Source organism: Halorubrum persicum (genome assembly GCF_002727125.1).
GTDB lineage: Archaea > Halobacteriota > Halobacteria > Halobacteriales > Haloferacaceae > Halorubrum > Halorubrum persicum.
This window is the reverse complement of the sequence record NZ_NHOA01000004.1, coordinates 1-41,967: the sequence shown is the minus strand read 5'-3', so window position 1 is coordinate 41,967 and position 41,967 is coordinate 1. Positions and strand designations below refer to the sequence as shown.

The window sequence follows — 41,967 nt, the reverse complement described above, 5'->3', positions numbered from 1 at the left end:
GGCGACCTCTCTGGCATCCGTAAGGACGACGAGGACGGTGAGTCGAAGAACTGGGGCAAGCATGGTAACCTCGATCTTCACTCGTGGGCGTTTGACCGCTTCACGGAGCTACTCACCTACAAGGCTGAGATGGAAGACATCACCGTTGAAGAGGTGTCTGAGGGGAATACGTCGAAATCGTGTTCGTGCTGTAGTCGCAAGTGCGATGCAAACCGTGTCGAGCGTGGGTTGTACGTGTGCGACGAGTGCGGGACGACGGCGAACGCGGACGTGAACGGAGCCGAGAACATTCGACAAAAAGTATCTCCGAGTTCACCGAATCTCTCGGTGAATAGGAGTAACGGCTGGTTGGCACAGCCATCGACGTTCCTGTTTGACAAGGAAACTGGCGCATTCGCGCCTCAAGAACAGGCCACATCGTAAACCACAATATCCCAACTCAGCGGCGCGGTGCCGTGGGAATCCTCGCGCTTCAGCGCGGGGAGGATGTCAATGCGTCAACCGGTTTCGGTGTCGATTGCGGCGCCTGCGCGTCTGCGCCGCTCAGCGGTCTTGAATCCGTGTCAGTTCCGAGTCGGGGATCACGAACTCCTGGGTGCCGGGCTCGTACACCGCGAGGCTCCCGGCGACCAGTGCCATCGACCCCGCGATCAGGCCGGTGTTGACGAGGAGCAGCGCCTGCGGGTTCGCGAAGGATGTCCGGAAGGCGGCGACGGGCGTCGCCACGGCGGCGAGGACGATGAGGCCGAATCCGACCGCGAGATACGCCATCGCTGTCCGCCCCGACGACCGGTACGCGGAGATCGCGAACGCGAGCAGCGTCGCGCTCGCCCCCGCCAACACGGTGGTCGTCATGAGATACAACCCCTCGATAAGTTCCATACACGCTGTGGCCGGAGTCGGGGTATAAATCTACGGTGGCGACTATCACCGGCGATAACACCGGTGAATAGCCAGGGTCGAGCTAACCCCCGCTACGGCGACCGACGCGCCGCCGAACCGGATTCTCAAACCGTATCGATCACCGGCACCCTTTTACCTTCCAAGAATCAACAACGATAACGTGAATGGTGGGGGACGATCTGATAACGGTGCTCGGCAACAAGTACAACACGGACATCCTGACGGCGACCGGCGACGCGATGTCCGCGCAGGACCTGAGCGACGAGCTTGACGTGCCGATCGCGACGTGTTACCGTCGGATCAACGAACTGGAGGAGGCCGACCTCTTGGAGCTCCACGACCGACCGCTCTCGGACGAGCACCGTCGGGTGAAGGTGTACCGCCGGAAGGTCGACGGAGTCGAGGTCGACTTCCGCGACGGGCTCACCGTCGAGGTCGAGGAGCGCTCCGCGGTGAAGAACCGACTCGACGACGTGTGGCGCGACCTCTCCTCTGGACAGTAACACTTCGCACTCGTCCCCGCGACGCCGTCTCCGTCCCTGATCCGCCCTCTCGTCCGCTTCGTCCCTGATCCGTCCTCCTGTTCGCCTGTCGCTTTTTCGCCGGGCGTTAGAACGACGGCTCGTCCGACCGTCCCATCATCGAGAACCCGCCGGCCCGCTCGTGGACGGTGATCCCCCCCTCGCCGATCTCCATCGGGAAGATGTCGGTGTCGATGTCCTGCTTCCGCATCTTGGCCACCCACACGTAGCGGTTGACCCCGGAGTCGGTCGGCGTCTGGATGAAGTAGATGTTCCCGTCGGTGAGGAAGTTCTCCAATCCGACTTCGGTGTCCGGGAACACAGCGCCCTGTTCGTTGATGAGCAGCGAGGTAAGGCCGTTGGCCTTGAGGATGTCGGAGAACTTCAGGAGGTACGTCCGCTTCTCCTGTTCGGCGTCGAAGAAGAGCTGGAACATCGACAGCGAGTCGAGCACCAGTCGGTCGAAGTCGCCGTCCTCGATCGTGTCGAGGAGTTTGTCGACCGCCGTCGAGAAGTCGGTCTCCCGCAGCATCTCGCGTTTGTCGAGGATGACGATGTCGCCGCTGTCGACGAGGTCGCCGAATCCCTCGAGGCCGATCGACTCCGCGGCGCCGCGGATGTCCGCTTCGTCCTCCTCGAAGGAGACGTACACGCCGCGTTCGTCGTGTTCGGTGACGCCGTGGTGAAGGTACTGGATCCCGAAGATACTCTTGCCGGTACCGGGGTTTCCGGAGACGAGGACCGTCGACCGCTCCGTGATTCCGCCGGAGAGGATCGAGTCGAGCCCCTCGACCCCGGTCGAGACGAGTTCTGACATTCGTCCCTCCTTTGGCGACGGGAGTACATAAAAGACGATCCGACGGACCGGCCGCACGGACGCCGACAGGTTTATTCCTCGACACGCCGCCCCTTCTTGTATGCCCGGTGAAGCGTCCCCCGTCGCCCCCGACGGTGATCGGCGGTGAGCGATCCCTCGGTCCTCGTCGTCGAGGACGAGCCCGACATCGCCGCGCTGTACGCCGGCTTCCTCGAAACGCAATACGACGTCGACCTCGCCGAGACCACCGCCGAGGCGATCGATCAGGTCGACGGCACGGTCGACGTGGTGTTGCTCGACCGACGCCTCCCCGACGGGAGCGGTGACGACGTGCTCGATCACATCCGCGAGGCGGGGTACGACTGTCGCGTCGCGATGGTCACCGCGGTGGAACCGGATTTCGACATCATCGATATGGGGTTCGACCTGTATCTCACGAAGCCCGTCAGCCGCTCGAAGCTGCTGGCGGCGATCGACACGCTGTTGGCTCGCAGCGAGTACGACGACATGATTCAGGAGGCCGCGGCGCTGGCGAGCAAGCGCGCGGTGCTCAACGCCCAGAAGCCAGCCGCCCAGCGCGAGGGGAACGAGGCGTACGCCGATCTGGTCGAGCGGCTCGAAGCCCTCGACGCCGACATCGACGAGCTCGGCGAGTCGCTGTCGTCCGACGACTACCGCGCGATGTTTCGCGACCTCGGCGAGGCCTGACGCGACGCTGACCGCTCGCTGTCGCTTGCCGCCGCCGGTTCGCTCGCCGGCCCGCTTCCGCTCTCGTCACCGTTGATGGTCTCTCTCCTGAACCTCTCGACTGCGTCCGAAGTTCGGACGAAGTTTGAACGGAGTTCGCCTCGACTCCGCACCAAATTTGTCCAGTAGTTGAAAAATCTATATCCCCGTCATCGCCCTCGTCGAGAGCATGACGGAACACAACACGCGGCGCCGGTTCCTGGTGACGAGCGGTGGACTCGTGACGCTGGCGCTCGCCGGCTGTCTCGGCGACGATGACACTGATGACCAGATGGACGACGGTGGCGAGACGGACGACGGCGAGATGGGTAACGAGAGCGGCGGCGAGATGAGCGACAACGGGATGAGCGACGACGGGATGGATAACGAGAGCGACGGGATGAGCGACGACGGGATGGATAACGAGAGCGACGGGATGAGCGACGACGGGATGGCCGGTGAGGACGGATGACCGAGTCGGTCACGGCCGGGGTCCCGACCGAGAGCGTCGTCTCCTCGTCGCCTTACCCCTCCGATACGTCGACCGATGGCGCCGGCGCAGGAAGCGCACGACCGGGGAGTCGTGCGCCGACTGAGCGGTGCCGACGACGGCCGCGGACGCCCGTCCGCCGAGGACGTGGTTCAAGTAACTGTAACCCCGAGATACACTATGGGTAGAGGTACCAACCAACGAGATACGCTCCTCGCGGCGGCGGCCGGGGGGGCCGCGGTCGCCGGCTCGTATCTGGTCACCGGGTGGGCGCCGTCGTTCGTCGTCAGGCCGGTCGACCAGGCCATCGTCAACCTGACGCCGGGGCCGATCGTGACGCTCGCGATCGAGACGCTCGGCGACGCGGGCCACCTGATCCACATCGGCATGGCGTTCGCGGTCGTGGTCGGGCTGTTCGGCGCGGTCGCGTTCGCGGGCCTTCGGCTCGCCGCGCGCACCGATCGGCGAGCGGTCGGCGTCGCGACCGCGGGAGTCGGGTCGTGGCTGCTCGCCGCGGGGCTCACCGGGATCTCGACGCAGGCGCTCGGCGCGGCGCTGCCCGGCGCGGCCGTCGTCGGGATAGGGTGGCTGCGGTCGCCGACCGGGCGACCGCCCGCCGGGGACGCCTCGTCCCCCGACGCAGGCGACTCGGTGTCGGGGACCGACTCCGCGGACGCGGCCGGCCTGACCGCCGGTGTCGACGCGGTTCGGCGACGGACGCTCGCCGTCGTCGCCGGGGCGCTCGGGTTCGTCGCCGCGACCGCGGTCGGGCGTCGGGCGCTCGCCACCGACGACGATCCGCTCGCCGACGCTCCGCGGTCCGAGGGTGCGGCCGCGCGGCTTCAAGAGCTCGACGACGCCGCGTTATCGGTCGAGAGCGCCGATCTCCACGACCTGGTGAGCCCGATCGGGGGGTTCTACAACGTCGACATCGCGGAGTTCGACCCGGCGGTCACCGCGAGCGAGTGGTCGCTGACGTTCACCGGCGAGACCGGCACCGACCGGACGGTCACCTTCGACGAGCTGACCGACCGCCCCGTCGAGCACCGCGCGATCACGCTGCGGTGCGTCGGCGAGGACCTGAACGGCCGCAAGCTGGACAACGCGGTCTGGACCGGGACGCCGATCCGCCCGCTCCTGGAATCGGTCGACCCGCAGGGGGACTGCGACTGCGCGATGCTGCGCGGCGAGGACGGCTACTACGTCCAGTTCCCGGTCGACGTGCTCGCCGAGGGGTTCCTCGCGTGGGGGATGAACGGGAAGGAGCTTCCGCCCGGTCACGGCCATCCGGTTCGCGTGTTGATCCCGGGGCACTGGGGGGAGACGAACGTGAAGTGGCTCTCGGAGATCGAGCTGTTGCGCGTCGAAGACGACGGCTACTGGGAGGAGCGCGGCTGGGAGGGGACCGGCGAGGTGAAGACGGTCGCCAAGCTCTGGGACGAGGGGATCACGGACCTCGGCGACGGCCGGATCGAGTTGGCGGGCCACGCCTACGCCGGGACGCGCGGGATCGAGCGCGTCGAGGTGTCGACCGACGGCGGCGATTCGTGGACCGACGCGACGCTCTCCGACCCGCTCCCCGACGCGGACGTCTGGCGGCAGTGGCGGCACGTCTTCGACCCCGACGGCGAACACGAGGTCGTCGTCCGCGCGGTCGACGGCGAGGGGGCCCGACAGATCCGGGCGCCGTCGGACTCGTCACCGAGCGGCGCGACGGGGTGGGTCCGTCGAACGGTCGGCTGATGCGTCCGGTTCGATCCCACGCGATCAGCCGCCAGAGCGCCCCGCCAGAGCCGAAACGAATTTGATTCCCACCCCGACACACCAGTACGCCAGATGGAGAAGGCCCTGTGGTACCTGTTCGTCGCGAGTCGCGGTGGCGCCAACAGGGTCCGGATCGTCCGGAGACTTCGCGCTCGCCCGCGGAACGCCAACGAACTCGCGGAGGAACTGGACGTCGACTACAACACGATCACACACCACCTCGAAATGCTGAAAGACCACGATGTCGTCGAGCCGAGCGACCACGACTACGGGAAGCTCTACTTCCTGACCGACCGCTTCGAGCGCCACACGGACGCGTTCGAGGAGATCACGTCGGAGGTGGACACCGAATGAACCCCGTGTCGCCGACCGGGGTCGCCGTGTTGATCGCGGGGATCAACAGCGCGCTGTTGGCCGTGTTGGCCGCGGTGTGGCTCGACAACTACCGTGAGTTCGGCTCGACGCTCCTCCTGGGACTGGTGGGGTTCAGCGCCGTCCTGCTGGTCGAAAACCTGGTCTCGATCGCCTTCTTTTTCAGCAGCATGCGCACGCTGTACGCGATGGACCCGCTGGTGGGGCGAGTCGTCCTCGGGATGAGCCTGCTCGAACTGCTCGCGGTGTCGCTGCTGAGCTACGCCACGCTGAAGTGATCGGGGTGGCGGTGACCGGTCACGCGAGCTGGTCGCCGACGATCCGGTCCGCCTCGACGATGAACGCGTCGCGCTCGTCGATCGGGATGGTCGCGCCCGCGGCCACGTCGTGGCCGCCGCCGTCGCCGCCGACCGCCTGACTCGCCTCCCGCATCACCGCCGAGAGGTCGAGTCCCTGTCGGACCAACGCGTGCGACCCCCGCGAGGACACCTTCAGCTCCTCGGCGCTCTCCTCGGCGAACGCGATCACGGGCTTCGATCGGTCGAGGGCCGGCGAGCCGATCGCCATCCCGGCGACGATGCCGACGATCGTCTCGCGGATCCGCGAGCCGGCGTCGAACCACTGGAGGTGCTGCTCGTCGGTGACGCCCTCGTTTTTCACCCACTGGAGCCCCTCCGAGAGGTTCTTTCGGTGGGTCCGGAGGAGCCGGCGCGCCTCGGCGAGCGCGTCGCCGCGGTCGCCGAGACACACCGCGAGCCCCACGTCGGCCCGCTCGTACCGGGCGGTGGCGTTGAGGAGCGTGGAGAACTCGCTCACGTCCCGCAACTCCGTCCCGGGCTCCTCGTCGACGAGCGTGTAGGAGGTGCCGACGAGCGCCTCGATCCGGTCGGCGGGGACGCCGGAGGCGACGGCCCGGCGCATCAGCGCGGACGCGAGCACCTGTCGCTCCTCCCCGTCGAGGTCGACCCAGCGGCGCCACTCCCCGTCGCGTTTCACGTCGATGTCGAGGCCGGTGAGAAAGGAGATCGCGCCCGCCTCGTCGTTCGACACGCCCGGGATCTTCACGTCCGAAGCGTACTCCAGCAGCTTCGGGAGCGGGCGCGTCTGTCTGCCGTACAGGTCCAGATCCGTCTGCGCCTCGACGACGCCGGCGTCGACGCCGTCGGCGACGACCGCCTCGTTGGCGCCGACGAGGCCGCCGTCGGAGTCCTGCATGTCGCCGACCGCGCCGACCACCGCCAGCGCGGCGAGATCGCGGTTGTCGCCGCCCGGCCCCTCCAACGCGCGGGCGAGCACGTAGCTCGCACCGGCCCCCGACAGCTCGCTCGCGCCGTTGAGCCCTTCGAGTAAGGGGTTGAGGTGGAACTCGGTGTCGCGGTCGGCCGGCTGGTGGTGGTCGGCGATCACGGGGACGAAGTCGCCGCGGTCCTCGTGGTCGGCGATCACGTCGAGCTGGCCGGAGCCGAAGTCGGTGAACAGCACCACGTTGAACTCGCGGGCGGCGATACCCGCGATCGACTCGGCGTCGAGCTGCTTCTCGAAGACGACCTCGTGGTCGATCCCCGCCCGCGCGAGCGCCGTCGAGGCGATCGCGCCGCTGGTGAGCCCGTCGGCGTCGATGTGGGACGCGAGCAGCACGCGGTCCGCGGCGCGGAGCCGGTCGGCGCAGGCGTCCGCGCGCTCGGCGAGCTCCGGCACGGGAGAATCGGCGACTGCCATTACCACCCGTTGGCTCCCGATCGGGGATAAACTCACGCTTCGGCGGGTCGGCAGCGGGGAGGGCGGCTCCCGCGCGTCTCGTCGCCGCCGATCCGGCGCAGGCCGAGGCATCACTTGCCGTAACTGACGGTTATAGATATTTGTAGATATATGCACTACACACATGACACGTGGGTTCAACACCCGGAGTCTCCACGCCGGTGCCGAGGCCGACCCGGCGACCGGGTCGCGAGCGACCCCGATCCACCAGACGACCTCCTACGTCTTCGATGACGCGGACACGGCGGCGGAGATGTACGCGCTCCGGGCGGAGGGCGACATCTACTCCCGGATCTCTAACCCGACCGTGAACGTCTTAGAGGACCGCCTCGCCGACCTGTCGGGCGGCTCCGACGCGGTCGCGACCGGCTCGGGGATGGCCGCGCTCGACGCGATCACCACCGTGCTCGCGACTGCGGGCGACAACGTCGTCGCCAGCTCCGAGATGTACGGCGGCACGGCCGCGTACCTCACGAGCATCGCGAACCGCCGCGGGGTCGAGACGCGGCTCGTCGACACGCTCGATTACGAGGCGTACGCGGACGTGATCGACGACGACACCGCGTTCGTGCACGTCGAGACGGTCGCGAACCCCTCGCTCGTCACGCCCGACTTCGAGCGGCTCGCCGAGGTCGCCCACGAACACGCCGTCCCCCTCGTGGTCGACAACACGTTCGCCACGCCCGCCCTCTGCCGGCCGTTCGACCACGGCGCCGACATCGTCTGGGAGTCGACGACGAAGTGGATCACGGGCAACGGGACCACCGTCGGCGGCGTCGTCGTCGACGGGGGACAGTTCCCGTGGGACCACCCCGACGCCGACTACGACGAGCTCGACGGCCAGTCGCCCGCCTACCCGATCGACTTCGTCGAGCAGTTCGGCGACGCCGCCTTCGCCAACGTCGCCCGCCAGCGCGCGGTGCGGACGACGGGCGGTCAGCAGTCGCCCTTCGACGCGTGGCAGACGATCCAGGGGCTCAACACCCTCCCGCTCCGGATGGAGCGCCACTGCGAGAACGCCCGGGCCGTCGCCGAGTTCCTCCGCGACGACGACCGGGTCGACTGGGTCGCCTACCCCGGCTTCGAGGACCACCGGAGCCACGACAACGCCGCCGCGTACCTCGACGACTACGGCGGGATGGTCACCTTCGGCGTCGACGGCGGCTACGAGGCCGCGAAGACGTTCTGCGAGGCGGTCGATCTGACGAGCTTCCTCGCGAACATCGGCGACGCGAAGACGCTCGTCATCCACCCGGCCTCGACCACCCACGCGCAGATGGACGAGACGCAGCAGCGGCTCGCCGGCGTCCACCCGGAGATGCTCCGCCTCTCCGTCGGGATCGAGGACGCGGACGACGTGATCGACGACCTCGACCGAGGGCTCGCCGCCGGCGAGCGCGCCGCGTCCGGCACGGAGGTGTGACACCGTGAGTGCCGTTCCGGCGGACCACGGCATCGCCGCGCTCGGGGAGTTCACCTTCGAGTGCGGCCAGTCGGTCCCCGACCTGGAGGTCGCCTACGAGACCCACGGTGAGTTCGACGGCGACAACGTGGTGTTGGTGTGTCACGCCCTCACCGGCAGCCAGAACGTCGCTCGCTCCCCCGCGCCGGAGCGCGACGAGGAGACCCGCGGGGGCGGGCAGGCCGGACAGGCCCGCGCGTGGTGGGACGACATCGTCGGCCCGGGGAAGGCGATCGACACCACCGAGTACTACGTCGTCTGCGCGAACGTCCCCGGCTCCTGTTACGGCACCACGGGACCGGCGAGCGAGCGCCCCGCCGACCTCGACCTCCCCGACGAGCCCGACCACGACCGGTGGGGGACCGCCTACCCGCCGGTGCAGGTCGAAGACTGGACGCGCGCGCAGCGCCGCCTGCTGGACCACCTCGGGGTGGGCCGGCTCCGCGCCGTCGTCGGCGGGAGCGTCGGCGGGATGAACGCCCTGGAGTGGGCGAAGCGCTACCCGGACGACGTCGACCGCGTGGTCGCCATCGCGACCGCCGGGCGGCTCGACGCACAGTGTCTCGCGCTCGACGCGGTCGCGCGACGGGCGATCCGCGCGGATCCGAACTGGAACGGCGGGGACTACTACGGCGAGGGCCGCCCCTCGCCCGACGAGGGGCTCGCCCTGGCCCGTCAGATCGGCCACATCATGTACCTCTCGAAGGCGTCGATGGAGCGGAAGTTCGGGCGACGCTCCGCGGGCCGCGACTCGCTGACGCGCGAGGAGGGCGATCTGGGGCTCCCGCCGGAGCCCACGGCGGCCTTCTTCCCGTATCGAGAGGTGGAGTCGTACCTCGACTATCAGGCGGAGGGGTTCAGCGACCGGTTCGACGCGAACAGCTACCTCTACCTCACGCGCGCGATGGACGAGTACGACCTCGCGGCGGGCCACGGCACCGACGCCGACGCGCTCGGGGCCTTCGACGGCGAGGCGCTCCTGTTGAGCTTCACCGCCGACTGGCATTTCACCGTCGAGCAGTCGTCGTCGCTCGCCGACGCCTTCCGGGCCGGTAACGCCCCGACCGCGCACCACGTGATCGACTCCGACCACGGCCACGACGCGTTCCTCGTCGAGCCCGAACACGTCGGCCCGCCGCTCCGCGACTTCCTCGCGGAGGGGGTCGAGGGGCGGGCGATCTCCGACGGCGGCGGCGAGGGCGACGACTCCGCGCGGCCCGAACCCGACCACGCGCCGGTCCACGCGAGCCTCTTCAGGGGATAGCGGGCGACCCGGTGGCCGCGCGCCACCGCGTGGCCGACGGGCTGCGAGGTGCGGGTCCTCGACGGTCTCGCTGTCAACCACGCCGCCGAGCGACTGCCTCGTCGAATTCGTCCATCCCCAACCGTCACGATCAACCATGACAACGTTCATAGTTCTCGCCCCCGTGGTGTGTGAGGTATGCCCGGCGGACACTCCCAGAGGCTCCGACCGTTCCTGTGGCGCGCCGAACGACTATACCCGGACACCGAGATCGTCTCTCGGACCCACGAGGGGCGCACGCGACACACGTACGCCGAGTACGCCGACCGCACCGCGCAGCTCGCGAACGCGCTCGACGCGCACGGGATCGAGCGCGGCGACCGGGTCGCGACGTTCTGCTGGAACCACACTCGCCACTTCGAGACGTACTTCGGCGTCCCGAACACCGGCGCGCAGCTCCACACGATCAACCCGCTCCTGCCCGACGAACACATCCGCTACATCGTCGACGACGCCGACGACGAGATCATCTTCGTCGACCCGTCGCTGGCCCCCAAGATCGCCGGCGCCGCCGAGGGCGCCGCCGAGTTCGACGGCGTCGACTTCGTCGTGATGGGGTCGTCCGAGATCGACGCGCTCGACGCGACCCCCTACGAGGCGTTCGTCGCGGACCACTCGACCGACTACGACTGGCCCGACCTCGACGGCGACCAGCCCGCGGGCCTCTGTTACACGTCCGGCACGACGGGGAAGCCGAAGGGCGTCGAGTACACCCAGTCGATGCTGTGGAGCCACACGATGGCCTCCCAGACGCCGCAGGGGATCCCGATGGAGGACTCCGACGTTGTCATGCCGGTCGTCCCCATGTTCCACGTGAACGCGTGGGGGATGCCGTTCACCGCGACCGCCGCGGGCGCGAAACACGTGTATCCCGGTCCTTCCCCGGAACCGGCGGACCTCGCCGCCCTCATCGAGGAGGAGGGCGTGACGATCTCCGCGGGCGTGCCGACGGTGTGGCTCGGCCTCCGCGAGTACATCGAGGCCGGCAACGACGTCGACCTCTCGACGCTCGACACCGTGATCATCGGCGGCGCGGCGGCGCCGCGGGCGCTCATCGAGTGGTACGACGAGCGCGACGTCGAGGTGCTCCACGCGTGGGGGATGACGGAGCTCTCGCCGATCGGCACCGTCTCGCACCTCACCGACGACCTGCGCGACGCGGACTACGAGACGCAGGTGACCAAACGCTCGAAACAGGGGCTCGTCGTCCCCGGCCTGGAGTTCGAGGTGATCGACGAGAACGGAGAGGAGGTGCCGTGGAACGGCGAGGACTTCGGCGAGCTCCGCATCCGCGGCCCGTGGGTCACGAAGGAGTACTTCAAGCGCCCGGAGGCCAACGAGGCGGAGTTCGTCGACGGCTGGCTGAAGACCGGCGACGTGGTCACCGTCGACGAGGACGGCTACATGCAGCTCGTCGACCGCACCAAAGACGTGATCAAGTCCGGCGGCGAGTGGATCTCCAGCGTCGAGCTGGAAAACGAGATCATGGCGTACGACGGCGTCAGCGAGGCGACCGTCGTCGGCGTGCCCCACGAGCGCTGGCAGGAGCGCCCGGTCGCGTTCGTCGTCGCGGCCGAGGGCGCCGACCGCGACGAACTCGTCGACCGGATCGAGACCGGGCTCCGCGACGAGTACCCGAAGTGGTGGGTGCCGGACGCGGTGGAGTTCATCGACGAGGTGCCGAAGACCGCGACCGGGAAGTTCTCGAAGAAGGACCTCCGCGAGCAGTACGCCGACCAGTCGCTCGTGGAGGGGTCGGTGCCGGAGGACGACGCCCCGGACTCGGAGTGAATCCGGGCTGAGGCGGGCTGTTCGCCCGGTCGACTCTCACCCGGTCGACTCTCGCTCGGCCCTCAGTCGTCGCGGTCGCCGACGACCCACTTGTGCGAGTAGCTCTCGCCGCAGGTGCAGTGGGCGTAGGCGTGGACCACGTCGCCGTCGGCGTAGATCCCGCCGACCTCCTCGTTTTTCGCCTCCGCGAACGCGAAGACGAACTGGACCTCGTGCTCCTCGTCGGAGGTCTCCTCGGCGAAGGGGCACGCTCCGCCGTCCAGCGACCGCGCGATCTCACCCTCCGCGCCCATCGCGGTCTTCGCGAACTCCATCGCTCCCATGCCCGTGCCGGCCTGGAACGCGGACCGACCGGTCTCGCCGTCGAGGATCAGCCGGACCCCGGCGTCCGTCTCGGTTCCGACGTTGCGGAGCCGGGAGTCGTCGTCCAGGTACGCGTCGCTCACGTAGAAGACCACGTCGTCGAGCCGCTCGCCCGCGAGGAACTCGTCGAGGTTGCTCATGCCGGCCCGAGGCGCGTGAGCGGTAAAAGGCGTGCGAGTCGACTCCGAGGGCGATCGGACGAGCGGGGGAGACGGACGCCCGAAACGATATCAAATCGCGTAGAATCGGGGTAAGTGTTAATACGTACCACTGAGATCCGTCGCCTGATGAGTGCGCAAACGCCATCCGGTGACCGGCTCGCAGAATGGGCGGAGCTGGTCGACGAGGACGTACCGGAGGAGCTCCGAGAGGAGCGATCCGGTGACAGATAACTTTCACCCCGCTTCGCGAAGGCTTTAGGCCGGCGCCGGCCAAGAGCCGGCGATGGCGACCGAGGCCGCCGGGATCGATAGACCGCTGCTCGTCGACGACTTCCTCCAGCGGCGCCGCTACCAGCTCCAGCTGGCGGACGCCGCCGCCGACGAACACACCCTCGTCTGTCTCCCGACCGGTCTCGGCAAGACGACGGTCAGCCTGCTCGTCACGGCCGAACGCCTCCACGAAGCGGGCGGGAAGGCGCTCTTCTTGGCGCCGACCAAACCGCTCGTCCAGCAGCACGCCGACTTCTACCGCGAGGCGCTGTCGATACCCGACGACGAGATCGTCGTGTTCACCGGCGACGTGAAGCCGGACGACCGCGCCGCGCTGTGGGACGACGCCCGGATCGTGATCGCGACCCCGCAGGTCGTCGAGAACGACCTGGTCGGCAACCGGATCTCGCTGCGCGACGTGACCCACTGCACCTTCGACGAGTGTCACCGCGCGACCGGCGACTACGCGTACGTCTACATCGCGGAGCGCTATCACGCCGACGCGGCCGATCCCCTCGTCACCGGGATGTCGGCCTCGCCGGGCGGCGACACCGAGGAGATCGAGACGGTGTGTGAGAACCTCGGGCTCGTGAACGTCGAGGTGATGACCGAGGACGACGCCGACGTCGACGAGTACACCCACGACACCGACGTGCAGTGGGAGCAGGTCACGCTCCCGGACGAGGTCCTCGACATCCGGGACGCGCTCAACGAGGTGATCACCGACCGGCTCGAGAAGCTGAAACAGTTGGGCGTGACGAACACGACGAACCCCGACCTCTCGCAGAAAGACCTCAACAAGATGCGGGGGCAGCTGAAGCAGATGATGGACAACGACCAGTCGGAGGGGTACAAGGGGATGTCCACCCACGCCGAGGTGATGAAGCTCCGGCGCGCGACCGAGCTGGTCGAGACGCAGTCGGTCGAGTCCGTCCGGCGCTACTTCGAGCGCCAGCGCGAGGCCGCCCGCTCGTCGGGGGCGTCGAAGGCGAGCCAGCGCATGGTGGCGGACCCGAAGGTGCGCGAGGCGATGCGGAAGGCGGAGTCGTTCGACGGGCTCCACCCGAAGTTTTCGAAGGCCCGGATCCTCCTCGCGGAGACGCTCGGGATCAACGGGGGCGAGCGCGCCATCCTGTTCACCGAGTCCCGCGACACCGCCGAGGCGCTCGTGGAGTTCCTCTCCGCGAGCTTCGACGTGCGGAAGTTCGTCGGGCAGGGCGACAAGGACGGCTCCGACGGGATGAGCCAGAAACAGCAGCAGCAGACGCTCGACGAGTTCAAGGCGGGCGAGTTCGAGGTGCTCGTCTCCACGAGCGTCGCCGAAGAGGGGCTCGACGTGCCCGAGGTCGATCTGGTCTGCTTCTACGAGCCGGTCCCGACCGCGATCCGCTCGATCCAGCGCAAGGGGCGGACGGGCCGGCAGGCCGAGGGGAAGGTCGTCGTCCTGATGGCCGAGGACACCCGCGACGAGGCGTTCTTCTGGATCTCGCGGCGCCGCGAGAAGAAGATGGCCAGCCAGCTCACCGAGCTGAAGGAGGCCACCGACGACATCGAGGAGACCGTCGGCGACGACGGCCAGGCGGGACTCGACGCGTTCGCCGGGACCTCCGGCGGCGACGGCGACGAGGCGGCCGCGGACGGGGAAGCCGCAGCCGACGGCGACGAGGCGGCCGACGGCGAGGCGACCGACAGCGGGGACGGCGACGCCGGCCTCACCGACTTCGCGGCGGCGAGGGGGGGCGAAGACGGGGAGAGCGACGACGCCGAGGCGAGCGACAGCGACGACGACGGCGTCGTCGCCACCGCCGGCGTCGACGAGGGCGTCGAGGTCGTCGTCGACCAGCGCGAGCTCGACTCCTCGATCGCGAAGGACCTCTCGACCCGCGACGGGCTCGTCACGCGGCTGGAGACGCTCGCGGTCGGCGACTACGTCCTCTCTGACCGGGTCGCCGTCGAGCGCAAGTCGGCGGCGGACTTCGTCGACTCGATGCTCGACGCCGACCGGTCGATGTTCGAGCAGGTCGGCGAGCTCTCGCGGGCGTACGCCCGCCCCGTGATGGTCGTCGAGGGGACGAACCTCTACGGCCAGCGCAACATCGACCCCAACGCGATCCGCGGCGCGCTCGCGTCGCTCGCGGTCGACTTCGACGTGAGCGTCCTCCGCACCGAGGGCGAGTCGGACACCACGGAACTGCTCGCGACGATCGCCAAACGGGAGCAGGAGACCCGCGACCGCGAGGTGAGCGTCCACGGCGAGAAGACGACGAAGACCCGCGCGGAACAGCAGGAGTACGTCGTCTCCTCGATCGCCGACATCGGCCCCGTCACGGCGCGGACCCTCCTCGAGCACTTCGGCACCGTCGAGGCCGTGATGACCGCGCCCGAGGACGACCTGCTGGCGGTCGACGGCGTCGGCCCGGTGACCGCGGAGCGCATCCGCGAGGTCGTCGGGAGCGAGTACGCGTAGTCCGGCTCTCCTGCCGCCGCTGCCCCTAATCGAACCCGCTCACCAGCGTCACGACCCACTGCCCCAGGTCGTACTCGGACCGGACCTCCACGCGCGTCACCCACTTCACCCACTGGAAGCCGCGGCGGTCGGGCGCGACCAGCCGAGCGGGCGCACCGTGGCCGTGGCTCAGTCGCTCGCCGCCGACGTGCGTGGCGAGCAGGGCGCCCCGGGCCTCGTCGAGCGGGAGGCTCCAGCGGTACCCCGTCACGGAGGTGAATCTGACGTATGCGGGTTCGCGGTCCGCGTTCTCAGTCGCCGTTCCGCCGGCGGCCTCCAGCAGGTCGCCGACGCGGATCCCGCCCCACTCCTGGACCGTGTACCAGCCGCTGGTGCAGTCGAGCAGGAGCTCGGCCTCGTGGTCGGCGGCGAGGTCGGCGGCGGTCAGATCCACGGGGGCGCTCACGAGCCCGTCCACCCGGAGCCGGTAGTCGTCGCGGTCGATCGGGTCCGGGTCGTCGGCGACCCACGAGGTGATCGGGAACGCGCCGTTTCCGGCGCCCGCCCGCGGCTGTGAGCCGGTGAACCGCCGATCCGACCCGGCGGTGTCGAGCGCGTCGTTGATCCCCTGTTGGAGCCGGTACATCGCGGCGCCCGCGGCCAGCAGGACGGTGTACCGGACCGCGGTCCGGCGGCGCTCGAAGTCGACCCGCCGCGGGAGCCGGAACCGGGTCGCCGCGTGCGCACCCACCAGCGGGACGAGCGCGAGGCCGAAGCCGACGTGGACGGAGAGGAGCGTCCAGTAGGAGAGCCGCACGTCGAGCCCGAACACCCACGCGATGCCGGTCGCCAGCGCGCCGAGCGCGGCGACGAGCGTCAGGACCGACAGCGCCGTCGACCGCCGCCAGAGGCCGGGGTCGGTGAGCCGCTGCCGAACGCGCGCGAGCTTCCACGCGAGCAGCGCGACGATCCCGACCCCGAGGGCGCGGTGGAGCCAGAACAGCGGCCACCCCTCGGGGACGCCCACGGTGAACGAGACCAGACCGGTGATCGCCTCGGCGACGACGAACGCGAACAGCGACCAGTCGACCGCGCGCGGCGGCGGCTCCAGCCGGTCGACGGCCCCGCGGAGTCGGGCTCTCGCTCCCATCTCGACCGTGGTACGTGCTAGCGAGACAAAAGCGTCGTCACGGGCCGCTCGCTCCGCGCTACAGCTCGTACACTTCCCCGTCGACCGCGAGCGGCTCCGCGAACGCCTCGTCCGGCGGGTAGTAGTGCGCGAGGTGGACGAGCCGGGTGCGGTCGGCGTTCAGCTCGTCGGCGAGCGCCAGCGCGCCCTCCCGGGTCATGTGCTTCGTACCGAACGTGCGCGGCACGCCGTCGGCGTCCTCGTGACGCCCGCCGATCGGGTGGTGCTCGCAGAGCGACGCGGGGACGATGGCGTCGGCGAGGAGGAGGTCGGCGTCGGACAGCGCCTCTCTGGACCGCTCCGGGACGTCGTAGCTGGTGTCGCCCGTGAGCGCGAGCGTCCCGCCCGTCTCGGGGTCCTCGATGACGACGCCGTAACACAGAAGCGGCGGGTGGTCGACGGGGACGAACCGGACCTCGAACCCGCACGTCTCGAAGGGTTCGAACGGGTCGCGGGCGTGGACGCCGATCCGGTCCTCGAGGTAGTCGTACTTCGCGCGGATCGTCTCCGCGACGCTCTCGTCGGTGGCGGGATCGGTCTCGCTCGGCGCGTGGACCGGCAGCCCGTCGACCAACCGATAGACGTTGCCGAGCCCGTCGAGGTGGTCGAAGTGGATGTGCGTCACGAGCCCGGCGTCGGGCAGCGCGACATCGCGGTCCAGGAACTGGCTCCTGAAGTCGGGGCTGAAGTCGACGAGCAGTGACTCCCCGGTGCGCTCGTTCGCGACGTGGACCGAGAACCGCGAGCGCGACACCCCGCGCTCGCGCGCCGCGGCGCAGGTGTCGCAGTCGCAGCCGACCGTCGGCGTCCCGGTCGTATCGCCGGTGCCGAGGAGGGTGACCCGCATCTCGGATCGGGATCGGCGGCCCACCGACTTAGCGTCCGTGGTCGACGCATCGAGTCGCCCTCACTCGCGGGTGCGGACACGAGCCGGGGTCTCCGCGGTCGACTCCGCCGCCGGCTTATAAGCCCCTCAGGACCGACGCTCCGGTATGCACGACGCTCGCGACCTCGTCCTCGCGCGGCTGCCCTCGGGAGTCCCGGTCCGCACGACGGTCCACGCCTACGGCGAAGGGCGCCTCGTCGACGGCCCGGACGGTCCCGAACTCGACGTTCCCGCCGACGGCGGCCCGGTCGTCTACGCGCAGGCGGCCCAGCACGGTCGGGAGGTGAACGGAACCGCGGTCCTCCGCCGGCTCCACGAGCGACTGACGGGACGCGACGGGGACGCGCCCGACGCGGCGCCCGCGGGCACCCTCGTGGCGGTTCCCGTCGCCGACCCGCTCACGTTCGACCGGGTCTCGTACACCACTCCGGAGCCGCTCGACGCGGTCCACTCGAACATGAATCGGTGTTGGCCCGGCGACGCCGACGGGACCCTCCACGAGCGGATGGCGGCGCGGCTGTGGCGGTTCGCGAGCGCGGCGGACGCGATCGTCGACCTCCACACCGGGTCGCCCGCGATGCTCACCCACGCGGTGTACATGCGCGACGACGCAGCCTGTCGGGAGCTCGCGGAGGCGTTCGGCACCGACATCCTGCTCGCGGAGGCCGCCGGCGACGAGGCGGACGCGGAGTGGTCGGAGCGCGGCTTCGCGGGCAAGCTTCGCGTCGCCGCCACCCGTGAAGGCATTCCGACGGTCACCCCCGAACTCGCGCACAGCCGCGAGATCGTCCCCGAGGCGGTCGACGCCGGCGTGGAGGGAGTGATCGGCGTGCTCCGACACGAGGGGATCCTGCCCGGCGACCCGGCGCCGTGGGACGGCACGGTCGCGCGGAACCACCTCGGGCGCGTCGAGGCCGCCGACTCCGGGCTGTTCACCCCGGAGCGCGGCCTCTCGGTCGGCGACGAGATCGAGGCGGGCGACCGGCTCGGCGTCGTCCACGACCCCGCGACGTTCGAGCCGCTCCAAACAGCCGCGGCCGACCGCGACGGGATCGTCTACTCGATCGCCCGCGAGGCGACCGTGACCGCGGGCGCGACGCTCGTGGGCGTGGCCGAGCGGCTGGCGGAGTGAGTGACCGCGGGGAGCCGGTTCCGGCGTCGACCTAGGGTTTCCGCACGCGGATCGTCCCCGCGGTGTCGACGGTGACGAACAGCCGGTCGCGCACCTCGCGCCCGCGGACCGCGCCGCCCGCCCCCTCGCCGATCGTCTTCATCAGGTCCGGCGCGGTCTGGTTCACCTTCACGCCCGCCTCGTCGCAGGCGTCGTACACGCGCTTCGGCGCGTCGTAGAGGTCGGTCCCCGGCTCGATCTCGACGCGGACGGGGGCGGAGAGCGCCTCCGCGAACGCGATCGTCTCGCGAGCGCTCGCCACGTTGTCGCGAGCGCTGGCCTCGACGCTGGAGACGTTGGCGCGCGACGTGCCGAGCCGATCCGCGATGTCGGACTGACGGAGCCCCCGCTCGCGGAGGGCCAGCACCTCGGCCTGTCGGCGAGTGAGGACGCTCTCGTCCGCGTCGAACCCCGCGCGCTCCAACAGCGCCGCGGCGTCGATCTCGTCGGGGTCGGGATCGGGGTCCCCGTCGTCTGCGACCATACCGGCGTCAGGGGACGCGCGCTCAAAAAACGGCGGTTTCGGCGACGGCGCGGCACGAGAGGGGAACGAACCAAGCAGGGCGGCGGATCGGTAACGTCCGGACTGTCCGTGGGGTGGGGCCGTCCCCGGAACGCGCCTACTTGCCCCAGAAGTTCTCCCGGCTGCCGAGTCGCTCGCGGTCGGGGCGGTCGCGGCGCCGGTCGCCATCCCCTCCGTCGCCTTCGTCGGCGTCGTCGCCTTCGATGTCGTCGCCGTCCTCTTCGCCCGCCTCGTCCTCCTCCGGATCCTCGGGGAGGCGCTCGACCACGTCCTGCGCGGTCGCGTGGCTCGACTTCACCCGGTGGATTCGAACCTCGGCGCGGGCCGGGGGGAGCAGGCCGTCGACGAGCACGATGAACCCGTCGTCGGTGCGCCCCACGCCGGCGCCGCTCTCGTGGATGTCGTCGACCTCGACGACGACCTCCTCGCCGGGCTGGACCGGCTGCTGTTTCAGTTCGTAGATGGGCATGTCGTAGTGGTTACACCACTCCGCGCCGCCCTTGTTGCCGTAGTGTTGACACCCCATCCCCTCGATTCGTTCGTCGAAACTGGGGCAGTCGTCGGCGAGTGGACAGTCCGCCATACCGTAGGGCAGACCGGCCGCCATTGAAACGTTTTCGACTGAGCGGTCGAAAACCCGGCGTGTCGGGGTCTCATCCGGGTGAACAGTGGATGAATCGGTCAGGACACCGGTTCCGCCGCCGCTTCACAGGAACTCCCGGACCTCCGAATACCACATGTCGTGGTGGTCGACCGCGCCGACCGCGTCCGCCACGTCGACCGCGATCGCGTGCCAGCAGCGCTCGGAGGGGTTCTCCGCGTCGAGGTTGTAGGTCGCGTCCGCGCAGTTACACTCGCCCTCCTCGACGACGTACTCGTCGTCGTGGCCGACGACGACGGTGAAATCTCGATAGCGTTTCACCCGCCCCTCACCGACCGCCTCGATGGCGCGCTTCCCGCGGTCCCCGTGCTCGTCGACGATGGCCGCGGCGATCGGGCCGGTCAGCTCCCCGGCCTCCGCGATCGCCGAGCGCCAGTCGTCGACGGGCTCCATGCCGCCCCTTTTCGGGCGTTCGGTTAAACGTCGTCGGTCAGAACGGGGACCGGTTTCGACGCGTGGTTTCAAGCCGCTCGCCCGCCTCCGTCCGCTATGGCTGTGCAGTGTCCACACTTAACGTACCGCGAGGCGGGCGACGGGGCCTCCTTCGACGGGGAGGAGTTCGCCGAACCCCGGGCGTTCTGTACTGTGACGGAGTCGTTCGTCCAGCCCATGCGCGCGGACATCTGTAACGCGCGGTACGGCCTCGATCCGGAGACTGACTGCGAGTTCTACGTCGAGCCGGAGCCGGACTCGGCGGCGGCGTCGGACGCGGAGGGGGACGACGCCGAGCGATGACCTACGACGACTACCTCGAGGGGAAGCCGGTGATCATCACCGCGGCGCTCACCGGCGGCGTCCACGGGAAGGAGGCTCACCCCGGTCTCCCGGAGACCCCGGCGGAGATCGCGGCGGCCGCGACCGCCTGCGAGGAGGCGGGCGCGAGCGTGCTCCACCTCCACGCCCGCCGCGACAACGGCGAGCGCGCCTTCTCGACCGAGCGCTTTCAGGCGGTCGCCGACGCGGTCCGTGACGCGACCGACGACGCCGTCCTTCAGCACTCAACCGGTGGGACCGGCGCGCCCGACGCCCTCCGCCACGAACCGCTGCGAACCGACCCGGCCCCCGAGATGGCGTCGCTGGACATGGGGCCGCTCAACCGCTACGAGCGGCTCACCTCCGAGAACACCCGCGGGCTGGTTGACTCGCTGCACGCCGAGATGCGGGACCGCGGGATCAAACCCGAACTGGAGGTGTTCAACGACGGCCACCTCAACGAGTCGCTGGCGGTCCTCGACGAGCTCGACGACCCGCCGTACCTCAACTTCCTCTTCGGCGGCGGCACCACGTCGCCGCCGCACCCGCGGAACCTGATCAACCGCGTCGAGGCGCTCCCCGACGGCGTCGAGTTCACCGTGATCGGGTTCGGCCCCCACCAGCTCCCGTTGACGACGCAGTCGCTCCTCCTCGGCGGTCACGTCCGCGTCGGGCTGGAGGACAACCGGTACTACGAGCGGGGCGAACTGGCGACCAACGAGCAGCTCGTGGCGCGGGCGGCACGGATTTCGACAGCGGTGGGGCGACCCGTGGCCACGCCCGCGGAGACGCGCGAGCTGTTGGGGCTTCGCGGTCGGTAGCCCGCTACTCCAGCACGATCAGCACGTCGCCCATGTCGACGCTGTCGCCCTCGCCGACGTGGACGCTCACGACGGTGCCGCCGCGCTCGGCGACCACGTCGTTCTCCATCTTCATCGCTTCGAGCACGCAGACCACGTCGCCGGCGGCGACCTCGTCGCCCTCGTCGATGTCGACCGAGAGGATCGTCCCCTGCATCTCCGCCTCGATCGCCTCGCCGCCCTCGGCCACGTCGACGCCGCCGTCGTCACCGCCGTCGTCGCTCGTCGCCTGCGGCGGGCGCTGACCGCCGCTGCCGCCGCCCGCCCCGCCCTCCGGAACCGGGATCGCGGGCGCGCCGCGCTCCTCCAGTTCGACCTCGAAGCGCTTCCCGTTCACCTCGACGGTGAACTCGCGCTCGGACACCTCCTCGTCGCCCTCGTCGCCCGCGGACGACTCGGTTCCCCACTTCTCCTGGGCCTCGGCGACCTGCTCCTCGTCGAGCTCCTCGTCGAGGTACTTCGTCGTGTGGGTGCCGTCGACGAACCGCTCGTCGTCGAGCATGAGCCGGTGGAACGGGACGACGGTGACGACGCCATCCAGATCGTACTCCGCGAGCGCGCGCTTCGACCGTGCGAGACACTCCTCGCGGTCCGGGGCCCACACGATCAGCTTCGCGATCATCGAGTCGTAGTCGGTCACCAGCTCGTCGTCCTGCCGGAGCGCGTCGTCGACGCGGACGCCGATCCCGCCCGGCGGATCGTACGTGTCGAGCCGCCCCTCGTTGGCCGGCTGGAACCCCTTCGCAGCGTTCTCGGCGTTGATCCGGAACTCGATCGCGTGGCCCTCCAGCTCGACCTCGTCCTGCGAGACGGAGAGCCCCTCGCCCGAGGCGACCCGGAGCTGCTCTTTCACGATGTCGATCCCCGTCAGCTCCTCCGTGACGGTGTGTTCGACCTGAATCCGCGTGTTGACCTCGAGGAAGTAGAAGGGCGTGTCCGGGCCGAGCGGCTCCGACGGGTCGCGGTCCACGTCCTCCTCGACGAGGAACTCGACGGTGCCGGCGTTGGTGTAGTCGGCGGCCGCGACGCCGCGCCGGGCGGCCTCGCCGATCTTCTCGCGAAGTTCGTCGGACAGCGCGGGGGAGGGCCCCTCCTCGATCACCTTCTGGTGCCGACGCTGGAGCGAGCAGTCGCGCTCGCCGAGGTGGACGACCTCGGTCTCCCCGTCGCCGTCGCCCGCGTCGGCGACGATCTGCACCTCGACGTGGCGGGGAGTCTGGAGGTAGCGTTCGAGGTAGACGGAGTCGTTCGAGAAGTACGCCTCACCCTCGCGCTTGGCGGATTCGAGCGCCTCCTCGGCCTCTTCGGCGCTCTCGACGACCTTCATCCCGCGGCCGCCGCCCCCCCCTTCGGCCTTGATCGCGACGGGGTACCCGTGCTCGTCGCCGAACTCGGTCACCGCCTCGACCTCCGTGACCGGCTCCGTCGTCCCGGGGACGATCGGCACGTCGGCGTCGTCCATCACGCGGCGGGCGTGGGTCTTCTCCCCGAGCCGCTCCATCGCGTCGCTGGCGGGGCCGATCCAGGTGATCCCGTCCGCGGCCTCGACGCGGGCCGCGAAGTCGGCGTTCTCGGCGAGGAAGCCGTAGCCGGGGTGGATCGCGTCGGCGTCGGCCGCCCGCGCGGCCTCGACGACCGCCTCGCCGTCGAGGTACGAATCGGCGGCGCGGGCGGGCCCCACGTTGTACGCTTCGTCGGCGTACCGGACGTGGCCGCCGTGTTTGTCCGCGTCGCTGTACACGGCGACGGTGTCGACACCCAGCTCCGCACAGGCGCGCATCACCCGAACCGCGATCTCCCCGCGGTTCGCGACCAGAACCTTATCGAACATTCCTGCACGTCATTTCCACCATAACCCACCTCATTCTATCGGTCGGCGACGACGACCGATGACGACGATCGTCGTACCATGTCGGCGCTCGTTGCGACTCCCCGAGACGATTAAGAGCCTGCCGACCACCATACTCGGACATGCTCTCGCCCGGAAACCCCTACGTGTTGCCGTCGGTGTTGGTCGCGGCGGGCGCGTACCTCGCCGTGACGCTTCTGACCGATGTCTCGCTGCTTGTTCGGATCGGCCTCCTCGCGTTCCTCGCGGGCGTCGTACCGATCGTGCTCAACCGACTCCTCGGCGGCGGCTCGGCGGATGAGTGGCGCGACGACCCGCTCGAGAACGCGGGCGACGGCGACGGCGACGAATCGCGCGAGGCCTGAGCCGCCGGGAGCGTCTGCGCGACCCGACTCAGAACCGGTCGGCGCGACCGGCCGCGGTCCACGGATCGGTCGGCGCGTCGACGGGCACCCGGACGGACCGACTCTGCAGCCGATCGACGCGACCGGCGAACGACCAGCGCTCGCCCTCCCAGTCGGGCTCGTCGTTCGCCGCGGCGGCCGCGGCCGCCGCGCGCTCGCCGTCTCGGAGGTGGGCCGCGACCGCGGCGGCGATGGCGGCGGCCTCCGCGTCGCCGGCGTCGTCCGGGATCGACAGGCTGTCGAGGACGGCGCCGGGATCGCCGGGCGTCGCGGAATCGCCGGACGCCGGGTCGTCCGCGTCTGATGCGTCGGCCGCCATCAGATCGGGATGTTGCCGTGTTTCTTCTCGGGCGCCTCGGAGCGCTTCCCCTTCAGCATCTGGAGGTCGTCGATCAGCCGCGCACGCGTCTCCGCGGGCTCGATCACGTCGTCGACGAAGCCGCGGTCGGCGGCGGTGTACGGGTTCGCGAACTCCTCGCGGTACTCGTCGATGAGCTCCTGTCTGCGCGCGTCGGGGTCGTCGGCCTCGGCCAGCTCCTCGCGGTAGAGGACGTTGACGGCGCCTTTCGGCCCCATCACGGCGATCTCCGCGGTCGGCCACGCGTAGTTCACGTCGCCGCCGATGTGCTTCGACGACATCACGCAGTAGGCCCCGCCGTACGCCTTGCGGGTGATGACGGTGAGGAGGGGGACCGTCGCCTCAGAGAAGGCGTACAGCAGCTTCGCGCCGTGACGGATGATCCCGTTGTGCTCCTGATCGGTGCCGGGCATGAACCCGGGCACGTCCTCGAAGGTGACGATGGGGATGTTGAACGCGTCACAGAACCGGACGAAGCGCGCCCCCTTCTGGCTCGACTCGATGTCGAGCGTGCCGGCGTTCACGCGGGGGTTGTTGGCGACGACCCCGACCGAGTGACCGTCGAGCCGGGCGAAGCCGACGACGACGTTCTTCGCGAAGTTCTCCTGCACCTCGAAGAAGGACCCCTCGTCGACGACGCTGCCGATCACGTCTTTCATGTCGTACGGCTTCCGCGGGGCGTCCGGAACGATGTCGCCCAGCGACTCGTCGGCGCGCTCGGGGTCGTCCCACGGCTCGACGCGGGGCGGGTCCTCCACGTTGTTGGCGGGGAGGTAGGAGAGCAGCCGCGCGATGTTGTCCAACGCCTCCTCCTCGCTCTCCTCGGCGAAGTGCGCGACGCCGGACGTCGACGTGTGGGTGACCGCGCCGCCGAGCTCCTCGAAGCTCACCTCCTCGCCCGTGACGGTCTCGATGACGTCCGGGCCGGTGATGAACATGTGCGAGGTGTCCTTGACCATGAACGTGAAGTCCGTGATCGCCGGGGAGTACACCGCCCCGCCGGCGCACGGCCCCATGATCGCCGAGATCTGCGGGATCACGCCGGACGCCTCCGTGTTGCGCCGGAAGATCTCCGCGAAGCCGCCGAGCGCCCCGACGCCCTCCTGAATCCGGGCGCCCGCGGAGTCGTTGAGGCCGACGACGGGCGCGCCCACGTCCATCGCCTTATCCATCACCTTACACACCTTCTCGGCGAACACCTCGCCGAGCGAGCCGCCGAAGACGGTGAAGTCGTGGGCGAACACGAACGTCTTCCGCCCGTTCACCTCCCCGTACCCCGTGACGACGCCGTCGCCCGGGATCTGCTGTTCCTCCATGCCGAACTTGTGGTTCCGGTGGGTGCGGAACCGGTCGAACTCGTGGAACGTCCCGTCGTCGAGGAAGTAGTCGATGCGCTCGCGCGCGGTCATCTTCCCCTTCTCGTGTTGGGATTCGATCCGGTCCTCGCCGCCGCCGAGCGCCGCCCGCTCGCGACGCTCGCGGAGGTCCTCGATACGGTCGTCCATCGTCACGCCGGACCACCCTGAGTCATTACCTCGTGGGTCGACGAGCGGCATCAAAAGGGTTCCCCTATACGACGTTTTCGCCTTCGACGGGCGTCGAAGCGGTGCTCGACTTCCAAAGCGTTCGGCGTCGAAGGCGATCGACGTCGCGGGCGCTCGACGACGCCAGCCGCGAGAACGGCCCGCACGACCCCTGTCTCCGGTTCACACCCGGAGGGGCGGTTCGACGCTTTTAAACCTCCGATGAACCACTTTCCGGTGAGACAGGCTTCGCCTGTTTCACTGACCCGTAGGAGCGACCTGCGTACTACGGAGGTGAAAATGGCAGACACAATACAAGAGGCCGTAACCCTCGCACTCGACGATGCGCCCGAGCGGAACTTCCGCGAGACCGTGGACATCGCGATCAACCTGCGAGATCTCGACCTCAACGATCCGTCGAACCGCATCGACGAGTCCGTCGTGCTGCCGGCTGGAACGGGGCAGGAGACACAGATCGTCGTCTTCGCGGAGGGCGAAACCGCCGTCCGCGCTCAGGAAGTTGCTGATCAAGTGCTTGACAGCGACGACCTTGAGGACCTCGGAGACGACGACGACCGCGCAAAGGATCTGGCCGGCGAGACCGACTTCTTCGTCGCAGAGGCCAACCTGATGCAGGACATCGGTCGGTACCTCGGTACCGTCCTCGGTCCGCGCGGGAAGATGCCTACCCCACTGCAGCCGGACGACGACATCGTCGACACAGTCAACCGGATGAAAAACACCGTGCAGCTCCGGTCGCGTGACCGGCGCACGTTCCACACCCGTGTCGGTGCCGAAGATATGGGCCCCGACGCGATTTCGGACAACATCGACGTCATCATCCGGCGGCTCGAAGCGAGCCTCGAGAAGGGCCCGCTCAACATCGACGGGATCTACGTGAAGACCACGATGGGTCCCGCGAAGGAGGTGCCCGTATGAGCTCGGTCCGCAAGACCGAGACGATCCCGCAGTGGAAACAGGAGGAGGTCGACGAGCTCGTCGAGTTCATCGACTCGTTCAACTCCGTCGGGATCGTCGGCGTCGCCGGCATCCCGAGCCGACAGCTCCAGGCCATGCGCCGCGAACTGCACGGCTCCGCGGACGTCCGGATGAGCCGCAACACGCTCACCGTCCGCGCCCTCGAAGAGGTGAACGACGGCGTCGAAGAGCTGACCCAGTACGTCTCGGGTCAGGTCGCGCTCATCGGTACGAACGACAACCCGTTCGGCCTCTTCAAGCAGCTGGAAGCCTCGAAGACCCCCGCCCCGATCAACGCGGGCGAGGTCGCCCCCAACGACGTCGTCATCCCCGAGGGTGACACGGGCGTCGACCCGGGGCCGTTCGTCGGCGAACTGCAGACGATCGGCGCCGCTGCGCGTATCCAGGACGGCTCGATCATGGTCACCGAGGACTCGAAGGTCCTCGAGGAGGGCGAGGTCGTCGACGACGACCTCGCGAACGTCCTGACCGAGCTCGGCATCGAGCCGAAGGAAGTCGGGCTCGACCTCAAGGGCGTCTACTCCGACGGCGTCCTGTTCGAGCCGGACGAGCTCGAAATCGACGTCGACGAGTACGAAGCGGACATCCGCTCGGCGGCCGCCGCCGCGCGGAACCTCTCGATCAACGCCGCGTACCCGACGGCCGCCACGGCCGGCAGCCTTCTCGCGAAGGCGTCCGGCGAGGCGAAGTCCGTCGGGCTGTTCGCGGAGATCGAGAGCCCGGACGTCGTGCCCGACCTCATCGGGAAGGCCGACGCCCAGCTCCGCTCGCTCGCGGCCCAGATCGACGACGAGGAGGCGCTCCCCGAGGAGCTGCAGGGCGTCGAAGCCGCCCCGGCTCCCGAGACGGACGACGCCGACGAGGAGGAACAGGCGGAGGAAGAAGACGACACGGACGACGCTGAGGCCGACGAGGCCGCCGACGATGCCGACGACGACGACGGCGACGACGGCGGCGAGGGTCTCGGCGCAATGTTCGGATAACACTACGAGGACACACCAATGGAATACGTTTACGCTGCGCTCATCCTGAACGAGACTGGCGAAGAGATCAACGAGGACAACATCACCGGCGTGCTGGAAGCCGCCGGCGTCGACGTCGAGGAATCCCGCGTCAAGGCGCTCGTCGCCGCGCTGGAGGACGTCGACATCGAGGAGGCCATCGAGACGGCCGCCGCGGCCCCCGCCGCCGGCGCCGCCGCGGGCGGCTCCGCGGACGCCGCTGAGGCCGACGAGGCCGACGACGAGGCCGAGGAGGACGAGGCCGACGCCGCTGAGGAAGCGGCCGACGACGAGGACGAGGACGAGGACGACGGCGGCGAGGGCCTCGGCGAGCTCTTCGGCTAACGCCGGACGACCACCGAGACCACGGCCGCGTCGACCGACTCTCAACTATCCGATTTTATCGACCCGCTATCCGGAGTGATAACGCCGTCCGCGAGTTTATATACTGATCTCGGAAACGGGGAGGTAATGAAGATCGTCGACGGCGACAAGGCAGAGTGCGATCGGTGCGAGTCGGTGTTCCCGATCGGAGACGTCTCGCTGCTCGAGAAGGAGACGAACCGCGACTACGAGCGGGTGCTGTGCGATGAGTGCGTGGGCGTCGTCGGCGTCCCGAAGGGGTACACGCTCCGCCGGGACATCAGTCACCTCGCCCGGTGAGCCGCGAGGCGGGGAACCCGTACCGGTCCCCGTCTCCGACGCTCTGATCGGAGCGGATCGCCTCCACGTACACCGCCTCGACGACGGGTTCGTGGGCGCCGTAGTCGGCGTTCGTGGGGTACTCGGCGACCGTCCGCCCCTCGTCGGTCCGGTAGGCGTCGGCCCGTTCGGTCGTGACCGCGGCGACGACGAGCCGCTTCCCCGTCTCGCGGTCGCGGACGACCGTGCCCGGATCGAACGCGTGTCGGTCACAGAGCCGTGCGCCGACGGCGTCGAAGGGGACGACCGTCTCCGCGCCACAGACCGCGCAGGCGCCGACCCGCTCGTCCGGCGCGGGGACCGTCCCCGCAGTCACTTCCATCGCGACGCGGCGGAGGTGTTTACAGCGCGAGCCGCGGATCGCGTGGTCAGGGCAGGTACAGGTGCCCGCGTCGAGCGCGACCACGTAGGTGCCGCCGTCGGTCTCGACGACGTAGCGCCGGTCGCGGAGCGGGCGGACCGTCATCTCCTCGGCGGCGGCCCGGGAGGATCGGTCGTCGCTCTCGCCGGCGGCCGTTGACGGCACCGCGGACGGCTCTCGCGACGGGGTCGGGTCGGAGGCTGCTGACGCGGATGTGTTTCGGATGTGCGTCATGGGTGACTGCGAGGGTGGTCCCTCGCTTCCTGTCGAGATAGGAGGCGGAAACGGATAAGATCGCCGCCGATGCGGGTCGAACAGCCGATATTCTCCGTTTCGGGGGCGTTCTCGCTCGACCCGATCGAGTCGACGGGTCGACGCCCTCATCGAAGTCCTTTTTTAGCGGCGACGGAAACTCGCAGGCATGGAAATCGACGCGGAGCTTCGTCGGCAGATCGCGGTCTCGCTGTCGGCGGCCGCGGTCTTCGTCGCCGGACTGGTGGGGATCGGGTTCACGTTCGGTGGTCCCGAGGGGTTGCCGGAGACCGGTGCGATCGCCCTCGTCGCGCTGCTCGCCGCGTTCGTACTGCTAATGGCGCTCGTCGGCGCGTACCTCATCCGCGCGGGCGACGACGCGTAGACCGGCTACTCGCTCTCGGCTTCTGCTGCGTTCGCGTTCTCCTCTCTCCAGTCGGTGATGTCGTCCGCCTCGGCCACGCGCTGCTCGTAGTACGCGAGCGGGTCGGCGGCGACCTGCATATGATCCGCCTCGTTGTGGCAGATCCCGTAGTTCGCCAGCGTCTCGCAGGTCGGCGGCGGGTACTGGGTCCCCCGATCGTCGCTCAGGTACTCGGTCTGATACCGGATCCCCTCCGCGTCGAGGCTCGTGTCGCCGCAGAACGCGACCACTTCGTCCGGCGTCATCCCGATTCCGACGAGGAACGCCATCAGTGCGAACGACTCCGGCGGAGACAGCGCCGTGCCCCGCTCGGCCTTCTCGATCAGGTTCCGCATGCACGGAGGGAACAGGTCGGGCGCGACCACGTCCACCGGACCGGCGTAGGTGCGCTCCGAGAGCAGCCGTTTGAGGTCCGCGACGCCGGATTCGAGCTCGGCGGCGATCCCCTCGCCGGCGGCGAGTTCGAACGGGAGCCCCTCTCGGACTCGGTCTTCGACCGCGGCTTCGAGCGCGTCCAGCAGCTCCTCGCGAGCGACGCGCACCTCGCCGCCGGCGAGCGCGCGGTTGACGAGCCGCCACGACGTGCCCCACGACGGCGACGTGAGCCGGAGGTACGGCCCCACGGCGATCCAGTAGTGCTCCGGGTCGCGGCCGGAACCGCCACCCGTCGCGGTCGCGCCGCCGCCTCCGGCGTCCAGTTTGGGTGACTCCGGTTGCACCGCGTCCGCGAGGTCGAACTCGGCGAGCACGTCGTCCAGCCCGATTGTCGGGGTCGACATCGACCGCAGCTCGTCGTCGGTCGCGAGGTCCTCGCGGATCCGGGAAATCGCGGTCGCGGCCTCGGCGGCGGCGTACTTCTCGATGGCGGGGTCGGAGTCGAGCAGGGAGACGAGGATCCGGGCGATCGGGTACGAGAGCAGCTCGGCCTGCGCGTCGTACTCGGACTCCGCGGGGAAGGCGCCGCTCTCGGAGGCGACGGTTCCGTCCATCAGTGCGCGCTCGACGCGCTCGCGGGCGCGCTCGACGGCCGGCGCGTCGGCCGCGACGAGCTCCGGCAGCGACACCGCGGCGTCGGCGACCGCCTCGCGGGCGGTCGCGAAGAACGGGTACTTGGCGTCGAGCGCGTCCATGTCCGGGCCGAGGTAGCAACGGGCGGCGAATAAGCGGTGCGGTCCGCGTCGGCGCGGGCGACCCTCCGGAGCCGGCGGGCAGCCCGCGGGGCTGGCTCAGAGACGGCCTCAGAGCTGCCCTCGGAGATAATGCCCGAGGTAGCCGCCGACGATCCCGGATCCGAGGGTGTAGACGGCGGCCAATCCGACCACGGCCAGCGCGATGAGCCCGAACTCCGCCGGCGCTCCGGCGAAGCCGAGGAAGAACAGCAGGGCGAACACGATCACCGCGAACGGTAGCGTCATCACGACGCCGGCGACCGTCCCCGTCTTGAGCGCGTCCGCCGATCGGCCACCGCAGAGGTAGCCGGCGACCGCGCCGCCGAGCACGGTGGCGAAGGGGACGAACGACAGCACCGAGCCGGCGATCCCGCCGACGAGCCCGTACACGAGCACGTCGACCAGCTCTGCGGGCGCGTCGTCTCCGGGTGCGAGGAAGTCGGCCGAGGTGCTGCCCACTTCGGTGGTGGCGGTGTCGGTCGCACTGCGATCGTCAGTGGAGGGTCTCTTGTCGGGGACCATGGTCTGACTACTCTTCCTCGGTTGCTTCATCGTCGTCGCCCGGCTCCTCGACGGCGGCGCCGGGCGCGTTCGACTTCACGCTGTTGAGCCCCTGCTTCGCCTTCTGTTTGGAGGCGTACCCCTGCCCGCCGTCGGCGATGATGTTCCCGTTGTCGTGGACGAGCCGCCAGCGGTGGTCGTCCGCCTTGTCGCGGAACAGCTCGAAGGTCGCGTTGCTGCCGCCGTCGTCGGGCGCCTCCTCGTCGCGGGCGGCGTCGATCACGTGGGCGCCCGGCGCGTTCCGCTGCACGCTCTCGATGCCGGACGTGGCGTCGCGCTTGTCCGAGTAGCCGCCGCCGCCGTCGGCGATGATGTTGCCGTTGTCGTGGACGAGCCGCCAGCGCCAGTCGCCGGCGTTGTCCGCGTACAGCTCGAAGGTCGCCTTGCTCGCCGCGGCGTCGTCGTCGATCTCGCCCTCCGCCTCCGGCCACTCCATCTCGACCTCGAAGTGGACCGTCCCATCCTCGCGTTCGAGTTCGACTTCGACCTCCTGCTCCGCCGCCGGATCGACCGTCACCGTGCCGGCGTCGTCGACGGGCACCGGCTCTCCGCGACCGAGCGCCCTCGCGATGCGTCGGAAGTAGGTTGCGAGCGCCTGTCGACTTCGCGGCTTCCGCGACTCGTGAACGGTTTCTTCGGGCATACAGGAACACGTTACGGCGAGCGCACAAAACGCTATGGCCGACTCCGGTTAGCCGGTAGCCAGTTATAAACGCGCGAAGTGGGCTCGGGCGGGTTCGAACCGCCGACCTCAGCCTTGTAAAGGCCGCGTCATGACCAGCTAGACCACGAGCCCTCAGGGTTTCAAACCCGCCGGGAGCGGAAAACGGTTTCTTTCTCCGGCGCGAGGATCGGCCGTGAACCGCCGCCTCCTCGCGGTCGCCGGGGCCCTCGTCGCCGTCGCCCTCCTGTTCGCCGCCGCGGTCGCGGCGAACCCGACCCTCCTGATCGCGGGCTACGAGACGACGACCGTCGAGGCGGTCGACGGCGAGACGAGCGACTCGCTCGCGACCGTCGAAGCCCGCGTCGCCGACGGCCTCGCGAAGCAGTACGTCGGACTCTCCGAGACCGACGCGCTCGCCGCCGACGAGGGGATGCTGTTCGTCCACGACGAGACGGGCGAGCACGCCTACGTGATGCGGGGGATGGCGTTCGGGCTCGACATCGTCTTCGTCGCCCCCGACGGCACCGTCACCGAGGTCCACGAGGCGGCGCCCGAATCGCGCCCGTACACCCGGTACCGCGGTACGGGGAGATACGTCCTCGAGGTGCCTCAGGGGTGGAGCGAGCGCAACGGGGTCGACCCCGGCGACCGGCTCGTCTTCGATCTGGACTGACCCGCGGCGATCTCCCGTCCGTGACGAACCGACGCCCGGCGACGAAACCGATTTGCCCCTCGCGGGCGTCGACCGACGTATGACCGGTCTCCCCCGCCGGATCGCGTGGAACCTCCGCCATCGCTGGCGGCGGCTGTTCGCGGTCCTCGTCGTCGGCGCCGGCGTCGCCGCCCCGCTCGCCACCGGGCTCTGGTGGTCGCTGCCGCTCGTCTGGTTCTTCGGCCTGTTCGTCGCGCTCCCCGTCCTCCACACGCTGACGAAGCCCCTGCCCGACGCGGACGACGACGAGGACGCCGACGCGCCCCAAGACCCAGCCCTCCGCGCGCTCCGCGAGCGCTACGCCCGCGGCGAGATCGACGAGCGCGAGTTCGAGCGCAAGCTCGACCGGCTCCTGGAGACGGAGGACGCCGAAACCGTCGACCGCGGCGACGCCGAGGAGATCGCGAACCGCGTCCGCGACGGGCTCCGGCGCGAGGTCGAGCGGGTCCGCGAGTGATCCCGCCCGCGACCGTCACCGTTTTGCGCGGCGCTGGCGAGAGATTCTGACGTGTTCACCGACGCGCTCCGGTATCCGTTCGCCGACCGAACGCGCCGTGACGGCACCGCGAAGTGCCTCGCGGCGCTCCTGCTCTGCGGGGCGCTGGTCCGGGTCGCGGCGCGCCTCTGGCCCGACTGGTCGCTGGTGGCGCCGCTCGCCCTCGCCGTCGCCCCGCTCCTCGCGTGGCTCGGCCTGCTCGGCGGCGTCCTCGCAGACGACGGGTTTCCCCGACTGGCGACGGCCGCCACGGCGCGGCTCGCCGGTCGGCTGTTCGGCGTTGCCGCCGTCTACCTCCTCCCCGCGGCCGTCACCGTCGTCGCCGCGGGATACGTCGTCGCGAGCGGGACGGTCCCGGACGCGTTAGGGGGCGTGACCCTCGCCACCCTCGCGACCGGCGCGCTGCTCGTCACGGTCGCCTGCAGCTACCTCTTTCCGGCGGCGGCCGTCGTGAGCGTTCGAGACGGGCTCCGGGCCGGGCTCCGGCGGGACGCGCTCCGCGGCACGGCGTCGAGCACGTACTTCCTCGCGTGGGTCGGTGCGACCGTACTCGTCGTCGTCGCGTGGAGCGCGCTCGCGGCGACGGCCACGCGCAGCGTCGCGGCACTCCTCGCGCTCGGGTGGTGCGCCTACGCTCACGTCGCCGCCGCCGCGCTCCTCGCCGAGGGCGTCGATCGAACCGCGTACTGGTGAGGCCACGGAGACGGACGGCGAAAACAACAACTAACCGGGACGGCCCGCGTCCGGAACGGTCGGGCCAACAACGGTTCGATCAGGCCAAGGTAGGATAGGTCAGGCCGGGACAGGATAGGTCAGACCAGGTCAGGATAGCCGGGCCGGGTCAGGTCAGATTGACCTGATCGGCGGCGTCTTCCATCGACCGGTTGTGGAGCGCCTCGCCCGTGACGCGGTCGAAGAGGTGAATGGCGTCCTCCGGTATCCGCGCGGTCACCGTGTCGCCCTCGCTGACGCGCGTGAACCCGTCGATCGTCGCGACGAGCGTCTCGGCGGACTCGGGGTCCGCGTCGGGGTCGAAGTGGAGGTACACCGTGTTCTCGTCGCCCATCGGCTCGACGACATCGACCGTCATCTCGAACTCGTGTGCGTCGCTTTCCCCCTCGACGAGTTCGATCGCCTCGGGGCGGATCCCGAGGACGAGGTCGGTCGTCTCCCCGAGGTTCGCACGTACGTCGTCACCGACGGGGTACTCGAAGACGTCGCCGACCAGTCGGTCGCCGTCGCGGGTCACGTCGAAGAAGTTCATCGAGGGCTCCCCGAGGAAGCTCGCGACGAACTGGTTGGCCGGCTCGTGGTAGCACTTCAGCGGCTCGGCGATCTGCTGTAGTTCGCCGCCGTCGAGGATGGCGATCCGGTCGCCCATCGTCATCGCTTCCGTCTGGTCGTGCGTGACGTACACCGTCGTCACGCCGAGGTCGTTCTGCAGCCGCTGGAGCTCCGTCCGCATCTCCGCGCGGAGCTTCGCGTCGAGGTTGCTGAGCGGCTCGTCCATCAGGAACACTTCGGGGTCCCGGACGATGGCGCGCCCGAGGGCGACGCGCTGCTGTTGCCCCCCCGAGAGGTCCTTCGGCTTCCGGCCCAGGAGCTCGCCGATGTCGAGCAGCTCGCCGGTCTCCGTGACCATTCGGCTGATCTCGTCGTCCGGGAGATCCGTCGACTCCTCGAGCCCGAACGACATGTTCTGCTTGACGCTCATGTGGGGGTAGAGCGCGTACGACTGGAACACCATCGCGATGTCTCGGTCCTGCGATTTCACGTCGTTGATGACGCGATCGCCGAGCGCGATCGTGCCGGACGTGATCGTCTCCAGCCCGGCGATCATCCGCAGCGTCGTGGACTTTCCACAGCCCGACGGACCGACGACGACGAGGAACTCCCCGTCGTCGATCGACATCGAGATGTCGTCGACGGCGACGATCTCCTCGTCGCCGTCCTGAAACGTCTTCGTTACCGAATCGAGTTCAAGCGTTGCCATATCTTTGAGTTGTGATCGCTGTCGAATAGTCGTTTGTGCGTCGCGCCGACTCCCGGATCGAACCGTCGCCGGCTTCGTCCGTCGCTCGCGTGCGAGCCGCGTCGACGCCGCCCGCCGTTCGGACGCGGGTCACGCCGCCACCCCCTCGGCGAACTCGTCGCCGAAGAGAATGTACACCGCGAGCGTCGGGAGCGCCGCGAAGAACGCTCCGGCCATCCGGAGCGCGAAGTCCTGGCCCTCCATCGAGGTCCCGAGACCCGCGAGGATCAGCACGACCGGCGCCGCGGGGCTCGACTCCGTCGAGACGATCACCAGCGTGAACAGCAGATCGTTCCAGATCTGGGTGAACTGGTAGATGAGCACCACGGCGAACATCGGCCCCGAGAGCGGCAGGACGATCCGCCGGTACACGCGGCGGAGCGACGCCCCGTCGAGGCGGGCGGACTCCATCATCTCGTCGCTCATCGTCTTGTAGTACGTCCGGAACAGGAGCGTACAGATCGGGATCCCGTAGGCGACGTGGGTGACCACCAGCTCGACGATCCCGACGTAGTCGTCGTCGATGCCGAGCGCCCAGACGAACGAGAGCAGGTCGCTGAGCTGGACCCACTGCGACCAGAACTGGGTCAGCGGGACCAACACGGCCTGGTACGGGATGAAGATCCCCGCGATGATGAGCGCGAGCACCAGCGCCTTGTACGACGCCTTCCAGTTCGGGATCGTCAGTCCGTACGCCGTGATGCTCCCGATGAGCGCCGAGATGATCGTCGCCGGCACGGCGTACAGGAGGCTGTTCCCCATGCCGCGCAACAGGGCGTCGGTCGCTGTCTGCCACTTCTCGAACGTGAACCCGGACGCTCCGGGCGGCGCGAACGGGGCGGTCTCGACGATCGCGGTGCCGGTCTTGAACGACGTGACCAAGCCGGACTCGATGGGAACGAGGTAGAAGGCCGCCGCGAGCGCCAACACGACGTACAGCGCGGCGTCTTCGACCGTCACCCCGTCGAGGTTCCAGCGGGAGTTCGCCGTCGCGCCGCTTCCATCCGTTCGAAGTTCTCCGTCGCTCATAGGTTGTTCCTCCGGTATTCGTAGACGAGGTACGGGCCGATGACCGCGAGCGCCATCCCGAAGAGGACGATCGCGATCGCCGCGCCGTACGCCCACTGGGAGTTCGAGTACGCCTCACGGACCATCTTCGTCGCGAGGATGTCGGCGCCGTTCGGCGGCCGGTACCCCCCCACCAGCGAGTAGAGGAAGTCGAACGCCTTCATGCCGAACACCATCAGCACCACCGCGGCGCTGATCGTCGCGCCCTTCAGCTGGGGGATGATCACGCGCCAGTACATCTTCAGCGTCGACGCGCCGTCGACCTTGGCGGCCTCGTAATGCTCGTCCGGAATCGCGCGGAGCCCGGCGAGGTACACGACCATCGCGTACCCCGAGAACTGCCACATCAGCGCGAAGATGACGGCGTAGAGGACGATGGCCTGGTTTCCGAGCCAACTCACCGGTCCGAGTCCGAACACGCCGATGACGCTGTTGGCGATCCCGTTGTTGTAGTTGTAGATCCACAGCCAGAACTGGGCGGTCACGACGAACGAGAGGCTCATCGGCAGGAGGTAGATCGTCCGGAACGTGTTCTCGAACCGGATCCCCCTGTCGATCAGGATGGCCAGCACGAGGCCGACCGCGAGCGTCCCCGCCGTGAACGCGATCAGCAGGATGAGCGTGTTGACCGCGGCGTCGATGAAGCCCGAGTCCCCGAGCGCCCGGGCGTACATCCCGAAGTCCAGGTTCGAGTAGTCCGGTGCGTTCGCGAACCCCTCGTAGTCGGTCAGCGAAATGAGGAGGTTCCAGATGACCGCGCCGTAGACGAACAGCCCCATCAGCAGGAACGGCGGGAGCCAGAAGATCGACGACTCGACGAAGTCGGTCCCGAAGCGGTCGTCGATCGCGGCTTTGAGCCGCTCCGTCGTTCCTCGGTCGGGTCCCGGTTCCGGACTCGTGGTAGCGCCGTCGCTCACGACGCCGCCGTCCGTACGGGCCTCGTCTCCGTCGTCCGAGGACGGACTGATCGCCCGGTGCAATCGACGATAAAAATCGAGCATCTGGTGGGCTTAGTTCGACACCGCGTCCAGGAAGCCCTGCGTCGCGGCGTCGACGTTGTACGGCCCGGTGAACTCCGACGAGATGACCTCGTTGAGCGCCGTCATCGTCTGCGAGGTGACGCCGAGTCCGTGCTGGAGGTTCGGCGGACGGTACTCCGCGTTCGCGAAGTCCTCGGCCGTCTCCTGCAGGTACGGGCCGAACTGGTCCATGCTCACGTCCGTCCGGGTCGGGATCGACCCCTTGTACTGGTTGAACGCGATCTGGGCCTCCTCGCTGCCGACGAACGCCTGCCAGGTCTTCGAGGCCTCCGGCGTCGGGTTCTCAGCCGGGTACAGGAAGGAGTCGAAGTGAAGGGTGTACATCCCCTCCGTCCCGGGGAACGTCTTGAAGCCCCAGTCGTCCTCGTACTCGAAGTCCTCGGCGTTCCGGAAGGCGCCCGCCGCCCAGTTGCCCTGGTGGATGAAGGCGGCGTTGCCGTTGATGATGTTCTGGTTCGACTGCGTCAGGTTGAGCGACGCGGCGTCGTCGCTGATGTGGTTCTCCAGCATCTCCGCGGTCGTCTCGAACGCCGCCCGGACGGCGCTCTCGTCGCCGTCGCCCGCGAGGAAGTCCATGTACGGCTGGTAGCCGTTCTCGCCGAGCATCACGGCGGCCCACAGCTGCGTCGTCGTCCAGGTGCCGGACATCGCGTGCGTCATCGGCACGGCGTCGGTCTCGCTCGCGACCGTGCCGAAGGCGTCGATCAGCGCCGAGGGGCTGTTCAGCGACTCGACGTCGATACCGGCGTCTTCGACGACGGAGACGTTGTAGAACAGGCAGTTCAGGCGGTGCGATCCGAGGGGAACGGCGCGGTAGCTCCCGCCCTGCTGGTGGAGGTCGACCGCCTCTTCGACCATCGCGTCCTCGAAGTTGTTCTCCTCCCAGACGTCGTCGACGGTACCGAGGGCCCCCTCGTAGCGCTCGAGGTTCGGGCCCGGCCAGCCGGCGAACGCGCCCGGCGGATCGTTGCTCTGGAGGCGGTTGGCCACGACGGCGTCGAGGTTCTCGTTCCCGCCGCCGCCGATGGGGTTCATGCTGAGGTCGGTGTCGGGATGCGCCTCGTTGAACGCCTCCTCCAGCGCCTCGGCGGCCGTGGCGCCGTCGCCGCCGGTCCAGCCGTGGAGCACTTCGACGGGACCGGCCGCTCCCCCGTCGCTGCCGTCGGAGCCGTCGGAGCCGTCACTGCCGTCGGAGCCGTCACTGCCGTCCGAACCGTCGCTCCCGTCGCTGCCGTCACCGCCGTCGCCGCCGCCGGAACAGCCGGCGATTCCCACGGTGGCGAGAGTTCCGGCGCCGGCCACGTAGTGGCGACGCGTAAGTCGGTCGTCGTCAGATCGGCTGTCTTGTGACATGTACAATGAACATGTTTACTCCCGGTACTTAACGATTGATGTTCGTTTACTTCGATTGTTAATAATTCTATGAGCCGGACTCAACCGGGTGAGACCCACCGGACCGGGTCCCACGGGGGCCGTTGGGGTCGACGGCAGCGGCTGGGGGCCGGACCGACCGATTCTTGAGCGCGTGGCCCGGAGGACGGCACATGGAGGGACCGCTGTGGATCGACGCGCACGCCCCGGCGCTCGACGAGATCCGACAGGACGAGGCCCGCGAGCGGCTGGAGCGCGCGGTCGACGAGCCGATGAACCTCGTCGTTCAGGGGCCGCCCGGCGTCGGGAAGACGGCGGCGACGCGGGCGCTGACCCGGGCCGCTCACGAGAACCCCGACAGCGACCTGATCGAGATCAACGTCGCCGACTTCTTCGGCCGAACCAAAAAGGAGATCCGGAGTGACCCCCGCTTCGAGGGGTTCCTGCAGGGGCGCAGCCGGATGGCGAAACGCGACATGATCAACCGCGTGCTGAAGGAGTCGGCGTCGTACGCGCCCATGTCGGGCGAGTACAAGACGGTCCTGCTCGACAACGCGGAAGCGATCCGCGAGGACTTCCAGCAGGCGCTCCGTCGGGTGATGGAACAGCACCACCGGACCACGCAGTTCGTGATCGCGACCCGGCAGCCGTCGAAGCTGATCGCGCCGATCCGCTCGCGGTGTTTCCCGGTCCGCGTCCGCGCGCCGACCACCGACGAGACGATCGACGTGCTCGAAACGATCTGCGAGCGCGAGGCGGTCGACTACGACGGCGACGGGCTGGAGTTCGTCGCCAGCGCCGCCGGCGGCGACCTCCGGGAGGCGATCCTCTCGGCGCAGGCGACCGCCGTCGAGGGCGGCGAGATCACCATGTCGACCGCCTACGAGACGCTCGGCGAGGTCGGCGACGACGACGCGATCCGGGAGTCGCTCGCCGACGCCCGCGCCGGCGACCTCAAAGACGCCCGGTCGACCCTCGACGACCTCCTCGACGAGGGGGGATACGACGGCGGCGAGCTCCTCCGCGAAACCCTGCGGGTCGCCCGCGCCGGTTCCGAGTACGGCGGCGACGACCTCGCTCGGCTTCACGTCCTCGCCGGCGAGGCCGACCTCGACCTCGTCGACGGCCTCGACGACCGGACCCACCTCGTCCACCTGCTCGCGGCGTGGGCGGCGGGGCGCACCGAACTCCGTCCCGACCTCCGGGAGCCCGCGGAGGCGTGACGATGGGACGGAACCCCCCGCTCGCGACGGTGCTCCCGTTCGACGTGGTCGACGAGGCGTGGCGGCTGGCGCTCGTCCCCGCGCTCGCCGCCGCGGTGACGCTCCCGCTCCTGCCGCCGGTCGGGATCGGCCTGCTCGCGCTCGCGCTCGGCGTCCTCTGGTTCCACCGCGACCCCGAGCGCTCGACGCCCGACGCCGGGGGCGCCGTCGTCGCTCCCGCCGACGGCACCGTGTCGGTCGTCCGCGAGGAGGGCGAGCGGCTGCGCGTCGGCGTGTTCATGAACGTCACCGACGTGCACGTGAACCGCGCCCCGCTCGCGGGTGAGGTCCGCGAGGTGCGGCACCGGCCCGGCGCGAACCGCCCCGCCTTCGACAAGGAGTCAGACCGCAACGAGCAAGTCGCGATCGATTTCGGCGAGTACGAGCTGCTGATCATCGCCGGCTGGTTCGCTCGGCGGATCCACCCTGCGGTCGAGCCCGGCGACGCCCTCGACCGCGGCGAGCGCGTCGGGCACGTCTCGTTCGGTTCGCGAGCGGACGTGATTCTCCCTGCAGACGTCGACGAGACCGACCTCCTCGTGAGCGAGGGCGACGCGGTGCGCGCCGGCGAGACGATCATCGCCGAGCGGGACTGAGCGCGCACGTCGCCGCCGCTACCGACCTCGTATCGACCGTTAGACGCCCAGCGCGTCGGCCAGTTCGTGGATCGACTCGACCGTGCGGTCCGGGTCGTCGCCCGCGAACGGCTCCCACGGCGTCCCCTTCCGATCGACGCGAACCGCCTGCATCCCCGCGTGCGACGCTCCCAGTACGTCGAACCAGCCCGCGGTGACGTGGACGATCCGGTCGATCGGCGTGCCGGTTCGAGCGGCGCCGTGGCGGTACAGCTCCGCCGCCGGCTTGAACGTCTCCACCTCGTCGGCGCTTATCGTGTCCGCGACGAGGTCCTCGATCCCCGCGTGTTCGACCATCGCGTCGAGCATCTCCGGGTTCCCGTTCGAGAGCACGTACGGCTCGTACCCCCCGTCGCGCAGGCGTTCGATGCCCGACCGCACGTCGCCGAACACCTCCAGCTCGTGGTACACCGCGAGGACCTCGTCGCGCTCTTCGGTCGTCAGGTCGACGCCGTGGGCCGCCAGCGCGTACGTCAACGCGTCGCGGTTCATCTCGTAGAACGGCTGGTACGCGTCGATCGCGTTCGCGACGAACGTGTACGCCAGCGACCGCGAGCGCCAGAGCCGCGACACCGGCTCCGGATCGGGGACGCGGTCGGCGAGCGCCGCCTCGGCCGCCTCGACGTCGACGAGAGTGCTGTACGAGTCGAAGGTGACGGTCTGAACGCGGTCCGGATCGAGTGGCATTCGGTCGTCCCTTCGGCGGCCCGCGTTATCATACCCCGTCGTCCGCTCGCTCGGAGATCGCCCCTGCTGCCGAGCGGTTCTATAAGACGAACGGCCCCTGCTGCCGGATCGGCTCCCCGTGCGACCGCCCGGAGACGGCGACGAACCGGATCCCCGCTCCCTCGTCGCTTTCGACCGTCACGTCCCGCGCGTCCGCGTTCGGGAACACGTCGCCCGCGCCGAACTCGCGGTTGGCGTCGGCGCCGGGACCGCTTTCTCGGACGGTCCCGCTTCCCTCGACGCCGTAGAGGAATCCGGTCCACTCGTCCGGAATCTCCCACGTCCACGCGTCGGTGACGCGAACGTCGAGATACTCCATCGGCGTGCGTAGCTCGATCGGCGAGCCCTCGCCGACGACGGTCGTGACGGTCGCACCGTCGAGTTCGGTCGTGGGAAGTTCCTCGGCGCTCGCGTCGACGTAGTCCGGGTCCGCCTCCTTCTCCTCGCGGGGGAGGTTCACCCACAGCTGGAGCCCGTTACAGGCCTCGCCGTCGGCGGGGAACTCGGAGTGACGGATCCCGCTCCCGGTCGTGATCCGCATCGCCTCGTTCTCGCGGGCGGTGTGCTCGACGCCGAGCGAGTCGGCGTGCTCCATCCCGCCCTCGATCATGTACGAGACGATCTCGAACCCCTTGTGCGGGTGCATCGGGAACCCCTTGTCCGGGTCGATGTAGAACCGCTCGAACAGCACGAACGGGTCGAGATTGTCCGGATGCCCGTTCGTCGGGAACGCGCGATCGGAGTTCACGCCCGTTCCGTGTCTGACCGTCTCGCCCGAGAGCGGCTCGACGCCGCCCGCGGTCGTCTCGTCTGGTGTCATACTCGATCTGACGAGTTCGGCACAGATAAGCCCCGCGTCGCCGGTAGCCAAAAACAAACAGGTATAGTATGTTTGTCTCGTAATTGGGTGTTAACTGCCAATTGAAGGGGTTAAATAGCGATCGAAGTAGTGACAAGGATATTACTGAAAAACGATACAGAGAACGTTCTTACCCGTCCCGCGCATGGACACGAATGTAGACATGAGCTACGAACTCGATCCGCTGCCGTACGATTACGACGCGTTAGAGCCGCACATTTCCGAGCAGGTGCTGGAATGGCATCACGACACCCATCATCAGGGGTACGTGAACGGGTGGAATTCGGCTGAGGAGACGCTCGAGGAGAA

General features: G+C 69.2%; 47 protein-coding genes, 1 tRNA gene and 1 pseudogene. 26 read left to right on the top strand and 23 right to left on the bottom strand.

What is annotated here, in order from left to right:
• Window positions 1-423 (top strand): zinc ribbon domain-containing protein (locus DJ69_RS18700; protein ID WP_245851408.1); only part of this gene is annotated, 423 nt, incomplete at its 5' end.
• A 120-nt stretch (window positions 424-543) separates the two neighbouring features.
• Here the strand turns inward: DJ69_RS18700 and DJ69_RS00635 are convergent.
• Window positions 544-882, bottom strand: coding sequence for a hypothetical protein (locus DJ69_RS00635; protein ID WP_099253834.1), 339 nt, complete (start codon window positions 880-882; stop codon window positions 544-546).
• A gap of 185 nt (window positions 883-1,067) precedes the next feature.
• Here DJ69_RS00635 and DJ69_RS00630 point away from each other — a divergent pair, with 185 nt between their 5' ends.
• Window positions 1,068-1,406 carry a helix-turn-helix domain-containing protein gene (locus DJ69_RS00630; protein WP_008847358.1) on the top strand — a complete coding sequence of 113 codons (339 nt, stop codon included), beginning with the start codon at window positions 1,068-1,070 and terminating at the stop codon, window positions 1,404-1,406.
• Window positions 1,407-1,512: 106 nt separating this feature from the next.
• Here the strand turns inward: DJ69_RS00630 and DJ69_RS00625 are convergent, their stop codons facing one another.
• Window positions 1,513-2,241: an RAD55 family ATPase gene (locus DJ69_RS00625; protein ID WP_099253833.1), complete on the bottom strand. Its 729-nt coding sequence runs from the start codon at window positions 2,239-2,241 to the stop codon at window positions 1,513-1,515.
• 144 nt (window positions 2,242-2,385) lie between these two features.
• On the opposite strand from DJ69_RS00625, the gene DJ69_RS00620 reads away from it, so the two are divergent.
• The 5 genes from DJ69_RS00620 (at window position 2,386) to DJ69_RS00600 (ending at window position 5,871) form a co-directional block, all read left to right on the top strand.
• Entirely contained in the window at window positions 2,386-2,949 is a 564-nt protein-coding gene (locus DJ69_RS00620; protein WP_099253832.1) for a HalX domain-containing protein, read from the top strand.
• A gap of 208 nt (window positions 2,950-3,157) precedes the next feature.
• Entirely contained in the window at window positions 3,158-3,439 is a 282-nt protein-coding gene (locus DJ69_RS00615; RefSeq protein ID WP_099253831.1) for a hypothetical protein, read from the top strand.
• Window positions 3,440-3,637: 198 nt separating this feature from the next.
• Window positions 3,638-5,200 carry a molybdopterin-dependent oxidoreductase gene (locus DJ69_RS00610; RefSeq protein ID WP_099253830.1) on the top strand — a complete coding sequence of 521 codons (1,563 nt, stop codon included), beginning with the start codon at window positions 3,638-3,640 and terminating at the stop codon, window positions 5,198-5,200.
• 93 nt (window positions 5,201-5,293) lie between these two features.
• A complete protein-coding gene (locus DJ69_RS00605) occupies window positions 5,294-5,575 on the top strand; it encodes a winged helix-turn-helix domain-containing protein (protein ID WP_099253829.1) in 282 nt (93 codons plus the stop codon).
• Entirely contained in the window at window positions 5,572-5,871 is a 300-nt protein-coding gene (locus DJ69_RS00600) for a hypothetical protein (RefSeq protein WP_099253828.1), read from the top strand. Before DJ69_RS00605 ends, DJ69_RS00600 begins: the two co-directional genes overlap by 4 nt.
• A 19-nt stretch (window positions 5,872-5,890) precedes the next feature.
• On the opposite strand, the gene DJ69_RS00595 is transcribed toward DJ69_RS00600, so the two are convergent.
• Complete coding sequence (locus tag DJ69_RS00595; RefSeq protein ID WP_099253827.1) at window positions 5,891-7,312, bottom strand: DHHA1 domain-containing protein; 1,422 nt, start codon at window positions 7,310-7,312, stop codon at window positions 5,891-5,893.
• A gap of 163 nt (window positions 7,313-7,475) precedes the next feature.
• Here DJ69_RS00595 and DJ69_RS00590 point away from each other — a divergent pair, with 163 nt between their 5' ends.
• The 3 genes from DJ69_RS00590 (at window position 7,476) to DJ69_RS00580 (ending at window position 11,907) form a co-directional block, all read left to right on the top strand.
• Window positions 7,476-8,774: an O-acetylhomoserine aminocarboxypropyltransferase/cysteine synthase family protein gene (locus DJ69_RS00590; RefSeq protein ID WP_099253826.1), complete on the top strand. Its 1,299-nt coding sequence runs from the start codon at window positions 7,476-7,478 to the stop codon at window positions 8,772-8,774.
• A 4-nt stretch (window positions 8,775-8,778) separates the two neighbouring features.
• Complete coding sequence (gene metX, locus DJ69_RS00585) at window positions 8,779-10,077, top strand: homoserine O-acetyltransferase MetX (RefSeq protein ID WP_099253825.1); 1,299 nt, start codon at window positions 8,779-8,781, stop codon at window positions 10,075-10,077.
• Between the two features lie 177 nt (window positions 10,078-10,254).
• The gene (locus tag DJ69_RS00580; protein WP_099253824.1) at window positions 10,255-11,907 is read left to right on the top strand and encodes a long-chain fatty acid--CoA ligase; all 1,653 of its coding nucleotides are present in this window, start codon (window positions 10,255-10,257) and stop codon (window positions 11,905-11,907) included.
• A 62-nt stretch (window positions 11,908-11,969) separates the two neighbouring features.
• Here the strand turns inward: DJ69_RS00580 and DJ69_RS00575 are convergent, their stop codons facing one another.
• Window positions 11,970-12,410 carry a DUF5807 family protein gene (locus DJ69_RS00575; protein WP_099253823.1) on the bottom strand — a complete coding sequence of 147 codons (441 nt, stop codon included), beginning with the start codon at window positions 12,408-12,410 and terminating at the stop codon, window positions 11,970-11,972.
• Between the two features lie 304 nt (window positions 12,411-12,714).
• Here DJ69_RS00575 and DJ69_RS00570 point away from each other — a divergent pair, with 304 nt between their 5' ends.
• Entirely contained in the window at window positions 12,715-15,168 is a 2,454-nt protein-coding gene (locus tag DJ69_RS00570; protein ID WP_099253822.1) for a DEAD/DEAH box helicase, read from the top strand.
• A gap of 25 nt (window positions 15,169-15,193) precedes the next feature.
• On the opposite strand, the gene DJ69_RS00565 is transcribed toward DJ69_RS00570, so the two are convergent.
• Both DJ69_RS00565 and DJ69_RS00560 read right to left on the bottom strand, forming a co-directional pair.
• Window positions 15,194-16,297: a molybdopterin-dependent oxidoreductase gene (locus DJ69_RS00565; protein WP_099253821.1), complete on the bottom strand. Its 1,104-nt coding sequence runs from the start codon at window positions 16,295-16,297 to the stop codon at window positions 15,194-15,196.
• Window positions 16,298-16,355: 58 nt separating this feature from the next.
• Window positions 16,356-17,183 carry an MBL fold metallo-hydrolase gene (locus tag DJ69_RS00560; protein ID WP_099253820.1) on the bottom strand — a complete coding sequence of 276 codons (828 nt, stop codon included), beginning with the start codon at window positions 17,181-17,183 and terminating at the stop codon, window positions 16,356-16,358.
• Between the two features lie 145 nt (window positions 17,184-17,328).
• On the opposite strand from DJ69_RS00560, the gene DJ69_RS00555 reads away from it, so the two are divergent.
• Entirely contained in the window at window positions 17,329-18,354 is a 1,026-nt protein-coding gene (locus tag DJ69_RS00555; protein WP_099253819.1) for a succinylglutamate desuccinylase/aspartoacylase family protein, read from the top strand.
• Window positions 18,355-18,385: 31 nt separating this feature from the next.
• Here DJ69_RS00555 and DJ69_RS00550 read toward each other — a convergent pair whose 3' ends face one another.
• From DJ69_RS00550 to DJ69_RS00540, 3 genes are all read right to left on the bottom strand, one after another.
• Window positions 18,386-18,877: a Tfx family DNA-binding protein gene (locus DJ69_RS00550; RefSeq protein ID WP_099253818.1), complete on the bottom strand. Its 492-nt coding sequence runs from the start codon at window positions 18,875-18,877 to the stop codon at window positions 18,386-18,388.
• Window positions 18,878-19,013: 136 nt separating this feature from the next.
• Entirely contained in the window at window positions 19,014-19,499 is a 486-nt protein-coding gene (locus tag DJ69_RS00545; protein WP_099253817.1) for a TRAM domain-containing protein, read from the bottom strand.
• Window positions 19,500-19,622: 123 nt separating this feature from the next.
• Entirely contained in the window at window positions 19,623-19,970 is a 348-nt protein-coding gene (locus DJ69_RS00540; RefSeq protein ID WP_099253816.1) for a hypothetical protein, read from the bottom strand.
• A 96-nt stretch (window positions 19,971-20,066) separates the two neighbouring features.
• Between DJ69_RS00540 and DJ69_RS00535 the strand changes: the two genes are divergently transcribed.
• Both DJ69_RS00535 and DJ69_RS00530 read left to right on the top strand, forming a co-directional pair.
• Entirely contained in the window at window positions 20,067-20,312 is a 246-nt protein-coding gene (locus tag DJ69_RS00535) for a hypothetical protein (RefSeq protein ID WP_099253815.1), read from the top strand.
• Complete coding sequence (locus tag DJ69_RS00530; RefSeq protein WP_099253814.1) at window positions 20,309-21,151, top strand: BKACE family enzyme; 843 nt, start codon at window positions 20,309-20,311, stop codon at window positions 21,149-21,151. The genes DJ69_RS00535 and DJ69_RS00530 overlap by 4 nt, the downstream gene beginning before the upstream one ends.
• A 4-nt stretch (window positions 21,152-21,155) precedes the next feature.
• Here DJ69_RS00530 and DJ69_RS00525 read toward each other — a convergent pair whose 3' ends face one another.
• On the bottom strand, window positions 21,156-23,021 hold the full coding sequence (locus DJ69_RS00525) for an acetyl-CoA carboxylase biotin carboxylase subunit (RefSeq protein WP_099253813.1): 1,866 nt from the start codon (window positions 23,019-23,021) through the stop codon (window positions 21,156-21,158).
• Between the two features lie 140 nt (window positions 23,022-23,161).
• On the opposite strand from DJ69_RS00525, the gene DJ69_RS00520 reads away from it, so the two are divergent.
• Entirely contained in the window at window positions 23,162-23,404 is a 243-nt protein-coding gene (locus DJ69_RS00520; RefSeq protein ID WP_099253812.1) for a hypothetical protein, read from the top strand.
• 28 nt (window positions 23,405-23,432) lie between these two features.
• Here the strand turns inward: DJ69_RS00520 and DJ69_RS00515 are convergent, their stop codons facing one another.
• Together DJ69_RS00515 and DJ69_RS00510 are read right to left on the bottom strand one after the other, a co-directional pair.
• Window positions 23,433-23,762, bottom strand: a complete 330-nt coding sequence (locus DJ69_RS00515) for a hypothetical protein (protein ID WP_099253811.1) — start codon at window positions 23,760-23,762, stop codon at window positions 23,433-23,435.
• On the bottom strand, window positions 23,762-25,306 hold the full coding sequence (locus DJ69_RS00510; RefSeq protein ID WP_099253810.1) for an acyl-CoA carboxylase subunit beta: 1,545 nt from the start codon (window positions 25,304-25,306) through the stop codon (window positions 23,762-23,764). Before DJ69_RS00510 ends, DJ69_RS00515 begins: the two co-directional genes overlap by 1 nt.
• Before the next feature lie 318 nt (window positions 25,307-25,624).
• Here DJ69_RS00510 and DJ69_RS00505 point away from each other — a divergent pair, with 318 nt between their 5' ends.
• The 4 genes from DJ69_RS00505 (at window position 25,625) to DJ69_RS00490 (ending at window position 27,987) form a co-directional block, all read left to right on the top strand.
• A complete protein-coding gene (locus tag DJ69_RS00505) occupies window positions 25,625-26,263 on the top strand; it encodes a 50S ribosomal protein L1 (RefSeq protein ID WP_008847380.1) in 639 nt (212 codons plus the stop codon).
• Window positions 26,260-27,306: a 50S ribosomal protein L10 gene (locus DJ69_RS00500; protein WP_099253809.1), complete on the top strand. Its 1,047-nt coding sequence runs from the start codon at window positions 26,260-26,262 to the stop codon at window positions 27,304-27,306. The genes DJ69_RS00505 and DJ69_RS00500 overlap by 4 nt, the downstream gene beginning before the upstream one ends.
• Window positions 27,307-27,324: 18 nt before the next feature.
• Window positions 27,325-27,669, top strand: coding sequence for a 50S ribosomal protein P1 (gene rpl12p / locus DJ69_RS00495; RefSeq protein ID WP_099253808.1), 345 nt, complete (start codon window positions 27,325-27,327; stop codon window positions 27,667-27,669).
• A 126-nt stretch (window positions 27,670-27,795) separates the two neighbouring features.
• Window positions 27,796-27,987, top strand: a complete 192-nt coding sequence (locus DJ69_RS00490) for a hypothetical protein (protein WP_099253807.1) — start codon at window positions 27,796-27,798, stop codon at window positions 27,985-27,987.
• Here the strand turns inward: DJ69_RS00490 and DJ69_RS00485 are convergent.
• On the bottom strand, window positions 27,968-28,621 hold the full coding sequence (locus tag DJ69_RS00485) for an SWIM zinc finger family protein (RefSeq protein WP_144050347.1): 654 nt from the start codon (window positions 28,619-28,621) through the stop codon (window positions 27,968-27,970). The two genes, DJ69_RS00490 and DJ69_RS00485, sit on opposite strands and share 20 nt — an antisense overlap.
• A gap of 187 nt (window positions 28,622-28,808) precedes the next feature.
• Here DJ69_RS00485 and DJ69_RS00480 point away from each other — a divergent pair, with 187 nt between their 5' ends.
• On the top strand, window positions 28,809-29,024 hold the full coding sequence (locus DJ69_RS00480; RefSeq protein ID WP_099253806.1) for a DUF7472 family protein: 216 nt from the start codon (window positions 28,809-28,811) through the stop codon (window positions 29,022-29,024).
• A 5-nt stretch (window positions 29,025-29,029) separates the two neighbouring features.
• Here DJ69_RS00480 and DJ69_RS00475 read toward each other — a convergent pair whose 3' ends face one another.
• From DJ69_RS00475 to DJ69_RS00460, 4 genes are all read right to left on the bottom strand, one after another.
• Window positions 29,030-30,193: a DNA primase gene (locus DJ69_RS00475; protein ID WP_099253805.1), complete on the bottom strand. Its 1,164-nt coding sequence runs from the start codon at window positions 30,191-30,193 to the stop codon at window positions 29,030-29,032.
• A 108-nt stretch (window positions 30,194-30,301) separates the two neighbouring features.
• Window positions 30,302-30,754: a DUF5518 domain-containing protein gene (locus DJ69_RS00470; protein WP_099253804.1), complete on the bottom strand. Its 453-nt coding sequence runs from the start codon at window positions 30,752-30,754 to the stop codon at window positions 30,302-30,304.
• Between the two features lie 7 nt (window positions 30,755-30,761).
• The gene (locus DJ69_RS00465; protein WP_099253803.1) at window positions 30,762-31,436 is read right to left on the bottom strand and encodes an HVO_2922 family protein; all 675 of its coding nucleotides are present in this window, start codon (window positions 31,434-31,436) and stop codon (window positions 30,762-30,764) included.
• 79 nt (window positions 31,437-31,515) lie between these two features.
• Window positions 31,516-31,589 (bottom strand) — tRNA-Val (locus tag DJ69_RS00460).
• 61 nt (window positions 31,590-31,650) lie between these two features.
• Between DJ69_RS00460 and DJ69_RS00455 the strand changes: the two genes are divergently transcribed.
• From DJ69_RS00455 to DJ69_RS00445, 3 genes are all read left to right on the top strand, one after another.
• Window positions 31,651-32,130: a DUF192 domain-containing protein gene (locus DJ69_RS00455; RefSeq protein WP_099253802.1), complete on the top strand. Its 480-nt coding sequence runs from the start codon at window positions 31,651-31,653 to the stop codon at window positions 32,128-32,130.
• A gap of 79 nt (window positions 32,131-32,209) precedes the next feature.
• Window positions 32,210-32,626, top strand: coding sequence for an SHOCT domain-containing protein (locus DJ69_RS00450; RefSeq protein WP_099253801.1), 417 nt, complete (start codon window positions 32,210-32,212; stop codon window positions 32,624-32,626).
• A 51-nt stretch (window positions 32,627-32,677) separates the two neighbouring features.
• Window positions 32,678-33,358 carry a DUF4013 domain-containing protein gene (locus DJ69_RS00445; protein ID WP_099253800.1) on the top strand — a complete coding sequence of 227 codons (681 nt, stop codon included), beginning with the start codon at window positions 32,678-32,680 and terminating at the stop codon, window positions 33,356-33,358.
• A gap of 148 nt (window positions 33,359-33,506) precedes the next feature.
• Here DJ69_RS00445 and DJ69_RS00440 read toward each other — a convergent pair whose 3' ends face one another.
• The 4 genes from DJ69_RS00440 to DJ69_RS00425 form a co-directional block, all read right to left on the bottom strand.
• Window positions 33,507-34,658 carry an ABC transporter ATP-binding protein gene (locus DJ69_RS00440; RefSeq protein WP_099253799.1) on the bottom strand — a complete coding sequence of 384 codons (1,152 nt, stop codon included), beginning with the start codon at window positions 34,656-34,658 and terminating at the stop codon, window positions 33,507-33,509.
• Window positions 34,659-34,787: 129 nt separating this feature from the next.
• Complete coding sequence (locus DJ69_RS00435; RefSeq protein WP_099253798.1) at window positions 34,788-35,726, bottom strand: carbohydrate ABC transporter permease; 939 nt, start codon at window positions 35,724-35,726, stop codon at window positions 34,788-34,790.
• On the bottom strand, window positions 35,723-36,745 hold the full coding sequence (locus tag DJ69_RS00430; protein ID WP_394338344.1) for a carbohydrate ABC transporter permease: 1,023 nt from the start codon (window positions 36,743-36,745) through the stop codon (window positions 35,723-35,725). Before DJ69_RS00430 ends, DJ69_RS00435 begins: the two co-directional genes overlap by 4 nt.
• Before the next feature lie 30 nt (window positions 36,746-36,775).
• Window positions 36,776-37,933 carry an ABC transporter substrate-binding protein gene (locus DJ69_RS00425; protein ID WP_099253844.1) on the bottom strand — a complete coding sequence of 386 codons (1,158 nt, stop codon included), beginning with the start codon at window positions 37,931-37,933 and terminating at the stop codon, window positions 36,776-36,778.
• A gap of 416 nt (window positions 37,934-38,349) precedes the next feature.
• On the opposite strand from DJ69_RS00425, the gene DJ69_RS00420 reads away from it, so the two are divergent.
• Window positions 38,350-39,399, top strand: a complete 1,050-nt coding sequence (locus DJ69_RS00420; protein WP_099253796.1) for an AAA family ATPase — start codon at window positions 38,350-38,352, stop codon at window positions 39,397-39,399.
• Window positions 39,400-39,401: 2 nt separating this feature from the next.
• A complete protein-coding gene (locus tag DJ69_RS00415) occupies window positions 39,402-40,034 on the top strand; it encodes a protein sorting system archaetidylserine decarboxylase (RefSeq protein WP_099253795.1) in 633 nt (210 codons plus the stop codon).
• A 39-nt stretch (window positions 40,035-40,073) separates the two neighbouring features.
• Here DJ69_RS00415 and DJ69_RS00410 read toward each other — a convergent pair whose 3' ends face one another.
• Window positions 40,074-40,760 carry a haloacid dehalogenase type II gene (locus tag DJ69_RS00410; RefSeq protein ID WP_099253794.1) on the bottom strand — a complete coding sequence of 229 codons (687 nt, stop codon included), beginning with the start codon at window positions 40,758-40,760 and terminating at the stop codon, window positions 40,074-40,076.
• Window positions 40,761-40,839: 79 nt separating this feature from the next.
• Window positions 40,840-41,619, bottom strand: a complete 780-nt coding sequence (locus DJ69_RS00405) for a pirin family protein (RefSeq protein ID WP_099253793.1) — start codon at window positions 41,617-41,619, stop codon at window positions 40,840-40,842.
• Between the two features lie 202 nt (window positions 41,620-41,821).
• Between DJ69_RS00405 and DJ69_RS00400 the strand changes: the two are divergent.
• A pseudogene (locus DJ69_RS00400) lies at window positions 41,822-41,967 on the top strand (superoxide dismutase); the annotation flags it as partial.

What these genes read in the sequence shown, in the direction of transcription:
- DJ69_RS00635 (WP_099253834.1), bottom strand. Translation starts at nt 882, where the DNA reads ATGGAACTTATCGAGGGGTTGTATCTCATGACGACCACCGTGTTGGCG.
- DJ69_RS00630 (WP_008847358.1), top strand. Translation starts at nt 1,068, where the DNA reads ATGGTGGGGGACGATCTGATAACGGTGCTCGGCAACAAGTACAACACG.
- DJ69_RS00625 (WP_099253833.1), bottom strand. Translation starts at nt 2,241, where the DNA reads ATGTCAGAACTCGTCTCGACCGGGGTCGAGGGGCTCGACTCGATCCTC.
- DJ69_RS00615 (WP_099253831.1), top strand. Translation starts at nt 3,158, where the DNA reads ATGACGGAACACAACACGCGGCGCCGGTTCCTGGTGACGAGCGGTGGA.
- DJ69_RS00610 (WP_099253830.1), top strand. Translation starts at nt 3,638, where the DNA reads ATGGGTAGAGGTACCAACCAACGAGATACGCTCCTCGCGGCGGCGGCC.
- DJ69_RS00605 (WP_099253829.1), top strand. Translation starts at nt 5,294, where the DNA reads ATGGAGAAGGCCCTGTGGTACCTGTTCGTCGCGAGTCGCGGTGGCGCC.
- DJ69_RS00600 (WP_099253828.1), top strand. Translation starts at nt 5,572, where the DNA reads ATGAACCCCGTGTCGCCGACCGGGGTCGCCGTGTTGATCGCGGGGATC.
- DJ69_RS00595 (WP_099253827.1), bottom strand. Translation starts at nt 7,312, where the DNA reads ATGGCAGTCGCCGATTCTCCCGTGCCGGAGCTCGCCGAGCGCGCGGAC.
- DJ69_RS00590 (WP_099253826.1), top strand. Translation starts at nt 7,476, where the DNA reads ATGACACGTGGGTTCAACACCCGGAGTCTCCACGCCGGTGCCGAGGCC.
- DJ69_RS00580 (WP_099253824.1), top strand. Translation starts at nt 10,255, where the DNA reads ATGCCCGGCGGACACTCCCAGAGGCTCCGACCGTTCCTGTGGCGCGCC.
- DJ69_RS00575 (WP_099253823.1), bottom strand. Translation starts at nt 12,410, where the DNA reads ATGAGCAACCTCGACGAGTTCCTCGCGGGCGAGCGGCTCGACGACGTG.
- DJ69_RS00570 (WP_099253822.1), top strand. Translation starts at nt 12,715, where the DNA reads ATGGCGACCGAGGCCGCCGGGATCGATAGACCGCTGCTCGTCGACGAC.
- DJ69_RS00565 (WP_099253821.1), bottom strand. Translation starts at nt 16,297, where the DNA reads ATGGGAGCGAGAGCCCGACTCCGCGGGGCCGTCGACCGGCTGGAGCCG.
- DJ69_RS00560 (WP_099253820.1), bottom strand. Translation starts at nt 17,183, where the DNA reads ATGCGGGTCACCCTCCTCGGCACCGGCGATACGACCGGGACGCCGACG.
- DJ69_RS00555 (WP_099253819.1), top strand. Translation starts at nt 17,329, where the DNA reads ATGCACGACGCTCGCGACCTCGTCCTCGCGCGGCTGCCCTCGGGAGTC.
- DJ69_RS00550 (WP_099253818.1), bottom strand. Translation starts at nt 18,877, where the DNA reads ATGGTCGCAGACGACGGGGACCCCGATCCCGACCCCGACGAGATCGAC.
- DJ69_RS00545 (WP_099253817.1), bottom strand. Translation starts at nt 19,499, where the DNA reads ATGGCGGACTGTCCACTCGCCGACGACTGCCCCAGTTTCGACGAACGA.
- DJ69_RS00540 (WP_099253816.1), bottom strand. Translation starts at nt 19,970, where the DNA reads ATGGAGCCCGTCGACGACTGGCGCTCGGCGATCGCGGAGGCCGGGGAG.
- DJ69_RS00535 (WP_099253815.1), top strand. Translation starts at nt 20,067, where the DNA reads ATGGCTGTGCAGTGTCCACACTTAACGTACCGCGAGGCGGGCGACGGG.
- DJ69_RS00530 (WP_099253814.1), top strand. Translation starts at nt 20,309, where the DNA reads ATGACCTACGACGACTACCTCGAGGGGAAGCCGGTGATCATCACCGCG.
- DJ69_RS00525 (WP_099253813.1), bottom strand. Translation starts at nt 23,021, where the DNA reads ATGTTCGATAAGGTTCTGGTCGCGAACCGCGGGGAGATCGCGGTTCGG.
- DJ69_RS00520 (WP_099253812.1), top strand. Translation starts at nt 23,162, where the DNA reads ATGCTCTCGCCCGGAAACCCCTACGTGTTGCCGTCGGTGTTGGTCGCG.
- DJ69_RS00515 (WP_099253811.1), bottom strand. Translation starts at nt 23,762, where the DNA reads ATGGCGGCCGACGCATCAGACGCGGACGACCCGGCGTCCGGCGATTCC.
- DJ69_RS00510 (WP_099253810.1), bottom strand. Translation starts at nt 25,306, where the DNA reads ATGGACGACCGTATCGAGGACCTCCGCGAGCGTCGCGAGCGGGCGGCG.
- DJ69_RS00505 (WP_008847380.1), top strand. Translation starts at nt 25,625, where the DNA reads ATGGCAGACACAATACAAGAGGCCGTAACCCTCGCACTCGACGATGCG.
- DJ69_RS00500 (WP_099253809.1), top strand. Translation starts at nt 26,260, where the DNA reads ATGAGCTCGGTCCGCAAGACCGAGACGATCCCGCAGTGGAAACAGGAG.
- rpl12p (WP_099253808.1), top strand. Translation starts at nt 27,325, where the DNA reads ATGGAATACGTTTACGCTGCGCTCATCCTGAACGAGACTGGCGAAGAG.
- DJ69_RS00490 (WP_099253807.1), top strand. Translation starts at nt 27,796, where the DNA reads ATGAAGATCGTCGACGGCGACAAGGCAGAGTGCGATCGGTGCGAGTCG.
- DJ69_RS00485 (WP_144050347.1), bottom strand. Translation starts at nt 28,621, where the DNA reads ATGACGCACATCCGAAACACATCCGCGTCAGCAGCCTCCGACCCGACC.
- DJ69_RS00480 (WP_099253806.1), top strand. Translation starts at nt 28,809, where the DNA reads ATGGAAATCGACGCGGAGCTTCGTCGGCAGATCGCGGTCTCGCTGTCG.
- DJ69_RS00475 (WP_099253805.1), bottom strand. Translation starts at nt 30,193, where the DNA reads ATGGACGCGCTCGACGCCAAGTACCCGTTCTTCGCGACCGCCCGCGAG.
- DJ69_RS00470 (WP_099253804.1), bottom strand. Translation starts at nt 30,754, where the DNA reads ATGGTCCCCGACAAGAGACCCTCCACTGACGATCGCAGTGCGACCGAC.
- DJ69_RS00465 (WP_099253803.1), bottom strand. Translation starts at nt 31,436, where the DNA reads ATGCCCGAAGAAACCGTTCACGAGTCGCGGAAGCCGCGAAGTCGACAG.
- DJ69_RS00450 (WP_099253801.1), top strand. Translation starts at nt 32,210, where the DNA reads ATGACCGGTCTCCCCCGCCGGATCGCGTGGAACCTCCGCCATCGCTGG.
- DJ69_RS00440 (WP_099253799.1), bottom strand. Translation starts at nt 34,658, where the DNA reads ATGGCAACGCTTGAACTCGATTCGGTAACGAAGACGTTTCAGGACGGC.
- DJ69_RS00435 (WP_099253798.1), bottom strand. Translation starts at nt 35,726, where the DNA reads ATGAGCGACGGAGAACTTCGAACGGATGGAAGCGGCGCGACGGCGAAC.
- DJ69_RS00420 (WP_099253796.1), top strand. Translation starts at nt 38,350, where the DNA reads ATGGAGGGACCGCTGTGGATCGACGCGCACGCCCCGGCGCTCGACGAG.
- DJ69_RS00415 (WP_099253795.1), top strand. Translation starts at nt 39,402, where the DNA reads ATGGGACGGAACCCCCCGCTCGCGACGGTGCTCCCGTTCGACGTGGTC.
- DJ69_RS00410 (WP_099253794.1), bottom strand. Translation starts at nt 40,760, where the DNA reads ATGCCACTCGATCCGGACCGCGTTCAGACCGTCACCTTCGACTCGTAC.
- DJ69_RS00405 (WP_099253793.1), bottom strand. Translation starts at nt 41,619, where the DNA reads ATGACACCAGACGAGACGACCGCGGGCGGCGTCGAGCCGCTCTCGGGC.